This window comes from Nocardiopsis potens DSM 45234, assembly GCF_000341105.1.
GTDB lineage: Bacteria > Actinomycetota > Actinomycetes > Streptosporangiales > Streptosporangiaceae > Nocardiopsis_A > Nocardiopsis_A potens.
Genome location: NZ_ANBB01000033.1, coordinates 1 through 57,671 on the forward strand (window position 1 = coordinate 1; position 57,671 = coordinate 57,671).

The window sequence follows — 57,671 nt, forward strand, 5'->3', positions numbered from 1 at the left end:
TGGGCACCTCCTACATGACCGGCCGCCAGGTGGCCGGGGAGATCGCGGCCGCACTGCCGTGGACGCTGCTGCTGGCCGCCGTCGCCACGGTGTTCAGCCTGGTCGGGGCGGTGGCGCTGGGCCTGGTCGCGGGGACGGCCCGCAGCGCCGCGGTGCCCCGGGCGATCGGGCTGTGCGTGTTCGCCCTCGGCGGCCTGCCCGGGTTCGTCTCGGCGCTGCTGCTGCTCTTCGCCGGATCGGTCTGGCTGGGCTGGTTCCCCTCGGGCGGGCTGGGCCGCCCCGGCGTCGAACCGGACGCCGCCGCCGTCGCCTCCGCGGTGGTGCTGCCCGCCCTGGCCCTCACCCTCGGCCACCACTTCGGCGTCTACGTCCGCCTGGTGGAGACCGGGGTGCGCCGGGTCCGCTCGGCGCCGCACGTGCTCAACGCCGAGGCCCGCGGGCTGCCGCCGGGCGCGGTTCGGCTGCGCCACGTGCTCCGACCCGGCCTGGTGCCGTTCGCCGCGCGCTTCGGCGTCGGCGTCGCCCAGCTGCTGGCCGGGGCCTACGCGGTCGAGGTGGTCTTCGCCTGGCCGGGCATGGGCCGGCTCGCTTTGGACGCCGCCCGGGCCCAGGACTACCCGGTGCTGCTCGCGGTCGTCCTGGTCACCGGCGCGATCGTGGTCGCCGCCAACCTGGTCGGCGAACTGGCCACCGCCCGCCTCGACCCCCGCATCCGACTGCTCCGGGAGGTCTGAGGTGACCGGTTCGGATGCTCCCCGCGCGGCGGCCCGGGGGCGGACGCCGGGGCGATGTCCCGGAGGAGGACCGGCGGCCGAGGAGCGGGCGGACGGAGAGGAGGAGCGGTGGACCGGCAGGTGATCGGAGCCGAGGTGGCCGAGGAGGACACCGGGAGCGCGGGGGCGCCCCCGGTACCGGGGAGGCGGGCGCCGTGGACCGCGCGGCTGCTGCCGCGGGTGCCCGGCGGGCGGGCCGGGGCGGTGGCGGCGTCCGCCGTGCTCGGCGCGATGGCCCTGGCCGCGCTGCTGGCGCCGGTGCTGGCCGGGCACGACCCGGTGGCCACCGACACCGCGGCGACCTCGCTCCCGCCGGGCTCGCCGGGCCACCCGCTCGGCACCGATCGGCTGGGCCGGGACCTGCTCGCGCGGATGCTGTACGGGGCGCGCCACTCGCTGGCGGTCGGCGTTGCGGCGAGCGCGGCCACGGTGCTGCTCGGCACCGCGGTAGGGGCGCTGGCCGCGGTCGCGCCGCGGTGGCTGGACGCCGCCGTGGCGCGGACCGCCGACGCGCTGCTCGCGCTGCCGATGATCCTGGTCGCGCTGACCCTGGCGGCGGTTGCCGGGCCGTCCCCGGCGACCGTGGTCGCGGCGATCGCGGTGACCGGGTGGATGCCGGTGGCGCTGATCGCCCGCGCCGAGGTCAAGGCGCTGCGCGGCCGCCCGTTCGTCCGGGCTGCCCGCTCGCTGGGCCTGTCCCGGACCCGGATCTTCCTGCGCCACCTGGTGCCCAACGCGCTGCCGCCGATCGCCGCGGTCGCCGCGTTCGAGGTCGGCCACGCGGTGCTCACCGAGTCCACCCTGAGCTTCCTCGGAGTGGGGATTCCGCCGAACACGCCCAGTTGGGGGAACATGCTCACCGACGCGCGCGCCCTGCTGCTCACCGGACAGTGGTACACGGTGGCCCTGCCCGCCGGGGCGATCGTGCTGCTGATCATCGCGGTCAACGCCGTCGCCACCGGACTGGAGCGGCGCGGCGCCGGAGAGGGGAGGGCCTGGTGAGCGGGGCGGTGCTGGCCGTGACCGGGCTGCGGGTCCGCCTCGGCGGGCGGACCGTGATCGACGGCCTCGACCTGGTGCTGCCCGCGGGGCGGGTGACCGCGCTGGTCGGGCGGAGCGGCAGCGGCAAGAGCCTGGCCGCGCGCTCGCTGCTCGGCCTGGCGCCGCGCGGCGCGGAGCGCTCCGGTGCGGCCCTGCTGGACCTGGGCGGCGGCCGGACCGCCGACCTCCTCGCCGCACCGCCGGACCGGCTGCGCGCGCTGCGCGGCCGGGAGGTCGGCTACGTCTTCCAGGAGGCCCAGGCCAGCCTCAACCCGACGATCACCGTCGGGGCGCACCTCGCCGAGACGCTCAAGGCGCACGGGGTGCCGCGCGGGCGCCGGCGCGAGCAGGGCCTGGCCGCGCTGCGCGGCGCCGGGCTGGACGACCCGGCCGCGCTGCTCCGGGCCTACCCGTTCGAGCTCTCCGGCGGGCAGGCGCAGCGGGTCGCGCTGGCGCTGGCCCGGGCGCTGCGCCCGCGGCTGCTCATCGCGGACGAGGTGACCTCGGCGCTGGACCCGGTGACCCAGGCCGGGGTGCTGGACGTGCTGCGCGCCGACGCCGCCGCCCCGGACGGCTCTGCCCCGGACGGCTCCGGCCGGGCGCTGCTGCTGGTCACGCACGATCTGGCGGTGGCCGGCCGGTGGGCGGACCGGATCGCGGTGCTGGACGGCGGCCGGATCGCCGAGGAGGGGCCGGCCCGCGACGTGCTGGCCGCGCCGCGGCACCCGTTCACCGCCGAGCTGGTGCGCGCCGCCGCCCCGGCCGGGTCCCCGCCCGGCCCGGGGGAGCCCGCCGGGGCGCCCGGAGCGGCACGGTGAGCGCCGCGATCGGCTGCACCGGGGTGGTGCGCCGACTGGGCGGCCGCCGGCGCCGCGTCGAGGCGCTGAGCGGCGTCGACCTGGAGATCGCCGAGGGCGAGTCGGTGGCGGTGGTCGGCGAGAGCGGATCGGGGAAGTCGACGCTGGTCGGCGTGGCGGCCCTGCTGGACCGGCCGGACCGGGGCCGGGTCGCGGTGGGCGGCGTTCCGGACGCCTGGGCGCTGCCCGACCGGGAGCTGCGCCGGCTGCGGCGCCGGATCGGCTGGATCCCCCAGGACGCGCTCTCCTCCTTCGACCCGAGGTACACCGCGGGCGAGGTGGTGGCCGAGGCGCTGCCCCGGGAGGACGCCCGGGGCGGGGCCGCCGCCGGCCGGGTGGCGGAGCTGCTGCGCCGGGTCGGCCTGGACCCGGCGGCCGCCGGGAGGTGGCCGGCGACGCTCTCCGGGGGCGAGCGCCAGCGGGTGGCGGTCGCCCGGGCGCTGGCGGTCCGCCCCGAGGTGCTGATCGCCGACGAGCCCACCACCGGGCTGGACGTGCTGGCCCAGGAGCGGGTGCTGGACGTGCTGGCCGCCGAGGCGCGCGGCCGCACCCTGCTCCTGGTCACCCACGACCTGCGGGTGGCCCGCCGGATGGCGGACCGGCTGGTGGTGCTGGACCGGGGCCGGGTCGCCGCCGACGTCCCGGCGGACATCGGCCCGGACGAGGCCCGGGAGCGCTCGCCGGAGCTGGCCCGGCTGATCGGGGCGACGCCGTGAGAGCCCCGGGAACGGGAAAGGCGGGCCGCCGCGTACGGCGGCCCGCCTCGAGCGGACCGGAAGGGCCGGAACCCTCCCGGATGCTGCCTCCCCCCGGAAACCGGCACGCGCCGGGGAGGTCACTCCGAGCGCTGGCTGGGGATGCCGGACAGCAGGGCGCGGACTTCAGTCTCGCGGTAGCGGCGGTGGCCGCCCAGTGTCCGGATCGAGGTCAGCTTGCCCGCCTTGGCCCAGCGGGTCACGGTCTTGGGGTCCACGCGGAACATGGTGGCGACCTCGGCAGGGGTCAGCAGGGGCTCCGCCTCGGGCGTGCGAGTCGACATGTGTACGGCCTCTCCTCCTGGATCTGTGTGCCGATCCTGAGCCTTGATCCTGGCACTTGGCCCGGATGTCCAATATTTGCCCGTAGGCCCATATTGGCATCACCCGAGGTGATTGAACAAACACTTAACGCGACTTTGTTTGATGAGAGGTCGCAAAGCCGTGCAAGTGCTGCGTCACGCTGAGTGATTCTAGCGACACGTTTAGTGGCATGTGGCGTATTCGGTCAAAACTTCGTTCTCCGGCCCTGTTTTTCTCGATGCGGCGGACCGAAAGTGCTACGGCGCTCCGGGCGGAACCGGGGGCGGAGGATGAGCTGCGCACTCGTACGCCCTGGCGGGCGGGGTCGTCCGCGGGTGGACGGCAGGGGACCGGTGGATAGGGCAACTCCCCTCGACGACGCGGAAGCGATGGCGCCGGATCCGCAGTGCAGTACCGGGTTCCGGTTACACAGAGTGCACTCGGTGACGAGCTGAACACAGTCTATGTGGTTATCTATCGACTGGTATGCCCACTTTGGTGGATCTTGATGCGGACTGGGAAGCTCGTCCCCACTTCACCTGCATCGACGTGGGAAGAAATTTGTGGCGCTGAGTGAGAAACCTGGTACACCAGGTTGCGGTTCGGCGTGGCGCGGCCATGGCGAATCCGAAACCGGCTCATGAAATCCCAGGTGAAGTCGTGACCCTCAGTTGGCCCGCTCCAGGGCCCGCACCGACTTCCAGCGCTGCGCGGCCCGCCGGTACATGGCCACCGCCAGCTCGTCCTCGCCCCGCTCCAGCCCGGCCACCGCCGCGGAGATCTCCGCGGCCGACTCGTCCTCGCGCAGCCGCTCGTCGTCGAGCAGGTGGACCAGGCCGCCGTAGTCCAGCTCCAGCAGCGCGTCCGGGTGCGCGACGCCGGCCAGCCAGTCCTCCAGGTGCTCGGCGGCGGCCAGCAGCGGCCCGTCGCCGATGTTCTCCTGGAGTGCGGCGACCGCCCGCTCCAGCCGCTCCCGGGCCAGCGACACCTCGGTGACGTAGAGCAGCACCCGCGGCGCGGTCCGCCGGGGCGCGCCGGCCGCCCCCGCCGGGCCGGCCTCCTCCTCCCGCTCGGCCGCCGGGTCGGCGCCGCCGTCCAGCACCAGGCAGCGCTCCTCGGCGGTGAACGGCGCGAACCACGGGAGCGGTACCGTCCAGTTGCTGCCGAGGATGTGGGTGCGCAGCGGCTCGCCCCGGTCCCGCCAGCGGCGGAACGCGTCCTCGGCGGAGCGGGCCACCGCCTCGGGCAGGTAGGCCGGGCTCAGCGCGGCGGGCGTCTCGGTGCGGAACTCGCGCAGCCCCAGCCAGGAGCGGAGCCGGGTCTGCCAGGGGCAGATGTAGGTGCGCCCGCCCATCCGGCGGACGTAGGCGTCGCCGCTCTCCTCCTCCGGGACCGGCCGCGGCGGGGCCGCCACCAGCCGGCGCAGGCTCTCCCGGTGCTCCGCGGCGACCGCGCCGGCCCTGCGCGGCCGCTCCGGCGACTCGGCGTACTCCAGCCAGTACGCCCGCTCGGCACTGGGGAAGGCGGTCAAGGGCTGGTATACGCGGAGATAGGCGGTGTAGGGCAGCACGCTCGAAATCCTGGCACAGATCACCCTCCCGGGCACCCGCCGGGCCGCCGCGCCGGCGGCGCCCGGAAGCCCGCCGTGCGCGGGCGGATCGGGCCGGAGCAGGGCAGGGCGGAGCGCCGCCCCGGGCGGCCGGCCCGCCCGTTAGGCGTGGGCGGCGTAGGCAGGTCGGTTCCAAACCGGGTACGGTTGTATCCGTACGTAAGCTGGCGCCAGACGTCAGTGCGCTGACGGCCGTCAGCCCGGCATTGCGGTTTTGCTAGTGATCTGGGGTTTTCGTCAAACCCAATCGTTGAGGGGGTCGAGCCAATGGGGCGCGGCCGAGCCAAGGCCAAGCAGCAGAAGGTCGCACGGAGGCTGAAGTACAGCTCCGGGGGGACCGATCTTGACCGGCTGCGGTCAGAGCTGGGTGTCGCTGAGGACAGCGGGTCCGAACCGGACCCGTACGACGACCTGGTCGACCGCTACTCGGACCTGGCGGAGAAGTACTCCTCGCCCGACGAGCCCGCGGAGGACGAGTCCGATCGCTCGGACAGCCTCCGCTAGCAGCGTCGGAAGGAACGGCTGAAGACCCCGGTCTCCGTCGTTCTCCGCCTGAGCCGATGGCGCGGTCGGGCATAGCCGGTGCGATCCACCCAGGTGGTTCATGCCGGCCATGCCCGACCGCCGGGCAGGGGCGGGCGTCCGGGCCCCGGACACCCGCCCCTGTTCGCTGTTTCCGGACACCGTCACGGACCGTGGCCCTCAGGCGTACTCGCCGCTCAGCCGGACCCCGTCGGCGCCGGAGCGCACCGTCCCCGCGCGCCAGGCGGGAACGCCCCGCTCGGCCAGCACGGCCAGGGCGCGCTCGGCGTCCTCCTCGGCCACCAGCGCCACCATGCCCACGCCCATGTTGAACGTGGCCTCCATGTCCTCCCGGGAGACCCCGCCGCGCTCGGCGACGAACCCGAAGACCGGCTGCGGCGACCAGGTGGACCGGTCCAGCTCCGCGCCGAGCCCCTCGGGCAGCGAGCGCTCCAGGTTGGCGGCGAGCCCGCCGCCGGTGATGTGCGCGTATGCGTGCACCGGGACCCGCGCGGCCAGCTCGATGCAGTCCCGGGCGTAGACCCGGGTCGGGGTGAGCAGCACCTCGCCGAGGACCCCGCCGAGCTCCGGCACCTCCTCGGTGAGCTCCAGCCCGGTCTGGTCCACCACCCGGCGGATCAGCGAGTAGCCGTTGGAGTGCGGGCCGGAGGAGGCCATCGCGATGACCGCGTCGCCGTCGCGCACCCGGTCCGGGCCGAGGATCGCGTCCTCCTCCACCACGCCGGTGCCCGCGCCCGCCAGGTCGTACTCGTCGGGGCGCATCGCACCGGGGTGCTCGGCGGTCTCCCCGCCGATCAGCGCGCAGCCGGCCTGGGCGCAGCCCTCGGCGATGCCGCCGACGATCTCGGCGATCTTCTCCGGCACCACCGCGCCGGTGGCGATGTAGTCGGTCATGAACAGCGGCTCGGCGCCGGAGACCACCAGGTCGTCGACGACCATGCCGACCAGGTCGATGCCGATCGTGTCGTGCTTGTCCATCCGCTGGGCCAGCAGCACCTTGGTGCCGACGCCGTCGGTGGAGGTGGCCAGCACCGGCGCGGTGTACTTCGACGTGTCCAGCCGGAACAGCCCGGCGAAGCCGCTCGCGTCGGCGACGAGCTCCGGCCGGGCGGTGCGGGCCACGTGCCGCTTCATCAGGTCGACGGCGCGCTCGCCGGCCGCGATGTCGACACCGGCGGCCGCATAGGCCGAGGTGGGCTTGGCAGCCTCTGCCACGGGAAAACCTCTCACTTGCATTCGACTCGGCGCCCGGGAAGGCGGGCGCGGACGGCGGCGGCCGCCGCCGGGGCCGCGGCTAGGCCGGGGAGCCGGCCTTCGGCGCGCCGCAGGCCTTCTCCAGCAGGTACTTGCCGCGGTTGGCCTCGTCCACCTCGATCGGGTACACCCCGTTGAAGCAGGCGCGGCAGAGCCGGTCGGCGGGGACCCGGGTCGCGGCGGTGAGCTCCTCCAGCCCGATGTAGGCCAGCGAGTCGGCGCCGATCGAGGCGCGGATCTCCTCGGTGCTCAGGTTGCCCGCGATCAGCTCGGCCTTGCTGGCGAAGTCCACCCCGTAGTAGCAGGGCCACATCACCGGGGGGCTGGAGATGCGCACGTGCACCTCGGCCGCGCCGGCCTCGCGGAGCATCCGGACCAGGGCGCGCTGGGTGTTGCCGCGGACGATGGAGTCGTCCACCACCACCAGCCGCTTGCCCTCGATGACGTCGCGCAGCGGGTTGAGCTTGAGCCGGATGCCCAGCTGGCGCAGGGTCTGGCTGGGCTGGATGAAGGTCCGCCCGACGTAGGAGTTCTTCACCAGGCCCTGGGCGAACGGGATGCCGCTGCCGCGGGCGTAGCCGACCGCGGCCGGGGTGCCCGACTCGGGGACCGGGATGACCAGGTCGGCGTCGGCCGGGTGCTCGGCGGCCAGCCGGCGGCCCACCTCCACCCGGGTGGAGTTGACGTTGCGGCCCGCGATGGTGGTGTCCGGGCGGGCCAGGTAGACGTACTCGAAGAGGCAGCCCTTCGGCTCGGCCTGGGCGAACCGGAGCGAGCGCACGCCGCGCTCGTCCACGGTGATCATCTCGCCCGGCTCGATCTCGCGGACGAAGGAGGCCCCGACGATGTCCAGGGCGGCCGTCTCGCTGGCCACGGCCCAGCCGCCGCCGTCCAGCCGGCCGAGCACGAACGGGCGGATGCCCTGCGGGTCCCGGGCGGCGTAGAGGGTCTTCTCGTCCATGAAGACCAGGGAGAAGGCGCCCTGCACCTTGGGCAGCACGTCGAGTGCGGCCTCCTCGGTGGTCCGACCGGAGCTGGAGGCCAGCAGGTTGGTCAGCACCTCGGTGTCGGTGGTGGCGCCCAGCCGGTCGCCCGGCAGCATCGCCGCGAGCTCGGGGGCGTTGATCAGGTTGCCGTTGTGGCCCAGGGCCAGCCCGCCGTCGCGGGCGGTGTAGAACGTCGGCTGCGCGTTCTCCCAGACCGGCGAGCCGGTGGTGGAGTAGCGGCAGTGGCCGATCGCCAGGTGCCCCTTCAACGAGTCCAGGGTGGCCTCGTTGAAGACCTGGGAGACCAGTCCCATGTCCTTGTAGACGACGATGCGTTCGCCGTCGCTCAGCGCGATGCCGGCGGATTCCTGCCCGCGGTGCTGCAGCGCGTAGAGGCCGAAATAGGTGAGCTTGCTGACTTCTTCGCCGGGCGCCCAGACGCCGAAGACGCCGCACGCGTCCTGTGCGGGTCGTTCGAGCGGATCGATGTCCATGCTGAGCCGGCCGTCGGGATGCGACACGCCTTCAGCTTAGTGCCTGCCCGGGGCCGTCGCGTCAGGCGGGGGTCAGGCCCCGGTCCGGAGCGGCAGGTAGGGGGAGAGGTCGGCGCGCTCGCCGCTGGCCGAGACCCGGTGCGCGGCCACCGCCTCCGCCCACTCCGCGCGGCCCAGCGCGAGGCCGAGCCAGACCTCCGGGGAGGTCTCCACCACACCGGGCGGGGTGCCCCGGGTGTGCCGGGGGCCCTCGATCACCTGCACCGCGCCGAACGGCGGCACCCGCACCTCCAGGCTGTGCCCGGGGGCGCGGGCGGCCAGCTCGTCCAGGGTGCCCCGGACGGCGGCGCGCACCGCGGCGCGCTCCGGGCGCAGGCCGGCGCCGTAGGCGTCCAGCACCGCGGCGGCGCAGGCGGCGAGCACCGCGGCGGGGGTCTCGGGGCCGTCGTGGGGCGGGCGGCCCAGGGCGGCCAGCTGGGCGTCGAGCGCGGTGCGCAGCGCGGCCCGCCGGCGCTGCGCCGCGGTGGAACGGGCGGGCATGGAATCGAGCCTAGAGCGCCCCCGGGACGATCGGGCGCTGCGGGGCGGGGCGGGCGGCGCCTGGGCCGGGGGCGGGGGTGTCGGCCGGTCGTCCACAGGTCGCTTCCGCGACACTTGTCCGAAGTGTCGCCCGGGAGGACACTGGGCGCGGAGCGAACGGGTTCCGACGCGCCGGTGAACACCGGAGGGCGAGGGTGTGGAGCAGGGGTTGCCGGGCCTCGGCCGGGCGGTGTTCTACTGTGATTCATGTCCCGTTCGGGGGACTCCGTCGTGTTCTCGGAACGTTGTGCGGGGTGTGCGTGGTGAGGAGTGCAAATGCCTGGGTGGATAAGATGAGCGCGCTCCTGGGCGGCTCTCGGCGCCCCTCGACCGGACGATGAACGGGGAGTGACGCGCCTTCCTGACCGACGCGCGGGGCCGCTCGGCCGTCCCCGCGCCGCAAGTGCGACCCATTTGTCCGAATAGTGCCCGTACCATCCCTCACGGACGACTCACCGCACTTCGGGAGATAGATGTGCGCCTGCGCTTGAGACCGCGCGACGACGGCTACTACGAGATGTTCGCCGACTCGGCGAACAACCTGGTCACCGGGGCACGCCTGCTGGCCGAGCTGATCAGCGAGGACGCCGACAGGGAGGCCGTCGGTGAGCGGATGCGCGCCTGCGAGCACGCCGGCGACGAGCGCACCCATGCCATCATGCGGCGGCTCAACGGGAAGTCGGCGACGCCGTTCGACCGGGAGGACATCTACCGCCTGGCCTCGTCCCTGGACGACGTCATGGACTCGATGGACGCCGCGGTGGACCTGATCGGCCTGTACCGCCTGGAGCGGCTGCCCAAGGGCATCATCGCCCAGGTGGAGGTGCTGGAGCGGGCCGCGGAGCTGACCGCCGAGGCGATGCCCCGGCTGCGCACCATGGACGACCTGGCCCGGTACTGGATCGAGATCAACCAGCTGGAGAACCAGGCCGACCAGATCTACCGCCGGCTGCTGGCGCACCTGTTCAGCGGCGAGTACGACGCGCTGACGGTGATGAAGCTCAAGGACGTGGTGGAGGAGCTGGAGACCGCCGCCGACGCCTTCGAGCACGTCGCCAACACGGTGGAGAGCATCGTGGTGAAGAAGTCCTGACCGCTCCCGGGCGCGCGGCCGCCGCCGCGCGCCCCTGAGCGGCACCGTGCGCCCCCGGCGGGCGCGCACCCCCCCGAAAGTGCGGCGAGGGCGCCCTGGATCCGCTCCAGGGCGCCCTCGGCCGTTCCGGGCCTTCCGGCGGGTCAGCCGAACCGGCCGGTGATGTAGTTCTCGGTCTCCTGCTTCTCCGGCTTGGTGAAGATCTTGTTGGTCTCGTCCATCTCGATCAGCTTGCCCGGCTTGCCGGTGCCGGCCAGGTTGAAGAACGCCGTCTGGTCGCTCACCCGCGCGGCCTGCTGCATGTTGTGGGTGACGATGACGATCGTGTAGTTCTCCTTGAGCTTGTGGATCAGGTCCTCGATGGCCAGCGTGGAGATCGGGTCCAGCGCCGAGCAGGGCTCGTCCATCAGCAGCACGGTCGGCTCGACCGCGGTGGCGCGGGCGATGCACAGCCGCTGCTGCTGGCCGCCGGAGAGGCCGGCGCCCGGCTTGTTCAGCCGGTCCTTGACCTCTTCCCACAGGTTGGCCCCGCGCAGCGAGCGCTCCACGAGGTCGTCGGCCTGGGCCTTGCTCATCCGCTGGTTGTTCAGCTTGGCGCCGGCGATGACGTTGTCGTAGATCGACATGGTGGGGAACGGGTTGGCCTTCTGGAAGACCATGCCGATCTCCCGCCGGACCTGGACCGGGTCCACGTCGGGCCCGTAGATGTCCATGTCGTCGAGCATGACCTTGCCCTCGACCCGGGCACCGGGGGTCACCTCGTGCATCCGGTTCAGGGTGCGCAGGAAGGTCGACTTGCCGCAGCCGGAGGAGCCGATGAAGGCGGTCACCGACCGGGGCTCGATGGTCATGGAGACGTCCTCGACGGCGAGGAAGTCGCCGTAGTACACGTGCAGCCCGGAGACGTCGATTCGTTTGGCCACTGGATGTCCTCAGATGTTCCGTGAAGTTCGTGGTGGGTCGTCGGGTGCCGGTCAGCGGCCGAGCTTGGGGGCGAAGAAGCGGGAGATCAGCCGGGCGGCGAGGAAGAGCAGCATCACGATGACGATCAGCGTCAGTGCGGCGGCCCAGGCGCGCTCCATGTTGATCGCGCCGCCCATCCGCACCTGCGCGTAGATGAACACCGGGAGGCTCATCATCTGCCCGTCGAACAGGTTCCAGTTGATCGCGACCGCCGAGGACCCCGCGGTGAGGACCAGCGGCGCCGTCTCACCGATAACGCGGGCCAGGGCGAGCATGATTCCCGTGGTGAGCCCGGCGATGGCGGTGGGCAGCACCACCTTCACGATGGTCAGCCACTTGGGCACGCCCAGCGCGTAGGAGGCCTCGCGCAGCTCGTTGGGGACCAGCCGGAGCATCTCCTCGCTGGACCGGACCACGACCGGGATCATCAGCACCGACAGCGAGACCGCGCCGGCCGCGCCGTTGGTCTCGCCGGGGCCGAAGAGCATCATCCAGAGCGCGACGACGAACAGGCCGGCCACGATGGAGGGGATGCCGGTCATCACGTCGACGAAGAAGGTGATCGCCTTGGCCAGCCGGCCCTTGCCGTACTCGACCAGGTAGATCGCGGTGAACAGGCCGATCGGGATGGAGATGACCGCGGCCATCAGGGTGATCGCCACGGTGCCGACGATGGCGTGGTAGACGCCGCCGGCGTCCATGCTCGGCGTCACGCCGTTCATGGAGACGGTGAGGAAGTAGCCGTCCAGCCGCTCCAGACCGTTGACCAGCACCGTGGACAGCAGCGACACCAGCGGCAGCATGGCCAGCGCGAAGCAGATGTAGACCACGCCGGTGACCATGCGGTCCTTGGCCTTGCGGCCGTTCTCCACCGCGGTCGAGAGGGCGCCGATGGCGACCAGGTAGAGCACCGCGGCCAGCACCGCGGTCCCGGGCCAGCTGAACGCGCCCAGGGCGGCGAGCACGCCGGCCGAGACCAGGGCGGCGGCGACCAGCACGGCCGGCGGGGCGAACCGCGGCAGCGAACCGCTGAGCAGCCGGGGCTGGCGCTGCGCCGGACCGTCGCCGGAGGCGCCGGTGGACGGGGTTCGGGTCGTGGTGGTCATTTAGGAGAACTCCTTGCGCCGCGCGACGACGAACCGCGCACCCATGTTGACGACCAAGGTGATGGCGAAGAGGACCAGCCCGGCCGCGATCAGAGCGGACACGCCGTAGCCGGTCGCCTCGGGGTACTGCAGCGCGATGTGCGCCGCGATGGTCTGGTTCCCGCTCTGCAGCAGGAAGGGGGAGATGACCAGAGAGGGGGAGAGGATCATCGCGACCGCCATGGTCTCGCCGAGGGCCCGGCCCAGGCCCAGCATGGCGCCGCCGATGACGCCGGGGCGGCCGAACGGCAGCACCGCCATCCGGATCATCTCCCAGCGGGTGGAGCCCAGCGCCAGCGCGGCCTCCCGGTGGCCCTGCGGCACCTGCCGGAACACGTCCCGGGACATCGCCGTGATGATCGGCAGGATCATCACCGCCAGCACGATGCCCGCGCTGAGCATGGTGCGGCCGGTGGTGGAGATCGGGCCGGCGAACAGCGGGATCCAGCCCAGGTAGCGCTCCAGCAGCACGTAGAAGTCCTGCAGCTGGAAGACGAGGTACCCGATGCCCCACAGGCCGTAGACCACGCTGGGGATCGCCGCCAGCAGGTCCACGATGTAGCCGAGCACCGCGGCCAGGCGGCGCGGGGCGTAGTAGACGATGAACAGCGCGATGCCGATGGCGACCGGGGTGGCGATCAGCAGCGCGATCGCCGCGGCCAGCACGGTGCCGAAGGCCAGCGCCGCGACGCCGAACGCGGGGTTCTCCCGGGTGTTGGCGTCCCACTCCTCGGTGGTGAGGAAGTTCGCCGTGTTCGCGGAGAGGGAGTCGAAGGACTGGATCAGGAGGAAGGCCGCGACCCCGGCGAGGATCAGGAGGATCAGCACCCCCGATCCGCGTGCCGTGTTCGCGAAGACGACGTCGCCGATACGGCGCTTCCCCTGGGTTATCGGGGTCGCCGTAGACGAGTCCGTGGTGCTCATGTGAGACTCCGGTCGAAATGGGTCAAGATTCGCCCCCGGGCGAACATGGGTTGTCCTCGGGACATGCCATGACAGGGCCGTTTACATTCTGAGGTCTCCGGACGAGAGCTTCGGCCATGCCGCTCCGAGTCCGCCGGAAACGCCGCCGGGGCGGGGGCCGCACCGGTCGGTGCGGCCCCCGCCCGGAGACGGGGCCGAGGCCGGGTGATCAGGCACCCGCCACGGTGATCTTGTCGATGGTGGCCTGCAGGGCCTCCCGGGTGTCGGCGCTCAGCGGGGCGGAGCCGGCCTCGTCGGCGGCGGCCTTCTGGCCCTCCTCGCTGATCACGTAGGAGAGGAAGCTCTTGGCGAGGTCGGCGTCGGCCTGCTCCTCGTACTCCATGCACGCCACCTCGTAGCTGACCAGCACGATCGGGTAGGCGTCGGCCTGGTCGGTGGTGTAGTCGAGCTCGATCGCGTGGTCGTTCTCGGTGTTGGACTCCCGGGCCGGGGAGGCGTCCACGATGGCGGCGGCGGCCTCGGGGCTGTAGGCGACGAAGTCGTCCCCGACGCCGACCGCGGCGGTGCCCAGCTCGCCGACGTGCGAGGCGTCCACGTAGCCGATGGTGCCCTGGCCGCCCTCGATGGCGGAGACCACGCCGGAGGAGCCCTGCGCGGCCTCGACCGGCTCGATCGGCCAGTCGCCGCTGACCTCGTGCGGCCAGGCGTCGCCCGCGGCCTCGGAGAGGTAGGCGACGAAGTTCTCGGTGGTGCCCGACTCGTCGGAGCGGTTCACCGGGACGATGTCGGTGGAGGGGAGGTCGACGTCGGGGTTGGCCTCCTTGATCGCCTCGTCGTCCCAGGAGGTGATCTCCTGGTTGAAGATGTCGGCGATGACCTCGGGGGTGAGGTTGAGGGAGTCGACGCCCTCCAGGTTGAAGGCGACCGCGATGGGGGAGATGTAGCCGGGGAGGTTGACCACCTCGGAGCCGCAGCGCTCGGTGGCCTGCTCGGTCTCCTCCTCGTCCAGCGCGGCGTCGGAGCCGGCGAAGGCGACCGAGCCGTCGATGAACTGGGAGCGCCCCGCCCCGGAGCCGACCGCGTCGTACTCGACGGTGGTGTCGGAGCAGGCGCCCTGGTACCCGGCGATCCAGGTGGCCATGGCGTTCTCCTGGGAGCTGGCCCCGGCTCCGGAGAGCGTCCCGCCGCCCTCGACGCAGTCCGCGTTCGCGGCGGCGCCGCCGGTCGCTTCAGGGTCGACCGCCGCGTCGCTGCCGCACGCGGAGAGGGCGACGGCCCCGGCGAGCGCCACCCCGGCGTAACCGGCGAACCGGCCGTACTTGAAGAGCTTCACAGCCCCGGTGTCCTCTCTCTGGACGTCCGAACGTGTCGTCGTGCGACGAGGAGCGGGGGGAGATTGCCCGTCCATGCGGACCTTTGTCCGGATTGTTCCGCCAACCTCCGTTGACCTCGTCGAATGCGACGTTAGGGAGACGAGGTGACCAGCTGTCCCAGGCCGGGTGAACGGGGGGTGAACGGGGAGCCGAGATTGCCGGAAGGCAAGAGGGAGAACATGTGGACGTGAGGTTAACCACGGCGCGCCGCGCCCGCCAAGGCGCCACGCCCACGGTATCGCCCCTGATCAGGGCGGATGTACGGGGGCGGCGGAGGTGCCGGGAGCCGTCCCCCGCCGGGCCGCCCCGGAGGCCGGTTCCGGCGGATTCGGCTCGCGACCGGCGGTGATTCCGGAAACGCGCTGCGAAAACAGAAGGGTCGCTTCCCCTCTTCCAGTCGGACCGGAACCACCGCGACGGGCCGCCGGCGGGCGGGCCCGCCCCGCGCCCGCCCGCCGGAGCCCGCCGTCAGGCGGTCGGGGCGTACATCACGTCGGCGTCCCAGACCTCGAAGCCGAGGGACTCGTACAGCCGGACCGCGGCGCGGTTCTCCTCGTCCACGTAGAGCAGCACCCAGGGCAGGCCCCGGTCGCGCAGGTGCCGGATCCCGGCCAGGGTGAGCAGCCGGCCCAGGCCGGTGCCCTGCCAGGACGGGTGCACGCCCACCACGTAGACCTCGCCCACCGGCTCCCCGTCGGTCAGGCCGGCGCCGTCGGCGTGCACCTTGGTCCAGTGGAACCCGGCCAGTGCGCCGCCGCGCTCCTCGGCGACGAAGAAGCCCTCCGGGTCGAACCACGGCTCGGCCTCGCGCTGCCGCAGGTCGGAGAGGGTCACCCCGCCCTGCTCGGGGTGGTCGGCGAAGGCCGCGGCGTTGGTCCGCAGCCAGGCCTCCTCGTCCGCGCCGACCCGGAAGGCGCGCACCGAGAGCGCCTCGGCGACCTTCGCCGACGGGGCCGCCTCGGGCAGCTCCACCGGGGCGCCGTCCGCGCCGCGCAGCGCCATCCGCATCTTCAGCAGGCCGCGCACCTGCCGCCAGCCCAGCGCCTCGGCCATGCCCGCGGCGGCCGGCAGCCGCCCGTGCGCCCACACCCGCAGCCCGGGCCCTCCCCCGGGGACGCCCTCCCCGGGCGCCGGCATGCTCGCGTCGCGGAGCAGCGACCGGACCAGCGCGGTGCCGTGCCCGCGCCGGCGCCGGCCCGGCGCCACCACCAGCTCCGCGGAGTCCGGCTCGCCGCCGGACCGCTCGGCCAGGGCGAACCCGGCCAGCACCCCCTCCTCGTAGCGCAGGTGGAACCGGGCCGTGCCGCCCTCGGAGCCGTGCCGGACCCGCAGCAGGCTCTGCTCGGAGAGCGCCTCGGCGCCGTCCAGCGTGCGGGCCTCCTCGGCGAGCGCGAGCACCCGCTCCGCCTCCCCGGTCTCCAGCTCCGTCCTGACCAGCACGTCGTCCATGCCCACTCCTCGTCGTCGCTGCGGCCGCTCACGGATGCGGCAGCACCTGCTCCAGCTCCGGGAACGCCTTGAGATATTCCGCCAGCAGGACGCGCGCGGTCGACACCGAGTCGACCAGCGGGTGGGTGGCCAGCGCGCGCAGCGCCGGGGTCCGCGAACCGGTGCGCACCGCCTCGATCACGTCGCGCTCCACCGACTTGACCGCCAGCACCAGGGCGATCTGGTGAGGGGCGAGCGGCGCGGCCGGCTCCGGGCGGGCGCCGGAGGCGTCCACCGTGCAGGGCAGCTCGACCACCGCGCCGGGGTCGACGCCGGGCAGCGCCCCGCGCCCGGCGGTGTTCACGATGAGCCGGGCCGGCTCGTCCCGGGCGATGGCGCGCATCACCGCCAGGGCGACCTCCTCGTAGCCGCCCCCGGCCAGGTCGGCGGCGTCGCGCCGGAACCCGCCCGCGGCGCGCCGGTTGTCCGCCATGTAGCTCTCCTCGCGGGCCAGCCGGGCCCGCTCCCACATCTCCCCGGCGGCCGCGGGGTCGGCGGCGGCCTCGGCGTAGAACCCGGCCTGCTGCCCGATGATCTGCTCGCCGCGGGTCCGCTCCGCCCGCGCGGCGGCGGCCAGCGCCTCCCGGGACATGTAGTAGTAGTGCAGGTACTCGTTGGGCAGCGCGCCGATCGCGCGCAGCCACTCGGTGCCGAACAGCCGCCCCTCCTCGAACGAGGCCAGCGCCCCGTCGTCGGCGAGCAGGTCGGCCAGCCGGTCCCGGCCGCCGGCGTGCAGCCCGCGCACCCAGCCCAGGTGGTTCAGGCCCGCGTAGTCCACCCGCACCCGCGCCGGGTCCAGGCCGAGGGCGCGCGCGGCGCGCCGGCCCAGCCCCACCGGGGAGTCGCAGATGCCGAGCACCCGCTCGCCCAGCACGCCGGCCATCGCCTCGGTGACCAGCCCGGCGGGGTTGGTGAAGTTCACCGTCCAGGCCTCCGGCGCGACCTCGGCGATGTCCAGGGCGGCGGCCAGCGCCACCGGCAGGGTGCGCAGCCCGTAGGAGATCCCGCCGGCGCCGACCGTCTCCTGGCCGATGACGCCGGCCTCCAGCGCCACCCGCTCGTCGAGCGCCCGGCCGGGCAGGCCGCCGACCCGCATCGCGGAGAAGACCATCCCGGCCCCGCGCAGAGCGGTGCGCCGGTCCGGCTCGGCGCGGACCGGAAGCACCGCCGGGGACCGCTCCGCCTGCGCGGCCAGCACCGCCTCGATCGCGCGCACCCGGGACGGGTCGGTGTCGTGCAGCACCAGCTCGTCGATGACCGCGTCGCCCCGGGCCGCGTCGTCCAGCAGCGCCCGGTGCACCAGCGGCACCCGGAACCCGCCCCCGCCGAGGATCGTCAGCCGCATCATGCCCGCCCTTTCCGGCCGCCTTCCGCTCCGCCGGCTCCCACGCTACTCGCGGACCCGCCGAGCGGGTCGGTGCTCGGGAGAGACGGTGATCTGAAGGGCTTCGGTTGGGGGTGGGGGTGGGCGACGGGCGAGAAGGAGGGCCCGGAGGGCTTCGGTTGAGGGTGGGGGTGGGCGACGGGCGGGAAGGAGGGCCCGGAGGGCTTCGGTTGAGGGTGGGGGTGGGCGACGGGCGGGATCAGAGGTGGTTGCGTAGCCTTCAAGAACGCACCCTGAGACGGGAGCGCGGCGGACGGCCGCAGGTCGGCCAGGGGGAGGAGGACGCTGATGGAGGACCGGATGCGCGCACTGGAGTCCGCGCCACTGGTCGGGGAGCCCGCGGACGTACTCGCAGAGGAGCGCGCCGGGGAGGGGTGCTGCGGTCCTGCGGTCGACCTCGCCCTCAGCGGCACGGTCTTCTTCGACATCGTGCTCACCGGGCTGGCCGCGCCGCCGGCGCCCGGCACCGAGGTCGGCGCGGACGGGATGGGGTCCTGCCCGGGCGGGGTGGCCAACATGGCGGTGGCCGCCTCCCGGCTGGGGCTGCGCACCGCGGTCGCCGCGGCGTTCGGCGAGGACGTCTACGGCGACTTCTCCTGGGAGACGCTGGAGCGCCAGGAGATGGTGGACCTGTCGGCGTCCCGGCGCTTCCCGGACTGGCACTCGCCGTTCACCGTCTCGCTCGCCTGGAAGGGCGACCGCGGGATGGTCACCCACGAGCACCCGCCGCCCGAGCCGCTGGACGGCATGGCGGCGAAGCTGCCGCAGGCCCGCGCGGCCTTCGTCGGCCTGCACCCGGACCAGCCGATGCCGGACTGGGCGGTGCGCCAGGCCGAGGGCGGTGCGAAGCTCTTCGCCGACGTCGGCTGGGACGACAGCGAGACCTGGTCCGGGGCGGTGCTGGAGCAGCTCGGCCACTGCCACGCCTTCATGCCCAACGCCATCGAGGCGATGTCCTACACCCGCACCGGCAGCCCCGCGTCGGCGCTGTCCGCGCTGGCCGAGCGGGTGCCGATCGCGGTGGTCACCGACGGGCCGCGCGGCGCCATCGCGGTGGACCAGCTCACCGGGGAGAGCGCCGAGGCGGAGGGCGTGGTGCTGGAGGCGGTGGACACCACCGGCGCCGGCGACGTGTTCGGCGCGGCGTTCATCGTGGGCACGCTGGCCGGCTGGCCGCTGCGCCGCCGGCTGCGCTTCGCCAACCTGTGCGCGGCGCTGTCGGTGCAGCACACCGGCGGGTCGCTGGCCGCACCGGGCTGGGCCGACATCGCCTCGTGGTGGGTGCGGACCAGGGCCGAGGCGGGCCGGGCCGGCCTGGGCGCCGACTACGAGTTCCTCGACGGCCTGGTGCCGATGCCGTGGCGGCCGACCGACCGCCGCCGGGCCAGCGCCACCATCGGCCTGCGCACCTGACCCCGCGGGGCCCGGGAGCGGGCGGAGCGGGGCCGCGGTGCACCGGGGAAACATGGGGCCCGGTGCGGCGGGTAGGGAGCAGGGGAGCGCGGGGCGCGCCCCGCGACGGCCTGTCGTCTCTGGGAAGGGGAGTGCCGAATGAGCCTGGAGGAAGCGCAGCGCCAGCTTGAAGCGGCGATCCATGATGCGCGGGTGTCGTTCGACTGCATCGCGCTGGAGGACCTGGAGCGGTCGCACACCAACGCCATCACCGCGCGGGCCGCCGTGGACGCGGCGGAGCACGCGATCAGGGTCGCACTGGAGGAGCGCCGGAAGGCGGAGGAGGCCGAGGAGGCCAAGGGCGCCGGCGGCTGACCGCCGGGGTCGGTCGAACACGTGTTCTAGTCGGTCGGGTATGCTTCGGGGCATGCCCGACCAGCATGTGCCCGCGGAATGGCCGGCGGGCGTCCACCCGCCGGGAGCGGAGTCCTTCGAGGAGACCGCCGTGACGTGGCTGTTCGACCACGTCCCCGCCGACTACCGGCTGCACGGCGTGCTCCGCCGCCATCCGGTGGCGCTCTCCCGGCTCGCCGTGCGGCACGTCGCCGCCTGCCTGGAGGCCGCCCGCGAGGGCTACCGCACCGCCCGGGTCGATCTGCGCGACCACCTCGCCCCGCACGCGCTGGACCAGGTCATGCAGGCCTACATGGAGGAGGGGCGGCGGCTGTCCGCCCTGCTCCGCGAGGTCGAGGCGGTGGACGAGGCGCTCCGCTCCCAGTCCCGCGGCGGCCGCGCCGCAGCGGCCGATTTCTGAATCCCGCCGGGAATCTGCGTCCGCGGTGCCGCCGCCGAGCGGGACCGCCCGGTCGGCCTGGGCATCGGGGCCGGGCCGCTCGGGCACGTCCCGGAGGCGGTCGACCACTTCGCCTTCCTCGACCCCGGCGGCGACGGGCCCGGCTGCTGCTCCGAGGTGCGGCCGCGTGCCCCGTCCGGTGCGGGCGCGGTCCGGAGAGCGCGGACCGGCCGCCCCGGGAGGCGTTCCCGCCGCGGCGGGGCGTCCTCGGCCCTTGGTGCGGCTACGCCGTGGCGCGGACCGCCACCGCCGCCTCGGCACCGGTGTTGACCAGCCAGTTCCCGGTGCCCGCGGCGAGCAGCAGGGTCCGCCCGGGGAGCAGTTCGCGGACCGAGCGGAGCTCGCCGCCGGGGCCGGCGGAGAGCACGTGGGCCCGGCCGGAGACCAGGCGGAGCGCGGTCGCCGAGCCGGAGGGGGCCGGCGGGAGCGCGGTGGAGCCGTCGGGCGCGAGGGTCGCGCTGCTGATCCGCATCCGGCCGGAGGCGCCGCGCCGGACCGGGCGCGGCGCGGGGCGCCAGTGCCCGGAGCGGTCCGCGGGCGCGGGGGTCCGGCGGAGCGCGTCGGCCGCGGAGTCCGCGGCCGCGGCCAGCCGGCCCGCGGTGGGCGCGGTGCGCGGCGCGGCGGCCAGGTGGGCGTAGCCGGAAGGGCGGCCGGCATCGACGATGTCGCCGATCCCGTCCAGGCCGGAAGGGGCGGGGCCGTGCTGCGGGGTGCGCTCGGAGTGCGACGGAGCGTGGCGGGCGGTCGGGGTGCGGAGTGCGGAGGCGGTGGTTCGGTTCGACACCGGTGCGAGTCCTCGGATCCAACGTGTGCGGGCTGCGGGGCGGAGGCGGCACTGCCGCGGGCGCGGAAACGGGCCGGGAACGGCCTCGGCGGCCTCCGAAGGGTGCGCGGGGACCGGGCGCCGGCGTCGGCCGGCGGACACGGCGGTCAGCGCGGGAGAAGAGCGGAATGCTCAGGCGTCACTGCGGAAGGGAACGCGCGCTCAGCAACACGAAGGGCGCGTACACGGCAGCGGACACGACACGGCGGCCGTACGGCGAAGGGCCGCGGAGGCGCGGCCGGCCATGACCGGTCGAATCGGCTGCGTACGCGGGTGCATGGGGTCAAGGACACCAACGCCGGGGCGCCCTGTCAAGGAGTTCGGCGGAACCGGGGAGTCGCCTCCGTCACGTCGCCCGCCGCATCCCCGGGCCTTCCGGGCATTCCGCCCGCGCCGAGCGGCGCCGCCGGTCAGCGGGCCACCGCCGCCGCCGGCCGCGGCCGCCCTGCTCGGATCCGGCCGCGCCGGCGGGCGCGCGGGCGCCGATACGGGCCGAAGCGCCCGCCGGGCGAAGCGGCCGGGGCCTCGGGCCGCCGGACCTCTGCGCGGTCCGCCCGGTGCGCTGCTCATGGGCCGTGCGGCGGGTGCGCGGACGGGAGAAGGCGCCGCCCGTGGCCGTCCGGCGTGTCGGGAGAGGGCGGAAGACCAGGGGCACGGAATCGGGAGGTGACCGTCGGTGCGGGTTATCGGTCCAGGTCGGGATGGAAATGGGCGGGATGGCCGTCGGGGGGATCGGTCGTGCCCCCATGGGAGAACCACCGGTTTTCCGGTGAAGCCGTTGCGGGGCGCCGCGTTTCGGTGATGCCATGAAGGAGATCGCGGGTGGGTTGGCGTGACCGAAACAAGCGAAAGTGCGGTGCGCGTTGGCGGACGGAGGGCCGATCCGTCCCGGTGATGCCGCCGGGAGGGGGACCGGTGCGCTCGGGGAGGGGCGCGCCGGAGCCGTGGTGCGGTTCGCGGTCCGGGCCGCGATCGCCGCAGCGGCCGGGGTGATGGCCGCCGGCTTCCTCGGCTGGCGGGCCGGGCTGCTGGTGGCCGGTCTGGTGGTGGTCAGCTACCTGCTCCTCGGCGGTTCCGCCGCGCACATCCCGGCCCCCTGGGGGCGGGGCCGGCTGCTGCGCACGCTCCAGCGGCACGGCTACCGGCTGGCCGCCGATCCGGCCGGCCGGCACGTGCTGATCGGCCCGGGCGGGGTGTTCCTGCTGGAGAGCCGGGCCGCCCGGAACGCGGTGTCGCGCGCGGAGGGCGGGTGGCGGATCGGCGACCGCCCGGCCGAGCGGGTGGTGGACCGGCTCGCGGCGGCGGCCGCCCGGGTGGAGCGGCTGCTGGCCGGGACCGCGCGCGCCCGCGGACTTCCGGAGCCCGCGGTCGTCCCGGTGATCGCGGTCTCCGGCCGCCTGCCCGAGCCGGTGATGCGCGCCGACCGGGCGGTGATCGCCCGCCCCCGCGCGGTGCTCCGGTTCATCCTGGACCGCCCGGAGTCACTGGAGCCCGCCGAGGTGGACGCGCTGACCGCGGCCGCCCGCCGGGCCCTCGCCCGGCGCTGACCGGCGCCCCGGCCCCGCTCGGCGGGAGGCCGGCCCGGGCGGACGGCCGGTGGCCGGAGGCGCGGCCGGGAAGCGCGCCCGCTCTCCCGGTCGGCGCGCCCCTGCCGCGGCAGGCGGCGCGGACGCGCGGCGCGGCGGGCCGGTCGGTGTCCCGGCCCTGCGGGCGCCCTCTGCGGGAAGGGCGCCGCGGGGGCGGGTGCGGATTCCGCGGTGCGCTCCGGGCCGGGAGCCGGGTGCTCCGATCGGGGGCGGGGCCGCGGTGTGCGTCTCCGGGATGGGAACGGCAGGTCGAAAGGGTGTTACCGAAAGTAATAGGGGGCATCGTCCCGGATGCCGGGCGGGCGTCGGGGAGGGGCCGTCGATCCGGAATCGCGCCACGCCCGAAGCGTGTGAAGTGAGTGCAAGACGGGCGTTCGCGGTGTATTTCGGGGAAAGACTCCCGTTCCTCACCCGATGACCGTAGATTCTTGTCACATGATGGACCGGGACCTTGCCCTCGCCCTGCGATCCAGCCGCCCGTGCCCGACCCTGGCCTACGAACGCCTCTACGACGCCTACGGGGACGAGCTCTACCGCCTCTGCCTGCGCCGGCTCGACGACCCCGACAAGGCCCAGGCGGTCCTGCGCGACACCTTCATCGTCGCCGGCGCGCACATCCACCGCCTGGCCGATTCCGGCCGCCTGCGGGAATGGCTCGCGGCCATCGCCCGGGCCGAGTGCGAGCACCACCTGCCGCCGAACGGCGCCGACCGGGGCGCGGAATCCGCGGCGGCCGTCCCGCAGCCCTGCGCATCCGAGATGCGGGCCCCGGAGAAGTGCCCGGTCGGGGTCAGGCTCCGGGTGCTCAGCGGGCTGGTCGGCCCCGACCTGGAGGGGCACCGGGAGCACGTCGCGGTCCGGGCCGCCGGGTTCGACCGGGACGGCTTCCCGCTGCCCGCGCCGGAGCGCGGCCGGCCCGGCCTGCTGCGCACGCTGCTGCCCGCGGCGGCCGTCGCGGCCTGCGCGCTGCTCCTGGTGATGCTGGCGGTCTACGTCTTCACCCGCACCGGCCCGGAGGAGCCGCCGTCCTGGAGCGGCCTGCCCTCGGTCTCGCTGCAGCGCTGACCCCGGCCGCGGCGGGGCGGAACGCGGCGGGGCCCGGTGCGCGCTCGGCGCACCGGGCCCCGCCGGAATCCGGGGTCGGCCTACTCCTCGCCGCCCAGGGAGATGTGCGAGCGGTCGCCGTGCACGCCCGCCTCCTCGGCGCGCTTCACCGAGGCGATGACCTCCTGCTCGGCGTCGTGCCGGCCGCCCCAGGTGGCGCCCTCGACCGACTTGCCGGGCTCAAGGTCCTTGTAGACGGTGAAGAAGTGCTCGATCTCCAGCCGCTCGAACTCGTTCACGTGGTGAATGTCACGGAGGTGCTCCATCCGCGGGTCCGTGGCGGGCACGCAGAGCAGCTTGTCGTCGCCGCCGGCCTCGTCGCGCATCCGGAACATGCCGATGGCGCGGCAGCGGATCAGGCACCCCGGGAAGGTCGGCTGCTTGAGCAGGACCAGGGCGTCCAGCGGGTCGCCGTCGTCACCGAGGGTGCCCTCGATGAAGCCGTAGTCTGCGGGGTAACTGGTCGAGGTGAACAGCATGCGGTCGAGACGGATCCGGCCCGTCTCGTGATCCATCTCATACTTGTTGCGCTCGCCCTTGGGGATCTCGATGGTGACGTCGAATTCCATGCTGTTCTCGGCTTCCCTTACGACGACTAGTGTCGCTTCATCTGCAAAAGTCTCGCTGTGGCAGAGCCAGGAGGAAGGCGGGTGGCGGGGTGCGGACGAAACGGGTCCGGATGCTCCTGGCCTTGGCCATGCTCAACATATTCGTGCTGGCGGCGGGCTTCACCTCGCTGGACGTGATCGAGTCCCGCCCCGGGGAGCCCCTGCCTTATCCTGTCGCGCTCGCGGAGGAGAAGGCGGAGGCGGAGCTTCCGGACGCGAAGCCGATCGACCCCGACCGCCTGGCGGATCAGCTCGATGATCGCATGTCGGACACCGGTCTGGGTGACGGGCTCTCCGGGTATGTGGCGGACGGCACGACGGGCGAGCCGCTCTACGAGCGCGACGCGGACAAGGCGTTCACCCCCGCCTCGACCACCAAGATCGCCACCGCGCTGGCCGTTCTGGAGTCCACCGGCCCGGAGAAGCGGCTGCACACCGACGCCGTGCTGGACGGCGACGGCCGGCTGATCCTGGTCGGCGGCGGCGACCCGACGCTGACCGCCGAGGCCGGCCCGGACGACTACCCGGTGCCCGCGACGCTGACCCTGCTCGCCGAGCGGACCGCCGCCGCCCTGGAGGAGGCCGGCGTGGACTCGGTCGAGCTGGGCTACGACGACTCGCTCTACCCCGGCCCGGACACCGGCCCCGGGTGGAAGGAGAACTACGTCTACGAGGGCAGCGTCGCCCCGGTGCACGCCCTCATGCTCGACGGCGGCCGGGTGAACAAGGACGAAAACTACAGCGAGCGGGTGGGCGACCCGCCGCGCACCGCCGCGGAGGCCTTCGCCGACCTGCTCCGCGAGGAGGGCGTGCAGGTCGAGGGCGACCCGGAGCCGAAGCAGGCCCCGGACGGGGCGGAGAAGGCCGCCACGGTCGCCTCCTCCCCGATGTCCGCGCTGGTCGAGCGGATGATGCTGGCCAGCGACAACAACATCGCCGAGGCGCTGGCCCGCCAGGTCGCCCTGGCCGAGGGCGAGGAGCCGTCCTTCGAGGGCGGCGCCGCGGCCATGCAGGCGGTGCTCGGCCGGCTCGGCGTCGAGGACGTGCACGTGGAGGACGGCAGCGGGCTGTCGGTGAACAACCGCATCTCGCCGCGGGCCCTGGGCACGATGCTGCGGCTGGCGGGCGACCCGGAGCACCCGGACCGGAGCTTCACCATCAGCGGCCTGCCCACCGCCCACTTCACCGGCACCCTCGCCTACCGGTACGGCCCGGACGGGGAGTCCGGGGAGGGCGCCGGGGTGGTCCGCGCCAAGACCGGCACGCTGAACGGCGTGAGCACCCTCGCCGGCACCATCCGCGACACCGACGGGCGGCTGCTGGACTTCGTCTTCATGGCCAACGACGAGGAGGCCACCGGGGAGCTGCTGGACACCCTGGCCGCCGAGGTGGCCGGCTGCGGCTGCGCCTGACCCGGCCGCCCGGTCCCGTCCGGCCCTGGTCGGAGCGGCGGTTCCGGCGGCGCCGCCGCGCCCGGGCCGGCCCCCGGACCCTGACGAACCCTGAGGAAACCCGGAAAATCGGCGCGGTCCCGCCTCCGCCGGGGTACGCGTGGGTACGGTGAGGGCGTGACTGTGATCGACTGGGACGTAGCCGTCAACACCGGGATCCGCCTCGCGCGCCCCGGCCCCCAAGTGGACCTGGCCGATGCCCGGCAGGCCGTCGCCCAGCTGCGAGAGCTGTCGGTGGCCGCTCAGGGGCACGTGCAGGACTTCACCGGAATGACCCTCCTCGAACCGGCCGGGCCGGCGGTCATCGTCGACCGCCCCGGCTGGATCAGGGCCAACGTGGACGGGTTCCGCGTGGTCCTGGAGCCCATCCTGGACCGGCTCGGGGCGCAGCGGATCGCCGCGGGCGCCGGCGCCGCCGGGTCCATCACCACCGCGGTCGGCTCGCGCATCACCGGTGCGCAGCTGGGCGCGGTCCTCTCCTACCTGGCGGGGCGGGTGCTCGGCCAGTACGAGCTCTTCCTGCCGCCGGACCCGGACGGCAACGCGCCGACCGGCCGGCTCACCCTGGTGGCGCCCAACATCGTGCAGGCCGAGCGCGAGCTCGACGTGGACCCGCGGGACTTCCGGCTCTGGGTCTGCCTGCACGAGGAGACGCACCGGATGCAGTTCAGCTCCAGCACCTGGCTCCGCGGCCACGTGCAGGGGCTGATGCAGGAGATGCTGCTCTCCTCCGACATGGACGCGGCCGCGTTCCTGGACCGGCTGCGCGCCGCCGGGGAGGCCGTCGCCGAGGTGGTCCGGGGCGGCGAGGGCAGCCTGCTGCAGGCGTTCCAGAGCGAGCAGCAGAGCGAGATCATGGACCGCATCACCGCGGTCATGTCGCTCGCCGAGGGGCACGGCGACTACGTGATGGACGCGGTCGGCCCCGGGGTGGTGCCCTCGGTCGCGGAGATCCGCCGCCGGTTCCAGCGCCGCCGCGAGGGTGCCAACCGGATCGACCGGATCATCCGGCAGCTGCTCGGCCTCGACCTCAAGATGAAGCAGTACGAGGAGGGCGCGGCGTTCGTCCGCAAGGTCGTCGCGCAGGTCGGCATGGCCGACTTCAACCGGGTCTGGGAGTCCCCGGAGACCCTGCCCACCCTCGCCGAGATCCGCGACCCCGACGCCTGGATCGCCCGGGTGGTCCGCCCGGCCGCCCTCGCCCCGGGCGCGGAGGCCGCCGCGGTGAAGGGGGGCGGCACCGCTCCGGCCTCGGACGACACCGCTCCGGCATCGGACGACGCGGTTCCGGCGAAGGACGGCGACGCCCCGGCGGCGGAAGAGGCCGCCCCGGCGGCGGACGCCGGCGACGCGGCTCCGCCGAAGGGCGCCGCGGACACTGCGGACACCGCGGACACCGGGGACGGCACGGACGACGCCCCGCCGCGGGGCACCGCAGAGGGCGCGTGACCGGTCCACCGCCGCCGGTCGCCGACGTCCGGCGGGCGGTGCGCCGGGCGCTGTCCGGACTGCCCGCCGGCTCCCTGGTCCTGGTCGCCTGCAGCGGCGGCGCCGACTCGCTGGCACTGGCCGGCGCGGCCGCGTTCGCCGCGCCCCGGATGGGGCTGCGGGTCGGCGGGGTCACCGTCGACCACGGGCTGCAGCCGGGGTCCGCGGAGCGCGCCGAGCGGACCGCCGCCGCGATGCGCGGCCTCGGCCTGGACCCGGCGGTCTCGGTCGCCGTCGAGGTGGGCCGCTCCGGCGGACCGGAGGCGGCCGCCCGGACCGCCCGCTACGCCGCGCTGGACGACCGGGCCGACCGGCTGGGCGCCGCCGCGGTGCTGCTCGGGCACACCAGGGACGACCAGGCGGAGACGGTCCTGCTCGGGCTGGCCCGCGGCTCCGGGGCCCGCTCGCTGTCCGGGATGGCCCCGTGCTCCGGCCGCTACCTGCGCCCCCTCCTCGGCCTGGGGCGGGAGCGGGTCCGCGCGGCGTGCGCGGCGATGGGGCTGGAGCACTGGGAGGACCCGCACAACGCCGACCCGGCCTACGCCCGGTCCCGGGTCCGGCACGAGGCGCTGCCCGCCCTGGAGCGGGTGCTCGGCCCCGGCGTCGCCGAGGCGCTGGCCCGCACCGCCGGGCTGCTCCGGGACGACGCCGACGCGCTGGACGAGTGGGCCGGGCGGGCCGCCGCCGAGGCCGCGCCGGGGCCGGGCCTGCTGGACGCCGGGGCGCTGGCCGGGCTGCCGCGCGCGGTGCGCACCCGGGTGCTGCGCCGCGCCGCGCTGGACGCGGGGGCGCCGGCGGGCGCGCTGAACGCGGGGCACGTCGCCGAGCTGGAGCGGCTGGTCACCGAGTGGCGTGGGCAGGCCCACGTCGACCTGCCCGGCGGCCTGCGCGGCCGGCGCGAGGGCGGCGCGGTGCGGATCGGCCGCTGACGCCTCCACGCGCCTCCGCGCCCCGCCCCTGCCCCGATGGTCTCAACGCTGCGGCCCCATCGGAGCGCTCTGCCGCCCCCGCAGCGCCGAGACCAGCGCGGGGCGGGCGGTCACCGAGCGCGACCGGGCGCATCCGCCGTGGTCACCGCCGGGTTCCGCGTATGTCGGGGGCGTCGCGGGGGGTTCCGGCGCCTTTATCCTGGTTGGGTTCCGATGGATCGCGAGCCGAGCAGCGAGGGCCGAGAAGCGTGGACGCCAAGGACATGGGTGACGACCTGGAGAAGGTCCTGGTCACCGAGGAGCAGATCAAAGCCCGCCTGCGGGAGCTGGCGGCGGAGATCGACGCCGACTACGCCGGGAAGGACCTGCTGCTCGTCGGGGTTCTGAAGGGGGCGGTCATGGTCATGGCCGACCTCGCCCGGGAGCTGCACCACCCGGCGGAGATGGACTGGATGGCGGTGTCGTCCTACGGCGCGGGCACCACGTCCTCGGGGGTCGTGCGGATCCTCAAGGACCTGGACGCCGACCTCAAGGACCGGCACGTGCTCATCGTGGAGGACGTGATCGACTCCGGGCTGACCCTCTCCTGGCTGGTGGGCAACCTGCGGTCGCGCGGCCCGGCGTCGGTGGAGGTGTGCACCATGGTGCGCAAGCCGCTGGCCTTCGACGTCGACCTGGACGTCAAGTACATCGGGTTCGACCTGCCCAACGAGTTCATCGTCGGGTACGGCCTGGACTACGCGGAGAAGTACCGGAACCTGCCGTTCATCGGCACGCTCGCGCCGCACGTCCACGCCTGACGGGGGATCGGGGCACCGGGAACAATCGGGGGCGGCGGAGGCGTTGCCCTCTTGACGGTCGAGTGCCGAACACCGCGTCCGGACTCGCCAGTGCGGTCGGCGAGAAGCGGGGTGTACCGTCGATTATCCCGGCATCAACATGGGGAATTACGTGTCCGATAGGTCCCGTTTCCGGCCCGGTGCCCGCAATGCCGTGTCGGGGCAGAGGCCGCCTGGTCAGGAGGGACGGACCCAGCGGGGTTCCGTATAGATGAATCTCAAGCGCTTGTACCGCGGGCCGTGGCTGTGGATTCTGGCCATCGGTCTCATACTCTTCGCCGTTTTCCAGTTCACCGGCCTCGGCGGCGGTTCCGGTCCGGAAAAGGTCGACACCTCGAAGGCCCTTGAGGTCATCGAGAAGGACCAGGTCGAGAACGCCAAGCTGGTCGACAAGGAACAGCGGATCGAGCTGAGCACGACCGACGGCAAGGTCTACGAGGCCTACTGGGTCGACGGCCAGGGCGACCAGATCGCCGCTCAGCTCGCCGAGCTGGAGCAGGACGGCAACCTCAAGTCCTACGACGTCGAGGTGCCGCAGGAGAGCATCTTCGCCTCGCTCCTGTTCAGCTTCCTCCCGCTGATCATCATCATCGCCATCTTCCTGTTCATCATGAACCAGATGCAGGGCGGCGGCTCCCGGGTGATGAACTTCGGCAAGTCCAAGGCGAAGCTGATCAGCAAGGACACGCCCAAGGCCACCTTCGCCGACGTCGCCGGGGCCGACGAGGCCATCGAGGAGCTGCAGGAGATCAAGGACTTCCTGCAGACCCCGTCGAAGTTCCAGGCGATGGGCGCCAAGATCCCCAAGGGCGTGCTGCTGTTCGGCCCGCCCGGAACCGGTAAGACGCTGCTCGCCCGGGCCGTCGCCGGCGAGGCCGGGGTGCCGTTCTACTCCATCTCCGGCTCCGACTTCGTGGAGATGTTCGTCGGCGTCGGCGCCTCCCGGGTGCGCGACCTGTTCGAGCAGGCCAAGGCGAACGCCCCGGCGATCATCTTCATCGACGAGATCGACGCCGTGGGCCGGCACCGCGGCGCCGGCATGGGCGGCGGCCACGACGAGCGCGAGCAGACGCTCAACCAGATGCTGGTCGAGATGGACGGCTTCGACGTCAAGACCGGGGTCATCCTGATCGCCGCCACCAACCGCCCGGATATCCTCGACCCGGCGCTGCTCCGCCCGGGCCGGTTCGACCGCCAGATCGTGGTGGACCGCCCCGACCTGGAGGGCCGCAAGGGCATCCTCAAGGTGCACGCCAAGGGCAAGCCGATGGCCGACGACGTCGACCTGGACGTGGTCGCCCGGCGCACCCCCGGCATGACCGGCGCCGACCTGCAGAACGTGGTCAACGAGGGCGCGCTGCTCTCCGCCCGCGCGGGCCGGAACCAGATCGACATGGCCACCCTGGAGGAGGCCATCGACCGCGTCATGGCCGGCCCGGAGCGCAAGACCCGGGTGATGAGCGACGCGGAGAAGAAGGTCATCGCCTACCACGAGGGCGGGCACGCCCTGGTCGGGCACGCGCTGCCCAACGCCGACCCGGTGCACAAGATCACCATCCTGCCGCGCGGCCGCGCGCTGGGCTACACCATGTCGCTGCCGACCGAGGACAAGTTCCTCACCTCGCGCTCGGAGATGATGGACCAGCTCGCCATGATGCTCGGCGGCCGCGCCGCCGAGGAGCTGGTCTTCCACGAGCCCACCACCGGGGCCAGCAACGACATCGACAAGGCCACCTCGCTGGCCCGCAACATGGTCACCGAGTACGGGATGAGCGAGCGGCTGGGCGCCCGCAAGTTCGGCTCCGGCAACACCGAGCCGTTCCTGGGCCGCGAGATGTCGCACGCCCGCGAGTACTCCGAGGAGATCGCCTCGCTCATCGACGAGGAGGTCCGCCGCCTCATCGAGTCCGCGCACGACGAGGCCTACGAGGTCCTGGTCGAGTACCGGGAGGTCCTCGACGACCTGGTGCTGCACCTGCTGGACAAGGAGACCCTCTCCAAGGAGCAGGTGCTGGAGATCTTCGCGCCGGTGCGCAAGCGGCCCTCCCGCGGCTCGTTCACCGGCTACGGCAAGCGCCAGCCGTCCACCCAGCCGCCGGTCAAGACGCCCAAGGAGCTGGCGCTGATCGGCCCGCAGGACGTGGAGGGCCTGGCCTCCGCCAACGGCCGCAGCGGCTACACCGGCGAGCACGCCGGGCAGGCGCCGGACGCGGAGCGGGAGGCCGGGGAGCAGAGCGCGGACGGCGAGCGCGGAGAGGAGTCCCGTTGATCCCTGAGGAGGCGCCGGAGGCCGGCGTCGACCAGGCGCGGATCGAGAAGGCGGTCCGGGAGATCCTCCTGGCCGTCGGGGAGGACCCCGACCGGGACGGGCTGCAGGACACCCCGGCCCGGGTGGCCCGCGCCTACGCCGAGCAGTTCAGCGGCCTGCAGCAGACGCCGGAGGACGTGCTCACCACGGTGTTCGAGGCCCAGCACGAGGAGATGGTGCTGGTCAAGGACATCGAGCTGTACTCCACCTGCGAGCACCACCTGGTGCCGTTCTACGGCAGCGCGCACGTCGGCTACATCCCCAACGCCAAGGGGCAGATCACCGGGCTGTCCAAGCTGGCCCGGCTGGTCGACGTGTTCGCCCGCCGCCCGCAGGTCCAGGAGCGGCTCACCTCCCAGGTGGCCGACGCGGTCATGACCCACCTGGAGCCGCGCGGCGTCATCGTGGTGATCGAGGCCGAGCACCTCTGCATGACCATGCGCGGGGTGCGCAAGCCCGGCGCGAAGACCGTCACCTCCGCGGTGCGCGGCGACTTCCGCAACCGGGACCGGACCCGGGCCGAGGCGATGAGCCTCATCCTCGGCCGGGGCTGACACCGCAGGCACCGAGCGCCCGCGCCGTCCCCGACGGCGCGGGCGCTCGCGCGTCGAGACGACATCCAGCGCCGATGCGACGGCGAGGGGGTCTCTCTCATAGGGTTGACGGCATGGTGTCACCGCATTGCGATCTGCCGGGCCTCCCCGCCAAGGGGCGCTGCCTGGTCATGGGGGTGGTCAACGTCACCCCGGACTCCTTCTCCGACGGAGGGGAGTGGTTCGACCGCGGCCGCGCGGTCGAGCACGGGCTGCGCCTCGCCGCGGACGGCGCCGACCTGGTCGACGTCGGCGGGGAGTCCACCCGCCCCGGCGCGCAGCGGGTCCCCGAGGAGGAGGAGCTGCGCCGCACCGTCCCGGTGGTGCGGGAACTCGCCCGGCAGGGCGTCGCGGTCAGTATCGACACCATGCGCTCCCGCGTCGCCGACCAGGCCGTCCAGGCGGGCGCGGTGCTCGTCAACGACGTCAGCGGCGGACTGGCCGACCCGGCCATGGCCCGGATGGTGGCCGAAACCGGGGTCGCCTACGTACTCATGCACTGGCGCGGGCACAGTAACGACATGGAGAAGCGCGCGGTCTACGCCGACGTCGCCGGAGAGGTCCACGACGAACTGCGCATGCGCATGGAGTCCGTGGTCGGCGAGGGCGTGGACCCCGGCCAGATCGTGCTCGACCCCGGGCTCGGGTTCGCCAAGCGGCCCGAGCACGCGCACAACTGGCGGCTCCTCGCGCACCTCGACCGCTTCGACGATCTGGGACGCCCATTGCTGATCGCCGGCTCACGCAAGCGCTTCCTCGGACGGCTCCTCGCCGACGAGCACGGCACCGACCGCCCGTTCACCGAATCCGACGACGCGACCCTGGCCCTGACCACCCTGTCCGCAGCCGCCGGCGCATGGGCGGTCCGCGTGCACGACGTGCGCCCCAACGCCGACGCCGTCCGAGTGGCCGCCGCCTGGCAGGACGGCGGGGCCTCGCTGAAGGCCGGCCGCGGCGAGCCGGTCGGCTCCCTGGTGCACGGCGCCGCCCCCACCGGACCCCGGAGCGGCCTGTGAGGTCCCGCCAGGAGGTCATGGAGCGCGTGGCGGAGGCCAACGCGCAGTTCTACGGGGCCATCGAGAACGGCGACATCGACGCGATGCACCGGGTGTGGGCCGAGGAGGACGACGCCCCGGACCTGGTCTGCGTCAACCCCGGCTGGCCGCTGCTGCGCGGCCGCGCGGAGATCCTCCGAGCCTGGGCGCTGATCATGGCGAACGTGCCCTACATCCAGTACGTCCTCACCGACACCCACATCGGGGTCAGCGGCGACGTGGCGATGGTGACCTGCGAGGAGAACGTCCTCACCGCGGAGGACGACAGCCCCGGCTTCATCGCGGGCGGCCAGGTCGTCACCACCAACATGTTCGTGCACACCGCCGCGGGGTGGAGGATGTGGTCGCACCACGCCTCCCCGGTGATGCCCGACGAGGACGAGGAAGACGAGCAGGGGAGCGCGGCGGAGGCATGACCACCGACATCGGGATGGACCTGCGGGGCGACCGGATCGCCCTGCGCGGCCTGCGGGCCTACGGCTACCACGGGGTCTTCGCCGAGGAGCGCCGCGACGGGCAGTACTTCACCGTGGACGCCGTCCTCGACGTGGACACCGCGCCCGCCGCCGCCAGCGACGACGTCGCCGACACGGTGCACTACGGCGAGCTCGCCTCCCGCCTGGTGGAGGTGGTCACCGGGGAGCCGGTGAACCTGCTGGAGCGGCTCGCCGAGCGGCTGGCCCGGGTCTGCCTGGCCGAGCGCGGGGTCCGCCGCGCCCAGGTGACCGTGCACAAGCCCGGGGCGCCGATCCCGCACGAGTTCGACGACGTCTCCGTGACGATCGTGCGGTCCCGCTGATGGGCCCCGCGGGCACCCGCCGCGCCGTGCTGGCGCTGGGCGGCAACATCGGGGACCGGATGGCCGTGCTGCAGGGCGCGGTGGACGCGCTGTTCGGCGCCGGCACCGGGCTGCGGCCGGTCGCGATCTCCCCGGTCTACGAAACGGAGCCGGTCGGCGGCCCGGAGCAGGGCCGCTACCTCAACGCGGTGGCGGTGGCCGACTGCTCCCTGGAGCCGAAGGAGCTGCTCGCCCTCACCCAGCGCACCGAGCAGGACTTCCACCGGGTGCGCGAGGTCCGCTGGGGGCCGCGCACGCTGGACGTCGACGTGATCGCGCTCGGCGGGGAGATCAGCGGCGACCCGGAGCTCACCCTGCCGCACCCCCGCGCCCACCAGCGCGAGTTCGTGCTGCGCCCGTGGTCCGAGGCCGACCCGGAGGCGGTCCTGCCGGGCCGGGGGCCCGTGGCCGACCTGCTCCGCGCCCTCGGCGACCAGGGTGTGCGGCGCCGTGACGACCTGGAGCTGCACGCGCCGGGCAGCGCCGGCTGAGAGGAGCGCGGCGATGGCGAACGAGGAGACCGAGGGCCGGATGCGGCCGAGCGGCTGGCGGGTGCCGCTGGCCGTCGCGGCCGCCGCCGCGGTCCTCTGCTACCTGCTGGTGGGGCAGGTCTACGGCGGGATCCCGCCGCTGCCCTGGACGGCGATCCCGACCCTGCTGCTGCTCGCCGCGGGCGAGGCGATCGCGGCCTTCCACACCCGCCGCCGGATCCGCAGGGCCCCCGGCACCGAGCCGATCGAACCGCTCAGCGCCGCCCGCCTGGTCGCGCTGGCCAAGGCGAGCGTCCTGGTCGCGGCCTTCACCGGCGGCGCCTTCGCCGGCGCCGCCCTGTTCCTGGCCGGCAGGCTGACCGCCCCGCTGCCCCGGCAGGACTTCGCCGTCGCGACCGGCAGCCTGGTCGCGGCGGCGGTCCTGCTGATCGCCGCCTACCTCCTGGAGTGGTCCTGCCGCGTCCCCGACGACGAGGACGGCGAGAACGGCCCCGGCCCGGCCTGACCCCGGGCGTTGATCTCGGCGCCGCTGCCGCCTCAAAGCCGGTCGAGACGGCGACGGCGCCGAGACCAACGGAAAGGGCGGGCTTCGGGCGGGCCCCGGGACGCGGCGCGCGGGCGCGTTCCGACACGGGGCGCCCAGGGATGATTGACTGGAATCGTGGAATACGCCGCGTCTGACGCAGAGCACCGCGCCGCGGAGCCCGGGGCCGACGGGGGAGCGCCCCCGGAGGGCCGCGCGGACACCGATGGGGCCGCCGCTCCGGAGCAGCAGAGCGAGGAGACCGGGCGGAGCGGAGAGGGGCCGTCCGGTCCGGAGCCGTTCGCGCAGGCCGGGCCGGAGCCCGGCACGGTGGAGGCGGCCTTCGCGCCGCCCGACGGAGGGTCGTGGGTCCGGGTCTCCCCGGCGCTCGACCGGTACCTGCGGCTCACCGGCATCGCCGCGGCCGTCGTGGTGGGGGCGCCGCTGAGCGCCCTGTGCTGGCTCTGGCTGGGGCCGGTGTGGGCGCTGGCCGCGGCCGTGCTCGCACTCGCCTCGGTGCCGGCCGCCTGGTTCACCGCGGGCCGGGTCCGCCGCTCCTGGGGCTACGCGGAGGGGCGCACCGACCTCTGCCTCACCTACGGCCTGGCCGTCCGCCAGCTGGTCGTCGTCCCCTACGGGCGGATGCAGGTGGTGGACGTGACGGCGAACCTGCTGGAGCAGGCGCTGGGCATCGCCACGGTCCGGGTGCGCACCGCGGCCACCACCGCCGACACCCGCATCCCCGGCCTCGACCTGGACACCGCGGTCGGCCTCCGCGACCGCCTCGCCGCCCGCAGCGAGACCTTCTCCACAGGACTGTGAGCGTGACCGAACCCGACGACACCCGGAACCGCCCCGCGGCCCACCCGCCCGCGCGGTCCGGCGCCTCCGCGGAAGAACCACGCCCGACCGCCCCGCCCACCGAGGCGGAGCACTCCCCGGAACCCGCCCCGCCCGCCGGAGGACGGGACCAGGAGGTCCCGGGGGATTCCGGAGCCGGGGAGGGCGCCGCCGATGCCGCTGCGCGGACCGGTGCCGGGCCGGGGGCGCCCGGTTCCGCGGGGGCTCCGCAGGGGGCGGCCGGTGCGGACGGGCTGCCCGGGATGCGGGAGGTGACCGGGCCGACGCAGGGGCATGCGGCCCGGGACGTCGCCCCTCCGCCGGTCGACCCGGAGCGGTTGCGCAGCGGAGGCAGGGCCCCGGGCCCCGGGCCGTCCGGCGCGGCGCCGCAGGGCCCCGCCGGCGCACCCGGGCCCGCACCGCGGACCGGCGCGGCGTCCGAGCGCCCGGCGGGGCCCGGCCCCGGCCTGCCCGCTTCGCAGTCCGGGGCCCCCGGTCCGGCGTCCGGCCTGTACGGTCCGCCGTCCGGCATGCCGGGGCGGACGGCCGCGCCGGGCGGACCGGTGCCGGAAGGGAGCGCCGCGCACCCCGGAGGGTCGGCCGAGAGGCCGGGGCCGGGAGCACCGCCCGCAGGTCCGCCGCCGGGGTTCCCGCAGGGCGCCGGGTCGGGGGCACCGGCCGCAGGTCCGCCGTCGGGGTCCTCGCCGGGGCCGGGAGTGTCGGCCGCAGGTCCGCCGCCGGGAGTTCCACAAGGACCTGGGCCGGGAGGGCCGCCCGCCGGGCCGCCGTCGGGGCCCGGGACGTATGGCGGGGGCGTGCGGTTCCTGCCGCCGAACGGGGCGGCCGCGCCGCCGCCCGCTCCGCCCGCGCCGCCGCCCGCCGGGCCGCCGCCGGACGACGTCACCCGCGGCCTGCACCGCCCGCACGGGGCGACGGCGGCGTTCCAGGCCGCCCTCGCCACCCTGCTCTTCGTCGCGCTGCCCGGACCGATGCTGACCTCCCTCGGCCTGGCCTGGGTGCTGCTGCTGACCCTGGCCGTGGCCTCCGGGGCCACCGCCTACGCCCTGGTGGCCTGGTGGAACTCCGGCTACGAGCTCAGCGGGGACCACCTGGTGGTCTACGGCGGCCTGCTGCGCCGCACCACCCGGGAGATCCCGCTCAGCCGGCTCCAGGCGGTCGACGTGGTGCGCCCGGTTCCGGCGCAGGCGGTCGGCCTGGCCGAGCTCCGGATCGAGCTGGCCGGCGGGGACGCCGGCGAGATCCGGCTCCGCTACCTGTCCCGCGGGCAGGCGGAGCGGCTGCGCGCCGCGCTGCTGGCGCACGCCGCCGGGCTCGCCGGGAACACGCCGGAGGCGCCGGAGTGGCCGCTGTACCGGCTGCCGTTCGGCCTGCTGCTCGGCGCGCTCGCCTTCCGGCTGCCGGTCATGGGGGCGTTCCTGCTCTTCATGGCGCTGATGGCGGCCGGGTTCGCGTTCGCCGAGCCGGGCGTGCTGGGCGGCGCGGTCCCGGTGCTGCTCGGCCTGATCCGCGGCTTCATCGGCCCGCTGGTCCGCTACACCGACTTCTACGCCTCGCTCTCCCCGGACGGCCTGCGGCTGCGCTACGGCGCCTTCCAGGCCCGGATGCAGACGGTGCCGCCGGGGCGGGTGCAGGCGGTCCGGATCGTCGAGCCGCTGCTCTGGCGGTCGCTGGGCGTGGTGCGGGTGGAGGCCAACGTCGCCGGCTACGTGGGGGAGCGCCAGATGGACTCCTCCACGCTGCTCCCGGTGGCGCCCCGGCGGCTCGCCTTCGCGCTGATCGACGAGCTGTTCCCGGAGAGCGGCGCGGCGCAGGTGCCGCTGTACGCGCCGCGGCGCGGCGGCTCGGAGGCGATGGGCATCGGCGACCGGCTCTTCGTCACCCGCCGGGGCCGGGTCTGCCACGTGACGGAGTTCGTGCCGCACGCCCGGGTGCAGAGCCTGCGGATGGCGATGGGCCCGCTGGACCGGCTCCGCGGGACCGCGGTCATCGGGGTGGACACCCCGCCCGGCCCGATCCGGGCGCGCGCCGTCGGCCACGGCGCCGCCGAGGCCCGGGCCGCGGTCGACCGCCTCGCGGTCCTGGGGCAGGAGGCCAGGATGGCCGGCGGCGGCCCGGAGCGCTGGGCCACCCGCGGCGACGCACCGGACCGGGCGGCGCCCCCGCAGGCCTGAGCCCGCACCCACCTTGCCGAGCCCAGGGCCGCCGCTCTCCCCAGGGCTCCGGCCCCGCGCCCACCTCGTCGCGGTCCGCGACGAGGTGGGCGCGTCCGGCCTGGGAGGTTTGGGGGTGGGGCCTCGGCTCAGGGATGGCCGGCCAGGGCGGGGCCGGGCGCGCCCCCGGGGGCGGGGGCGGGGTCACCCGCAGTAAGCTGTGCCGACAGCGTCCGGTACCCGGCCAGGGACCGGAACCACGGCGTGCACCGTCCCCCGCGGCTCGGCGGCCGACCGCCCCCTGCGGCGGGGCGGCGGGGATCGACCGTGCCCGCGGGCACGGGGAGAAGGACCGTTCATGGGCGTAGCGGACGACGACACGCGGAACAGGCCGGCGCGGCTCGCCATCGGCGTGATCGGGCCGGGCCGGGTCGGTTCGGCGGTGGGGGCGGCGCTGGAGCGCGCCGGGCACCGGGTGGTCGCGGCGACCGCGGTCTCGGAGGAGTCCAAGTGGCGGGTGGCCGAGCGGCTGCCCGACGCCCGGATCATGGAGCCCGCCGCCCTGGTGGACGCCTCCGACCTGGTGCTGCTCACCGTCCCCGACGACGCGCTGGCCCCGCTGGCGCGCGGCCTGGTCGAGACCGGCGCCCCGGTGGAGGGCAAGCTCCTGGTGCACACCAGCGGCAGCCACGGCCACGGCGTGCTGTGCAGCGCAACCGCGGCCGGGGCGCTCCCGCTCGCCCTGCACCCGGTGATGACCTTCACCGGCCGCGACGAGGACCTGGACCGCCTGGCCAGCTGCACCTTCGGCGTCACCGCCCCCGAGCCGCTGCGGCCCATCGCCGAGGCGCTGGTGGTGGAGATGGGCGCCGAGCCGGTGTGGATCGCCGAGGAGTACCGCACCCTCTACCACGCGGCCCTGGCCGCCGGCGCGAACCACCTGGTCACCCTGGTCGCGCAGAGCGCCGAGCAGCTGCGCACCGCCGGGGTCGCCGACCCCGGGCGGATGCTCGGCCCGCTGCTCGGCGCGGCCCTGGACAACGCGCTGCGGCTGGGCATCGACGGACTCAGCGGCCCGGTGCTGCGCGGCGACGCCGAGACCGTCGCCGGGCACCTGTCCGAGCTGCGCGCGCACTCCCCGGAGAGCGTCGACGCCTACATCGCGCTGGCCCGGCTCACCGCCGGCCGGGCGCTCGACGCGGGCCTGCTCAAACCGCACGACGCCGAGCGCCTGCTGGACGTCCTCCAGGCGTGAGCACGCACCCCGAACCGACGAAGAGGACATCCCCGATGAGCGAACCCGCCCCGCGCACCGAGCCGGTGGTCGTCCGCACCCCCGCCGAACTGGACCGGATCCGCCCCGGACTGGGCCGGATCGCCCTCGTCCCGACGATGGGCGCGCTGCACGCCGGGCACCGCGGACTGATCGCCGCCGCCCGCGGACGGGCCGACTCGGTGGTGGTGAGCATCTTCGTCAACCCGCTCCAGTTCGGGCCGGGGGAGGACCTGGACCGCTACCCGCGCACCTTCGAGGCCGACCTGCGGGCCTGCGCCGAGGAGGGCGTCGCCGCGGTCTACGCCCCCGAGGCGGAGACCATGTACCCGGGCGAGCAGCTGGCCACCGTCGACCCCGGGCCGATGGGGGGCGTGCTGGAGGGCGCCAGCCGCCCCGGCCACTTCCGCGGCGTGCTCACCGTGGTCGCCAAGCTCTTCCACATGGTCCGCCCGGACGTCGCCGTGTTCGGGCAGAAGGACGCCCAGCAGCTCGCGGTGATCCGCCGGATGGTCCGCGACCTCGCCTTCCCGGTCGCGGTGGAGGCGGTGCCCACCATGCGCGACCCGGACGGGCTGGCGATCTCCAGCCGCAACGTCTACCTCTCCGACGAGGAGCGGGCCAGCGCCCGGGCGCTCTCCCGGGCGCTGCTGGCCGGCGCGGACGCCGCCGTCTCCGGCCCGGCCGGCATCATCGGCGCCGCCCGCGAGGTGCTGGACCGGGCGGCCGCCGCCGATCCGCCGGTGGAACTGGACTACCTCGCCCTGATCGACGCGCACACCTTCGCCGAGGTGCCGCCCGGCCACCGCGGCGAAGCGGTGCTCGCGGTGGCCGCGAAGGTCGGCTCGACCAGGCTCATTGATAACGTGCCGCTCACACTCTGACGCGACCGAGGAGCAGTGGTGGACACCTCCGCTACCCCCGTACCGCCGGGGCGGCTGACCGCCCCGGAACCGGGATGGACCATCGAAGCCGAAGCGGTGATCGTCGGGTCCGGCGTCGCCGGGCTCAGCACCGCGCTGTCCTACGTCCGGCACGCCCCCGATGCCCGGGTGGTCGTGGTCACCAAGGACGTCCTGGACACCGGGTCGACCCGGTGGGCCCAGGGCGGCGTCGCCGCGGCGATCGCCCCCGGCGACGAGCCGGTCGCGCACATGGCGGACACCCTGGAGGCCGGCGCGGGCATGTGCGACCCGCTGGCGGTGCACGTGCTGGCCGCCGAGGGGCCGGAGGCGCTGCGCCGGCTCATCGCGCTGGGCGCCGAGTTCGACCGCACCCCCGACGGGGAGCTGGCGCTGACCCGCGAGGGCGGCCACCGGGCGGACCGGATCACGCACGCCGGCGGCGACGCCACCGGGGCCGAGATCGAGCGCGCGCTGATCGCCGCGGTCCGGGCCGAGCCGCGGATCGAGCTGATCGAGCACGCCCTGGCGCTGGACGCGATCCTCGGCGTCACCGAGGACGGCGGGCACGACGCGGTCATCGGCATCACCCTGCACGTGATGGGCGAGGGCGAGCGGGACGGCGTGGGCGCCGTGCACGCCCCGGCGGTGGTGCTGGCCACCGGCGGCGTGGGCCAGGTCTACGCCACCACCACCAACCCGGCGGTCTCCACCGGCGACGGCACCGCGCTGGCCGCGCGGGCCGGCGCGGTCCTGGCCGACATGGAGTTCGTCCAGTTCCACCCGACCGTGCTGTGGCTGGGCCCGGAGAGCCTCGGCCAGCAGCCGCTGGTCTCCGAGGCGGTCCGCGGCGAGGGCGCGTTCCTGCTGGACACGGCGGGCCGGCGGATCATGGAGGGCGTGCACGAGCTGGGCGACCTGGCCCCGCGCGACGTGGTCGCCTCCGCCATCGCCGCGGCCATGGCCGAGACCGGCACCGACCACGTGCTGCTGGACGCCCGGCACTTCGGTGCGGAGAAGTGGCGGCGGCGCTTCCCGACCATTCTGGCGTCCTGCCGGGCGCACGGCATCGACCCGGTCACCGAGCCGATCCCGGTCTCCCCGGCGGCGCACTACTCCTCCGGCGGCGTCCAGGTGGACCTGTCCGGCCGCACCGCGGTGCCCGGCCTGTACGCGGTCGGCGAAGTGGCCCGGACCGGCGTGCACGGCGCCAACCGGCTGGCCTCCAACTCGCTGCTGGAGGCGCTGGTCTTCGCCGAGCGGATCGCGGCCTCCATCGCCGCCGACCCGCCCGCGCCGGCCGCGGCCGCCGGCCCGGGGGACGGGCACGACGACCGGGTCCCGGGCCTGGTCGACCCGGCGGTCGTGCCCGAGCTGCGCGCGCTGATGTCCCGGTACGCCGGGGTGGTGCGGGACCGGGTCGGGCTGGACGAGGCGCGCCGCGGGCTGGCCCGGCTGGCCGAGGCCGGATCCGCCGAACCCGGCACCGAGGCGTGGGAGGCCGCCAACCTGCTCACCGTCGCCGCGCTGATCACCGCGGCGGCGCGGCGCCGCTCGGAGAGCCGCGGCTCGCACCGCCGCTCCGACCTGCCCCGGTCCCGCGCGGTCAGCCGGCGCCGGCCGGTCCTGCTGGAGCTGGACGAGGAGGGCGTGCACGCCTCCGTCGCCGACTGGGACCCGGCGGTGCCGGAGCGCCTCGCCGCCGAGCTGGAGGCGGTCGGCGGGCAGCGGCTCACCGGGTTCCGCCGCGACTCCCGCCCGGAACTGCTCAGACGGCTCTTCCGCCCGGTCGACGAGCACGTCGAGACGGTCGTCGCGGCGCTCTCCGAGGACCTGGCCGCCGACGCCCAGGTGGACGTCACCACGGTGGCCACCGTGCCCGCCGCCCAGCTGAGCACCGCCGACGTGGTGGCCCGCGCGGACGGCACGGCCGCCGGCCTGGCCCTGGCCGAGCTGGTGTTCTGGATCGTCGCCGAGGGCGCGGTGCAGGTGCGCCGGGAGGCCGCCGACGGCGACCGGGTGTCCCGCGGCGACGTGCTGATGACCGTCACCGGCCGCACCCGGGACCTGCTCACCGCCGAGCGCACCGCGCTCAACCTGCTCACCCACCTGTCCGGGATCGCCACCGCCACCCGCGCCTGGGTGGACGCGGTCGCCGGGACCGGTGCGCGGATCCGGGACAGCCGCAAGACCCACGCCGGGCTGCGCGCCCTGGAGAAGTACGCGGTGCGCTGCGGCGGCGGCGAGAACCACCGGTTCGGCCTCTCCGACGCCGCGCTGATCAAGGACAACCACGTGGTCGCGGCCGGCGGCGTGGAGGAGGCGGTGCGCGCCGTCCGGGCGGCCTTCCCGGACACGCCGCTGGAGGTCGAGGTCGACCGGATCGACCAGATCGAGCCCGCGCTCAAGGCCGGCGCGGAGGAGATCCTGCTGGACAACTTCACCCCGGAGCGGCTCCGCGAGGCGGTCGCCCTGGTCGCCGGGCGGGCCCGGCTGGAGTCCAGTGGCGGCCTCACCCTGGACACCGCCGCGGAGGTCGCCGGCACCGGCGTCGACTTCCTCGCGGTGGGCGCGCTCACCCACTCCAGCCCGGCCCTGGACATCGCGCTCGACCTGCGCCCGGTCGCGCCCGCGGCGCACTGAGGCCCGGCCCGTGCGGGCGCCGGCTCCGGCGGCCGCACGGGCCCGCCACCCGACCCCCCCCTCCAGCAGAGACGAACGAGGAATCCGATGCTGCTCGCCATCGATGTCGGCAACTCCCACACGGTCCTGGGGCTGTTCGACGGTGAGGACCTCGCCGAGCACTGGCGGGTCGCCACCGACTCCCGGCGCACCGCCGACGAGTGGGCGGTGATGCTCAACGGCCTGATCGGCGGCTCGGTGGGCGGCGCCGACGTGAGCGGGATCGCGATGTGCTGCTCGGTGCCGAGCGTCCAGCACGAGATGCGGGAGATGTTCCGGCGCGGCTACGGGGACGTGCCCGCGGTGATCGTGGAGCCGGGGGTGCGCACCGGCATCCCGGTGCGGATGGACAACCCCAAGGAGGTCGGCAGCGACCGGATCATCAACGCGCTGGCCGCGGTGGGGCTGTACGGCGGCCCGGCGGTGGTGGTCGACTTCGGCACCGCCACCACCTTCGACGCGGTGAGCGCCAAGGGCGAGTACGTCGGCGGCGCGATCGCGCCGGGCATCGACATCTCGGTGGAGGCGCTGTCCCGGCGCGGCGCGCAGCTGCACATGGTGGAGATCACCCGGCCCCGGTCGGTGATCGCGAAGAACACCGCGGAGGCGCTGCGCTCCGGCATCATCTACGGCTTCGCCGGCCAGGTCGACGGGCTGGTCGACCGGATGGCCGCCGAGCTGGCCGGGGAGGGCGCGGACGCGGACGACGTGAAGGTGGTCGCCACCGGCGGCCTGGCCCCACTGGTGGTCGAGGAGTGCGAGACGGTCGACGTGCACGAGCCGTGGCTCACCCTGATCGGGCTGCGGATGGTCTTCGAGCGGAACACCGGCTGACCCGTGCAGTGACGAGGCGTGTGCGCACAGCGCACGCACCCGGTGGTGAATCCCCAGGCCGGACGGGACTTCGCGCTGCCTCGCAGCGGTTAGGATCGACGCTGTGAGTGACGCGCTGGACGATTCCTACGACGACCTGCCCGAGCAGATGCGGGTCCGGCGAGAGAAGCTGGACCGCATGCGCGAGGAGGGCATCGACCCCTTCCCGGTCGGCTTCCCCCGCACCACCGGTATCGGCGCCGTCCGCGAGAAACACGGGGACCTGGAGCCGGACACCGCGACCGGGGAGCGCGTCGGGATCACCGGCCGGGTCATGCTGTACCGCACCGGCGGCAAGCTCTGCTTCGCCACGCTCCGCGACGACAGCGGGTCGGTGCAGGTCATGATGTCGCTGGACCGGCTGGGCGCCGACGAGCTGGCCCGCTGGAAGAGCGACGTCGACCTGGGCGACCACGTCGGCGTCGAGGGCGAGGTGATCACCTCCCGCCGCGGCGAGCTGTCCATCATGGCCGACTCCTGGACGCTGACCGCCAAGTGCCTGCGGCCGCTGCCGGACAAGCACAAGGGCCTGACCGACCCGGAGGCCCGGGTCCGCCAGCGCTACGTCGACCTCATCGTCAACCCGGAGTCCCGGGAGATGGTGCGGCGCCGCTCGGCCGCGATCAAGTCGGTCCGCGACACCCTGGACCGGCGCGGCTACATCGAGGTGGAGACCCCGATGCTGCAGCGGGTGCACGGCGGTGCCACGGCGCGGCCGTTCACCACCCACATCAACGCCTACGACCTCGACCTCTACCTGCGCATCGCACCGGAGCTCTACCTGAAGCGGCTGGTCGTGGGCGGGATCGAGAAGGTCTTCGAGATCAACCGGAACTTCCGGAACGAGGGCGCGGACTCCACGCACAACCCCGAGTTCACGATGCTGGAGTTCTACCAGGCCTACGCCGACTACAACGACATGGCCGAGCTCACCAGGGAGCTCATCCAGGACGCCGCGCGGGCGGCGTTCGGCTCCACGGTGGTGCCGCGCGGCGGCGAGGACGAGGAGTTCGACCTCGGCGGCGAGTGGCCGCACGTGACGCTGTACGGCACGGTCTCCGAGGCGCTGGGCGAGGAGGTCACCCCGCGCACCCCGATCGACCACGTGCGCAAGCTGGCCGACGGCCGCGGCGTCGAGTGGAGCCCCGACTGGGGCCAGGGCAAGCTGGTCGAGCACCTCTTCGAGGAGCTGGTGGAGCACACCATCGTGCAGCCCACCTTCGTCCGGGACTTCCCGGTGGAGACCAGCCCGCTCACCCGGCAGCACCGCGAGGACCCGCTGCTCACCGAGAAGTGGGACCTGATCGGCTTCGGCATGGAGATGGGCACCGGCTACTCCGAGCTGGTGGACCCGGTCGAGGAGCGGCGCCGGCTCACCGAGCAGTCGCTGCTGGCCGCCGGGGGCGACCCGGAGGCGATGCAGCTGGACGAGGACTTCCTCCGCTCGCTGGAGTACGGCATGCCGCCGACCGGCGGGGTGGGGGTCGGCATCGACCGGCTGCTGATGGCCTTCACCGGCAAGGGGATCCGGGACACCATCCTGTTCCCCCTGGTCAAGCCGGAGTGAACGGACGGGCCGCCGGGGCGCGGAGAGCGCCCCGGCGGCCCGCTTCATCCGGCGGCCCGCAGGCCCCGGCGGGCCGAGTGTTGCCGGATCGTGATGTAACGAGTCGACTGTGCCCGCTTGACCTGCGGTTTCGCCATCGATGCCGGTCGGAGCAGGGGTTCTGCGGCGCCGCCGTGCCCGGTGGCCGCCGTGAAGGTTCTTTGCGCAGGTCAGTCGAGATCTCGAAAATATGTGCAGCCGGGCGTTATGACGCTATAAATTCACAGTGTCACCTAGTGTGACGCCTTCGACCTTGACGCCCTCACCCACTCCGCTTAGCGTTTTCCAGGCGAGCGGAGTTATCCGCGCGCCCCGAGCAGCAGAATCAACCGATGGCGAGTCGGGGTGGTCGGGTCAGGCCCTTCTCGGCCGGCCCCCATCCCGCGGCGTGCGCGCCCGCGCGGTCTGTCCGTCCCAGACCGCCGAACACGGGCCGGTGCGCCGGACATGCGCTCCGAGTGCCAGGAGAGCGCGTGCACCGGTTCCCGGACCCCCGACACGGGGACCCGTCGCGCCCGCCGGGAGGTCTCACCGCCTCCGCCCGCCCCGGGCTCCGCTGCGCAGGGTCGATGTTCCGCACTCATTACGGATGAGGGAGGACGGAGTGGAACAGGCCACACTGATTCGACGTGCCGTGAAGGACCCCGCGGCCCACCCGCTGCGCGACGGCGGCATGGTGCCGCCGCCGGCGATGCCGCGCGAACCGGCCCCGACCGTTTCCCCCAACGGCGGTCTGACCGAGGACGAGATCCAGCTGCTCGCCGAGATCGCCACCGGTGTCACCACCGATGTCGCGGCCCGGCGGCTGGAGCTCAGCGCCCGCACCCTGCGCCGGCGGCTGCGCTCCATCTGCGACCAGCTGGGCGTGAACACCCCGATCGAGGCGGTCGTCTGGGCCGCTCGCAAGCAGCTCATCTGAGCACTGCGCGAGGACCTCGCGCGTGCGCCCCGCCCGGGGAAGCCAGGCCCCGGGGCGGGGCGCCGCGCGTTCGGCCCCCGTGCGGGCGCTAGCCTTTCGCACCATGGGCCACCAGGAGATCCGACCGGAGATCGCCGTGCGCCGCGCCCGCACCCGCGACGTCGCCTCGATCCGCCGCCTCGTCGACGCCTACAGCGGCGAGCGACGCGTGCTCTCCAAGAGCACCGTCACCCTCTACGAGGACATCCAGGAGTTCTGCGTCGCCGAGCGGCTCGGCGCGGAGCGCCGGGTGGTCGGCTGCGGCGCGCTGCACGTGCTCTGGGAGGACCTGGCCGAGGTGCGCACCGTCGCCGTCGACCCGGCCGCCCAGGGGCGCGGGGTGGGCCACAGGATCGTCTCCGAACTCCTCGCCCGCGCCCGCGAACTGGGCGTCCGCCGGGTCTTCTGCCTCACCTTCGAGACCGACTTCTTCGGTCGGCACGGCTTCCAGCCCATCCAGGGCACCCCGGTCTCGCCCAAGGTCTACGAGGAGCTGCTCCGCTCCTACGACGAGGGCGTCGCCGAATTCCTCGACCTGGAGCGGGTCAAGCCGAACACCCTCGGCAATACCCGGATGCTGGTCCACCTCAACGAACCGGGCACCCCGCGCGCGGTCTGAGGCCGCCGGCCGGGCCGGCGCCCCCGTGGCCCCGGCGGAGGCGGGCCGCACGGTGCGGCTAGGGTGGCGAAATGCTGCGAATCGGGCTTATCGGCGGTATGAGCTGGGAGAGCTCCGCCCTCTACTACGAGCTGATCAACGAGGCGGTCAAGGAGCGCCTGGGCGGGCTGCACTCGGCCCGCGCCGTGCTGGCCTCGGTGGACTTCGCCGAGATCGAGCGGATGCAGAGCGCCGGGGCCTGGGACGAGGCGGGGGAGGCGCTCGCCGACGAGGCGCGGAGGCTGGAGGCGGCCGGCGCCGACCTGATCGTGCTGTGCACCAACACCATGCACAAGGTGGCCGGTGCGATCGAGGCGGCCGTCGGGATCCCGCTGCTGCACCTCGGCGACGTCACCGCGGAGGCGGTCCGCGCGGCCGGCCTGGGCACCGTGGGGCTGCTCGGCACCCGGTTCACCATGGAGCAGGACTTCTACCGGGACCGGATGGCCGGGCACGGCCTCACCGTGCTCGTCCCCGAGGAGGAGGACCGCGCCGACGTGCACCGGATCATCTACGAGGAGCTGGTCCTCGGTGAGGTCCGGGAGGAGTCGCGGGCCCGCTACGCCGAGGTGATCGCCGGCCTAGCCGCGCGCGGCGCCGAGGGGGTCGTGCTCGGCTGTACCGAGATCGAGCTCCTGGTCCGCCCGGAGGACTCACCGGTCCCGGTCTTCCCCACCACCCGGCTGCACGCCACGGCCGCGGTCACCCGGGCCCTCGCCGACTGAGACCCGCCCGCCCCCTCCCCCGGCTCGGTCGGGCACGGCGCCTCGCGGAGCGAGGGTTCAAGCGGGCGGCGAGGGCGCAGGCAGGGGCGGGGCGGAGGCGGTCGCCCGGGCGCGGCGTCTCGTGGAGCGAAGGCTCAAGCGGGCAGCGAGGGCGGGAGGGGGACCGGCCGGTCGGTCAGGTGCGGCGCCCCGCGGAGCGAAGGTTCAAGCGGGCGGCGACGGCAGCGGGGTGCAGGTGGTCACCCGGGTGCGGCGTCTCGCGGAGCGAGGGTTCAGACCGGCGGCGACGGCGGGGAGGGGACCGGCCGGTCGGTTCGGCGCGGCGCCCCACGGAGCGAAGGTCAAGACGGGCGGCGATGGCGAGGGTAGGGCCGGGGTGGGCGCCTCACCCGGGTGCGGCGTCTCGCGGGGCTGGGGTTCAGGCGGGCGGCGACGGCGAGGGTAGGGGCGGGGTGCAGGCCTCACCCGGGCGCGGCGCCCAGGCAAAGGGAGCTGGCCCGCTTGCCCCGGCCCGCTAGGGGCCCTTATTCCTATATGCCGGGTTCGTGGCGGGGGTCGGGCGAGGGTGGAGGCGCCCTGCGCACCTCCGCAGCACCCCGATTACATCTACCAGCGAGTAGCAAGCCCCCGAAGCCCCCGTTGCCCCCTCCTCGGTTACCCAGAGTGGCCAAGGCAGGCCCTCCCGGCAGGGCAAAAGCGACATCCCGCCCCCACTCCTGCTCTTCCCGGGTTCCGGCCCCCTGCATCCCGGCCTTACGGGCGGCTCGAACCCCCGAACAGCGGCCCGACCGGCCCCAATTGGGCCTGCCGGGGCCGATCCGGCCCGAGATGCGCGCTCAGAAATCACCGGGGTGCTCTCGCGGTGCGCAGGGCGCCCCACCAAACCATCACCCTGAGTATTCGCCCAGGTCAGGGAGGTGCGGCAGTTTCAAGGGCGGCCGGCCCCGACGCCCGGGCAACGCGGGCATGGCGGCCCCACCCCGTGGAGCCCGCGCCCGGGCGACGCCTGCCCCCGCCCCTGCCGCTGCCGTCGCTGCCCGTCTTGGCCTTCGCTCCGTGGGGCGCCGCGCCGGACCGACCGGCCGGTGCCCACTGCTGCCCTCGCTGCCCGCTTGAACCTTCGCTCTGCGGGGTGCCGTGCTCAGATCAGGCGGAGCTGGCGGTCCCTGGGGCGGCGGCGGGCTGCGGATTCCTCGTCCACCGGCATGGTCAGGGACGGGGCGATCGCGGACAGGAACGGGGACGGGGCGCTCTCCGCCGTCGTGCCGCGCCGGCTGCGGCGCCGGGCCCGGGAGAGGTAGAGCCGGTCCCGGGCCCGGGTCATCCCGACGAAGAAGAGCCTGCGCTCCTCGGGCTCCCGCTCCGCCGCCTCCGCCGCCTCGCCGGCGCCGTCCTGCCCGCCGTTCTGCCCGCCGTCCTGCCCGCCGGGCAGCCGGAACGGGAGCAGCCCGTCCTCGCAGCCGACCAGGAACACCACGGGGAACTCCAGCCCCTTGGCGGCGTGCAGGGTGAGCAGCGAGACCCGGTCCGCGCGCGGGTCCAGCGCGTCCACCTCGGCGCCCAGCGCCAGCTCGGCGAGGAGCGCCTCCAGGTCGGTGCCGCACCGCGCGGCGAGCGGGCCGAGCAGCTCCCCTGCGGTGCGCAGCGCGACCGCCTGCTCCGAGCCCTCCGGGTGCCGGCCGGCCAGCGCGGCGGCGGCCGCCCGGACCCGGTCGGGCAGCTCCGCCTCGGAGCGGAGCGGCAGCTCCGCCGCGAGCTCGCGCACCCCGGGCCGGGAGGCCAGCGGGTCGTGCGTGCGCCGCTGGAACGGCACCCCGGCCGCGTCGAAGGCGGCCATCACCGCCTCCGCCTGCGCGGCGGTCCGGTAGAGCACGCAGAAGTCGGAGAAGGAGAAGGAGTCCTCCCCGGTGAGGCCGGGCTCGGCGCCGGTGGCCCGGCCGCTGTCGATCGAGTGCAGCGACGTGCCGCCGAGCAGCCGGTCCACCGCGCGGGCCACGAACGAGGCCTCGGCCTGCTCGTCGGCGGCGGTGTGCAGGCCGATCCGGGGCGGGTCGCGGAAGTCGCCCACCGCCCGCAGCTCCCGGCCGGGGACCAGCGTCCCCGGCGCGATCGCCTGCACCGCCGCGTCGACGATGGTGGCGTTGGACCGGTAGTTGCGGGTCAGCCGCACCTCGGCGGCGCCCGGGAAGTCCTCGGCGAAGCGCAGGAAGTACCGCACGTCGGCGCCGCGGAACCGGTAGATCGCCTGGTCCGGGTCGCCGATCGCGGTCAGCCCGGAGCCGTCCCCGCCGAGCAGCCGGAGCAGCTCGTACTGGAGGCCGTCGACGTCCTGGTACTCGTCCACGCTGATCCACGGCCACCGCTCCCGGTAGGACGCGGCCAGCCCGGCGTCCTCGGACAGCAGCCGCACCGGCAGCTCCACCAGGTCGCCGAAGTCCACCAGGTCCAGCTCGCGGAGGCGGGCCCGGTAAGCGTCCAGCGCGGCCGGAGCGTCCGCCGGGTCCGCGCCGCGCTCCCGGTCGCGCTCGGCCAGCAGCTTGCGGCCGTCCGCCTCGGAGCCGCTCACCTCGGCGGCGACCTCCAGCGCCCGGGCCGCGTCGGCGACGCCGAACCGGGCGCTCAGCCCGGCCCGCCCGTGCTGCTCGCGGAGGAGGGCCAGGCCCAGGCCGTGGAAGGTGGTCACGGTCAGGCCGCGCGCGCCGCCGCCGAGCAGCTCCTCCAGCCGCTCGCGGAGCTCGGCCGCGGCGCGCCGGGTGAAGGTGATGGCCAGGCAGCGCTCGGCGGGCACGCCGCGCTCGGCGACCAGGTGCGCGATCCGGCGGGTCAGGGTCCGGGTCTTGCCGGTCCCGGGGCCGGCGACGACCAGCAGCGGCCCGGCGGGCGGCTCCGCGGCGGAGCGCTGCTCCGGGTCGAGGCCGTCGAGCAGGCCCTGCGGGCGGGCCGGGCCGGCCGGGGCGTCCGGGAAGAGCACGGGGTCGGGCCGCCCGGCGGGCTCCGCGGCCGGCTCGGCCGCACCGGTGGCGGAGAAGAGCGCGTCCATCGCGGGCGGCGGGGTGCCGCGCCGGCCGCCCTTGCCCGGCCGGGGCGCCTTGCCGGACTCCTCCGGACCCGCCTCCGCCGGGCCGGCGGAGCCGCCCGCCGGGCCCGGGGCGCCGCCGGGGCGCGCGGGGGCGGGCCCCTCCCCGGTGCGCGGCGCCGGGCCGGCCTTGCCGCCGGGCTCCGCCGGCTCCGGGGCGTCCGGGAGGTCGAAGAGGGCGGCCTCCTGGGCGGGCGCGGCCAGCTCCTCGGGGCGGAACATCCGGATGGTGCCGTACTCGCCGTCGAAGCCGGGCTCCCGGATCACCTCGCCGCGGCGCAGCCGGGCCACCGCCTCGCCGAGCAGCTCGCCGCCGTGCCGCCGCACGTCGTCCAGCGGCGCGTCGAGCAGGATGTCCAGCTCGGGGCCGAGCTCGGCGGCGAGCCGGTCGCACTCGCGCTGCACCCGCTTGCTCTTCGGGCCGACCCCGGTGATCTCGCTGACGATCTCCGGCAGCGGCACCAGGCTGGTGAAGGAGGCCTCGCCGTCCGGCCGGTGCCCCGGTTCGCGGTCGGCGAGCACCGAGACCCGGTTGGCGGTGCCCACGGTGAGCGGGCCGCCGCAGACCGGGCAGCGGCCGCCGTGCGCGCGGGTGCCCTCCGGGTCGGTCCGGACACCGCATTTCCGGTGCCCGTCGGAGTGGTATTTCCCGTGCTCGGGGAAGAATTCCAGGGTTCCGCGGAATCCCGGGCCGCCCTCCAGTGCGCGGCGGAGCGCGAAGTAGTCCATCGCGGTGTCGAAACGGGTCGCCTCCCGGGCGAGCATCGGCGGCGAGTGCGCGTCGGAGTTGCTCACCTTGGTGTAGCGGTCCAGTGAGGAGACGGTCCAATTCATCGCCGGGTCGGTGGAGAGCCCGGTCTCGATGGCGAAGACGTGGTCGGCCAGGTCGGCATAGCAGTCCTCGATCCGGTCGAAACCCGATTTCGAGCCGAGCACCGCGAACCACGGCGTCCACACGTGCGCCGGGACGAGATAGGAGCCCGGGTCGCTCTCCAGGGTGATCTCCAGCAGGTCCCGGGAGTCCAGGCCGAGGATGGGCCGCCCGTCGGAGGCGAGGTTGCCGATCCGCCCCAGGGAGGCGGTGATGGCGTCGGCCGCCTCCAGCGAGGGCGCGTACAGCAGGTGGTGCACCTTCCGGGTGCGGTCGCCGCGCTTGTAGATGGTGGAGATCTCCACGGAGAGCATGAAGCGCGGCGCCCGGCGGCAGGACGGAGGCAGCGAGCGCAGCACCCGCGCCTCGATCTCCGGGGCCAGCCGGAACAGCCCCGGTTCGGCCGGGACCAGGCGGGAGCCGATCTCTTCGCGCCAGGCCGGGTGAGTGAAATCACCGGTGCCGACCAGCCCGATGCCCTTGCGCGCCGCCCACCAGGCGAGGTGCTCCAGGTCGCAATCCCTGCTGCAAGCCCGCGAGTACTTGGAGTGAATATGCAGATCCGCGCGGAACTCCACGTCTGAGTCCTTCCAAAGCCCGCGGAGAAGGGAAGCGGGCGACTCGTGGGGCGCTCGTGCCGCCGGCGCGGGGGTGCGTTCCGGCGCACCGGTCTGGAGAAGACACGATCCCACAACTCTCAGGCCGGGTCGAAGCATATGCGAACCCGCGCGTGCTCTGCTTAAAGGGAGGGGTAATCTGGCGGTGCCATGGAGAACTCCCCGATCGGTCCCGGCCCGTCCGGGAGGGGAGGGTCAGGGCGCCGATAAGTCGTCGGCCCGGGGCGACCGGGGCCGGCTCCCGCGGCTCTTTATCGGCGCCGAATCGGCCGGGAAGCCCGTAGCTAAGGGAGATCGGGAACTCCCCGGAGGCTCCCGGACGCTTAACGGAACGCAGTCATAGCGGATCCATAGCGGTGGCCGTAATGCGGACACAGGGCCTGCGGGGGACGGGACGGGTTGCGAAGGTGTCTATGATGTCGGGGTCCCCACCCTCAATCGCGGGTTTCGCAGGGCCGATCGCCGCTGCCGCGCCGGTGGCCGCCGAGGCGGCCGACCAACCCTCTCCGTGGGGTAATTGCTGCATAAAGTAACAACAAGGAAGGGTGTGCGCCTGATGGGTGATGTTTTGTCGGCGCTGATCCCCCCCGCTGTTGTCGCGGCGGTCTTCTGCACCTTCGTCATCAAGCTGCTCCGCAAGGAGATGGCCCCGAGGACGTCGGACGGGCGGCTGGTCAGCGAGGTGCGCGCGGAAGCGGCCGGGAATGGCGGGGGCTCCGCCGGTTCCCCGGCCGGGGGTTCTGCCGCGAGCGCGGGGGACGGGGCGAAGTCGTCTTCGGGTACTTCTGCGGAAGCCTCCGGCGATCGGCGGGCGGAGGAGGCCTGAAAGCGCGGCGCCTGCGGTAACGGCGAGCCGTCCGAGCGGCCGCTCCGTATCCGCGCGCGGCGGTCTTTTGCGGCCCGACGCCGACTCGCGGCGATTTCCGACGCGCGGAGAATTGTCTTCCGCCCGGTATCCGGCTAGCTTTATATTCAGGTGCCGAACGCACCGACTGCTGAAAGGTTCGCATCCATGGCACAAAAGGTTCAGGTGCTTCTCGTCGACGATCTCGACGGCGGCGAGGCCGACGAGACCGTTTCGTTCGGCGTAGACGGCACCACTTATGAAATCGACCTCAGCGCGGGCAACGCCTCCCAGCTGCGCGACGCCCTGGCCCCGTTCGTCCAGGCCGCGCGGAAGGCTCCGGGGAAGGCCGCCCGCGGGCGCCGCCAGCCGCGCAGCGCCCCCAGCCGCGAGCGCAGCGCGGAGATCCGCGCCTGGGCCAAGGCCCAGGGCAAGCAGGTGAACGAGCGCGGCCGCATTCCGGCCGCCATCGTGGCCGAGTACGAGGCCGCCCAGCGTTAGCGGCGCACTCCTCGCAACCGCCCGGCGCGGGCCGTCAAGGCCCGCGCCGGCCGTGTTCGCTCAGAGTGAATTCCACATGAATGCACTGCACGGTCCGCGTGCCCCGGCAAAGACGGGGCGCGCGGACCGTTCGCTTGCGGCGTACTTGGAACACTGAAGGCCCGATTGGTAGTTGGATGAGGGTGAACGCCCTATCGTCGGGGAAAGTCTCTGGCAACGAAGGTCGGAGGCAACCGGATGAAGCGGGATGTGGCCATCGGTCCGCCGGGGCGCCGGCGGAGCGGTGACCGGGTGCGGCAGCGCCCTCCGAGGGCTTTCACCCCCCGAAGGGCCGAAAAGCGGAAAAGCGTGAGGGCCGGAACTCCCGTCCCTGCCTGACCGCTCTGTGAGGAGCGACGACATGTTCGAGAGGTTCACCGACCGCGCACGGCGCGTGGTGGTCCTGGCCCAGGAAGAGGCCAGGATGCTCAACCACAACTACATCGGTACGGAGCACATCCTGCTCGGTCTCATCCATGAGGGTGAGGGCGTCGCCGCGAAGGCTCTGGAGAGTCTGGGGATCAGCCTCGAAGCGGTTCGGCAGCAAGTGGAGGAGATCATCGGCCAGGGCCAGCAGGCCCCGTCCGGGCACATCCCCTTCACCCCGCGGGCCAAGAAGGTCCTGGAGCTCTCGCTGCGCGAGGCGCTCCAGCTCGGGCACAACTACATCGGCACCGAGCACATCCTGCTCGGCCTCATCCGCGAGGGCGAGGGCGTCGCCGCCCAGGTGCTGGTGAAGCTCGGTGCCGACCTGAACCGGGTCCGCCAGCAGGTGATCCAGCTGCTCCACGGCTACCAGGGCAAGGAGCCCCAGGCCACCGGTGCTTCCTCGGAGTCGGCCCCCTCCACCTCCCTGGTGCTCGACCAGTTCGGCCGCAACCTCACGCAGGCCGCGCGGGAGAGCAAGCTCGACCCGGTGATCGGCCGGGACAAGGAGATCGAGCGGGTCATGCAGGTCCTGTCCCGCAGGACCAAGAACAACCCGGTGCTCATCGGCGAGCCGGGCGTCGGCAAGACCGCCGTCGTCGAGGGCCTGGCGCAGAAGATCGTCAAGGGGGAGATCCCCGAGACGCTCAAGGACAAGCAGCTCTACACGCTCGACCTGGGCGCGCTGGTCGCGGGCAGCCGCTACCGGGGCGACTTCGAAGAGCGCCTGAAGAAGGTGCTCAAGGAGATCCGCACCCGCGGCGACATCATCCTGTTCATCGACGAGCTGCACACCCTGGTCGGAGCGGGCGCGGCGGAAGGTGCCATAGACGCCGCCTCCATCCTCAAGCCGATGCTGGCCCGCGGCGAGCTGCAGACCATCGGCGCCACCACGCTGGACGAGTACCGCAAGCACCTGGAGAAGGACGCCGCGCTGGAGCGCCGCTTCCAGCCGATCCAGGTCGACGAGCCGACCATCGCGCACACCATCGAGATCCTCAAGGGGCTGCGCGACCGGTACGAGGCGCACCACCGGGTCTCCATCACCGACTCGGCGCTGGTCGCCTCCGCCCAGCTGGCCGACCGCTACATCAGCGACCGCTTCCTCCCGGACAAGGCCATCGACCTGATCGACGAGGCCGGCTCCCGGATGCGGATCCGCCGCATGACCGCCCCGCCGGACCTGCGCGACTTCGACGAGAAGATCGCCGGGGTGCGCCGGGACAAGGAGTCCGCGATCGACGCGCAGGACTTCGAGAAGGCGGCCTCGCTGCGGGACGACGAGAAGCAGCTGCTGAACAAGAAGGCGCAGCGGGAGAAGGAGTGGAAGGCCGGCGACATGGACGTCGTCGCCGAGGTCAACGAGGAGCTCATCGCCGAGGTCCTGGCCGCCTCCACCGGCATCCCCGTGGTCAAGCTGACCGAGGAGGAGTCCTCCCGGCTGCTGCGCATGGAGGACGAGCTGCACAAGCGGGTCATCGGCCAGGAGGACGCGATCAAGGCGCTCTCCCAGGCGATCCGGCGCACCCGCGCGGGCCTGAAGGACCCCAAGCGCCCCGGCGGCTCGTTCATCTTCGCCGGCCCGTCCGGTGTCGGTAAGACCGAGCTCTCCAAGACGCTGGCGGAGTTCCTGTTCGGCGACGAGGACGCGCTGATCCAGCTCGACATGAGCGAGTTCATGGAGAAGCACACGGTCTCCCGCCTGTTCGGCTCGCCTCCCGGCTACGTCGGCTACGAGGAGGGCGGCCAGCTCACCGAGAAGGTCCGCCGCAAGCCGTTCTCCGTGGTCCTGTTCGACGAGATCGAGAAGGCCCACACCGACATCTTCAACTCGCTGCTCCAGGTCCTGGAGGAGGGGCGCCTCACCGACGCCCAGGGTCGCAACGTCGACTTCAAGAACACGGTCATCATCATGACCACCAACCTGGGCACCCGGGACATCTCCAAGGGCGCGGCCATGGGCTTCGCCAAGGAGGACAACGCCCAGACCAACTACGAGCGGATGAAGTCCAAGGTCCAGGAGGAGCTGAAGAGCAACTTCCGGCCCGAGTTCCTCAACCGCGTCGATGACGTGATCGTCTTCCACCAGCTGACGGAGAAGGAGATCATCGACATCGTCGACCTGATGATCAACAGCGTCGACAACCGGCTCAAGGACCGCGACATGGGTCTGGAGCTGCGGCCGAACGCCAAGAAGGTGCTCGCCGCCCGCGGCTACGACCCGGTGCTGGGCGCCCGGCCGCTGCGCCGGACCATCCAGCGCGAGATCGAGGACACCCTGTCGGAGAAGATCCTCTACCAGGAGCTCCGCCCGGGCCAGATCGTCGTGATCGACGTCGAGGGCGAGGGCGCCGACGCGAAGTTCACCTTCACCGGCATCCCCAAGCCCGACGCCGTCCCCGAGGCCCCGCAGGTCGAGGAGTCGGCGGCGGCCAAGGGCGAGTAGCCCTCAGGCCCGCACCGCACCACCCGCGCACGGCGGCCCCGCACCACACCGGTGCGGGGCCGCCGTCGTTCCCGGCCGTTTGCGGGATGGGGAGCCTCAACCGATGAGGCCCAGGGCATAGGCGAGCAGCATCATGCCGAGGAGCGTGCATTCGAGGCGGGTGCTCTCGATGCCGGAGCGGAAGGACGCCTCTCCGCGCCTGCCGCGGACGCGGGATTCCGGGAGGGGAACAGGGCCGTGCCTCCTGGGCCTCCTCGGCCTCCTCGTTCGACCGGGGGCGTCCGAGGGGAGAGGAGAGCCCTTTTTCCGGATGGGGCTCGGTCCGCAGGCGGGCGGTGCGAGTTCGTCCTGGAACCGGGTGAGCCAGGCGGGCAGGGCTCCTCGCTCGCCCGGAGGGGGAGCGGGTGCCCGCATGCCCGCCGGGCGGTCGGGGGGAGTGGGCGGGCGCAGCTCGGTGTAGCGCCGTGCGCGGCTGAAGCGCTGCCCTCGCGGCGCGGCCAGGACGGCGCGTACATGAGTGCCTGCCGCCGGGGAGATGTGCGAGCGGGTCATGGGCGGTACCTCTTTCTGATCCTCGCTCCGCCGTTCAGGCGACGGTGCAGGAGACGGTCCAGGCGGCCACCACGGAGGCGCCTTCGGGCAGGGGAGGGACGGAGTCGGGGTCGCAGGTGCGCACCCACAGGTCGGTGTCGGAGGCGTAGGGGCGGTAGCGCTCCAGCGCCTCCCAGAGCGAGGAGAGCAGGGGGACGCAGCCGCAGGCGCACCGCCGGGTGTCCATGACCGGGCGGTACGGGGAGCAGAGGCCGGCCAGGGACGACCCGTCCTCGTCCGGCTCGCCGCCCTTGATGAGCTGGACGATCGTGGTCGTGGCCTCACCGGCCTTGAGAAGGGAGGAGGACATGGAGGTGGCTCCTTGTCGTGAGGGAGGCACCACGGAGGGTGCTCGACCACCTTCAGTATGATTGAGTCTGAACTCAATCACAATACGTTCCTGTGTTTGGACAAAAAATTCAGATCTCGCATGGGTGGCTACGATCGGGACAGGCGTCTACCGGAGATAGGGGATCCGTGACTCAGAGCCACTCGCCCGGCGTGCGGCGCCGCCGCCTGTCCGCCGCGCTCAAGAGGCTGCGCGCCGAGAGCGGCATGTCCGCCGCCGACGTGGCCAAGCGGCTGAAGTGGTCGTCGGCCACCAAGGTGACGAGGGCGGAGCGGAACGAGTGGAGGTATCCCAAGCCTGGGGATGTGGAAGCGCTGCTCGACCTCTACGGAGTGGAGGGAGAAGACCGTGCGCACCTTCTCAGCTTGACGGAAGAAGCGCGTGGGCGCAGCGATTGGCACCAGTACGCCGATCTCTACACCGGCCCCCTGCCGGAACTCGAAGCCGAAGCAGTCCGAATCCGGACGTACGAATCGGTGTTGATCCCCGGCCTGCTCCAGACACCGGACTACGCGGCGGCGATCTTTGAGGCGGGGCAGGTCGTCCCGGCCGATCAGGTCGCTCGAAAGATCGAGTCGCGGATGTTCAGGAGGCGGGTGCTCGATGCCCCTAACGGGCCGCACCTGACCGCGGTCATTGATGAGCCCGCGCTCCGCAAGGCGGTCGGGACGCACGCAATCATGGCCGAGCAGCTGCGATTTCTCTCCGGAATGGCCGCACATTACAAGGTGACCGTGCTGGTACTCCCCGACGAGGCCGGCGCGCATCCCGCCGTCGA

General features: G+C 74.1%; 50 protein-coding genes and 1 pseudogene (1 of these 51 running past the window's edge). 36 read left to right on the top strand and 15 right to left on the bottom strand.

Going from position 1 to position 57,671, the window contains the following annotated elements:
- The 4 genes from D459_RS0111755 to D459_RS0111770 all read left to right on the top strand — a co-directional run.
- Positions 1-734 (top strand): ABC transporter permease (locus D459_RS0111755; RefSeq protein ID WP_017593207.1); only part of this gene is annotated, 734 nt, incomplete at its 5' end.
- A gap of 108 nt (positions 735-842) precedes the next feature.
- Positions 843-1,775: an ABC transporter permease gene (locus D459_RS0111760; protein WP_017593208.1), complete on the top strand. Its 933-nt coding sequence runs from the start codon at positions 843-845 to the stop codon at positions 1,773-1,775.
- Positions 1,772-2,632 carry an ATP-binding cassette domain-containing protein gene (locus D459_RS0111765; RefSeq protein WP_017593209.1) on the top strand — a complete coding sequence of 287 codons (861 nt, stop codon included), beginning with the start codon at positions 1,772-1,774 and terminating at the stop codon, positions 2,630-2,632. Before D459_RS0111760 ends, D459_RS0111765 begins: the two co-directional genes overlap by 4 nt.
- On the top strand, positions 2,629-3,387 hold the full coding sequence (locus D459_RS0111770; RefSeq protein WP_017593210.1) for an ABC transporter ATP-binding protein: 759 nt from the start codon (positions 2,629-2,631) through the stop codon (positions 3,385-3,387). The genes D459_RS0111765 and D459_RS0111770 overlap by 4 nt, the downstream gene beginning before the upstream one ends.
- 119 nt (positions 3,388-3,506) lie before the next feature.
- Here D459_RS0111770 and bldC read toward each other — a convergent pair whose 3' ends face one another.
- Both bldC and D459_RS0111780 read right to left on the bottom strand, forming a co-directional pair.
- Positions 3,507-3,710: a developmental transcriptional regulator BldC gene (bldC, locus tag D459_RS0111775; RefSeq protein WP_017593211.1), complete on the bottom strand. Its 204-nt coding sequence runs from the start codon at positions 3,708-3,710 to the stop codon at positions 3,507-3,509.
- Between the two features lie 686 nt (positions 3,711-4,396).
- Complete coding sequence (locus tag D459_RS0111780) at positions 4,397-5,299, bottom strand: hypothetical protein (RefSeq protein WP_017593212.1); 903 nt, start codon at positions 5,297-5,299, stop codon at positions 4,397-4,399.
- A 306-nt stretch (positions 5,300-5,605) separates the two neighbouring features.
- On the opposite strand from D459_RS0111780, the gene D459_RS0111785 reads away from it, so the two are divergent.
- Positions 5,606-5,842, top strand: coding sequence for a DUF3073 domain-containing protein (locus D459_RS0111785; RefSeq protein ID WP_017593213.1), 237 nt, complete (start codon positions 5,606-5,608; stop codon positions 5,840-5,842).
- A gap of 198 nt (positions 5,843-6,040) precedes the next feature.
- On the opposite strand, the gene purM is transcribed toward D459_RS0111785, so the two are convergent.
- The 3 genes from purM to D459_RS0111800 all read right to left on the bottom strand — a co-directional run bounded on the left by purM (position 6,041) and on the right by D459_RS0111800 (position 9,155).
- Positions 6,041-7,096, bottom strand: coding sequence for a phosphoribosylformylglycinamidine cyclo-ligase (gene purM, locus D459_RS0111790; RefSeq protein ID WP_017593214.1), 1,056 nt, complete (start codon positions 7,094-7,096; stop codon positions 6,041-6,043).
- A 79-nt stretch (positions 7,097-7,175) separates the two neighbouring features.
- Entirely contained in the window at positions 7,176-8,642 is a 1,467-nt protein-coding gene (gene purF / locus D459_RS0111795) for an amidophosphoribosyltransferase (RefSeq protein ID WP_020380138.1), read from the bottom strand.
- A 45-nt stretch (positions 8,643-8,687) separates the two neighbouring features.
- On the bottom strand, positions 8,688-9,155 hold the full coding sequence (locus D459_RS0111800; protein ID WP_017593216.1) for a sterol carrier family protein: 468 nt from the start codon (positions 9,153-9,155) through the stop codon (positions 8,688-8,690).
- A 514-nt stretch (positions 9,156-9,669) separates the two neighbouring features.
- On the opposite strand from D459_RS0111800, the gene D459_RS0111805 reads away from it, so the two are divergent.
- Positions 9,670-10,287, top strand: a complete 618-nt coding sequence (locus D459_RS0111805; RefSeq protein WP_017593217.1) for a DUF47 domain-containing protein — start codon at positions 9,670-9,672, stop codon at positions 10,285-10,287.
- A 143-nt stretch (positions 10,288-10,430) separates the two neighbouring features.
- Here D459_RS0111805 and pstB read toward each other — a convergent pair whose 3' ends face one another.
- From pstB to D459_RS0111835, 6 genes are all read right to left on the bottom strand, one after another.
- The gene (gene pstB / locus D459_RS0111810; protein WP_017593218.1) at positions 10,431-11,210 is read right to left on the bottom strand and encodes a phosphate ABC transporter ATP-binding protein PstB; all 780 of its coding nucleotides are present in this window, start codon (positions 11,208-11,210) and stop codon (positions 10,431-10,433) included.
- 51 nt (positions 11,211-11,261) lie between these two features.
- A complete protein-coding gene (gene pstA, locus D459_RS0111815; RefSeq protein ID WP_017593219.1) occupies positions 11,262-12,356 on the bottom strand; it encodes a phosphate ABC transporter permease PstA in 1,095 nt (364 codons plus the stop codon).
- Complete coding sequence (gene pstC / locus D459_RS0111820; RefSeq protein WP_026120302.1) at positions 12,357-13,319, bottom strand: phosphate ABC transporter permease subunit PstC; 963 nt, start codon at positions 13,317-13,319, stop codon at positions 12,357-12,359.
- 208 nt (positions 13,320-13,527) lie between these two features.
- Positions 13,528-14,652 (bottom strand): phosphate ABC transporter substrate-binding protein PstS, encoded by a 1,125-nt coding sequence (pstS, locus tag D459_RS0111825; RefSeq protein WP_017593221.1) that lies wholly within the window; start codon positions 14,650-14,652, stop codon positions 13,528-13,530.
- Positions 14,653-15,160: 508 nt separating this feature from the next.
- Complete coding sequence (mshD, locus tag D459_RS0111830; protein WP_017593222.1) at positions 15,161-16,141, bottom strand: mycothiol synthase; 981 nt, start codon at positions 16,139-16,141, stop codon at positions 15,161-15,163.
- A gap of 28 nt (positions 16,142-16,169) precedes the next feature.
- Complete coding sequence (locus D459_RS0111835; RefSeq protein ID WP_017593223.1) at positions 16,170-17,528, bottom strand: family 4 glycosyl hydrolase; 1,359 nt, start codon at positions 17,526-17,528, stop codon at positions 16,170-16,172.
- A gap of 324 nt (positions 17,529-17,852) precedes the next feature.
- On the opposite strand from D459_RS0111835, the gene D459_RS0111840 reads away from it, so the two are divergent.
- The 3 genes from D459_RS0111840 to D459_RS0111850 all read left to right on the top strand — a co-directional run bounded on the left by D459_RS0111840 (position 17,853) and on the right by D459_RS0111850 (position 19,770).
- Positions 17,853-18,977 (top strand): carbohydrate kinase family protein, encoded by a 1,125-nt coding sequence (locus D459_RS0111840; protein ID WP_017593224.1) that lies wholly within the window; start codon positions 17,853-17,855, stop codon positions 18,975-18,977.
- Between the two features lie 138 nt (positions 18,978-19,115).
- A complete protein-coding gene (locus tag D459_RS0111845; protein WP_017593225.1) occupies positions 19,116-19,331 on the top strand; it encodes a hypothetical protein in 216 nt (71 codons plus the stop codon).
- A 52-nt stretch (positions 19,332-19,383) separates the two neighbouring features.
- Complete coding sequence (locus D459_RS0111850; protein WP_017593226.1) at positions 19,384-19,770, top strand: hypothetical protein; 387 nt, start codon at positions 19,384-19,386, stop codon at positions 19,768-19,770.
- Positions 19,771-20,032: 262 nt separating this feature from the next.
- Here the strand turns inward: D459_RS0111850 and D459_RS0111855 are convergent, their stop codons facing one another.
- Entirely contained in the window at positions 20,033-20,593 is a 561-nt protein-coding gene (locus D459_RS0111855; RefSeq protein ID WP_017593227.1) for a hypothetical protein, read from the bottom strand.
- 983 nt (positions 20,594-21,576) lie between these two features.
- Between D459_RS0111855 and D459_RS0111860 the strand changes: the two genes are divergently transcribed.
- Together D459_RS0111860 and D459_RS0111865 are read left to right on the top strand one after the other, a co-directional pair.
- Complete coding sequence (locus D459_RS0111860) at positions 21,577-22,179, top strand: hypothetical protein (RefSeq protein WP_017593228.1); 603 nt, start codon at positions 21,577-21,579, stop codon at positions 22,177-22,179.
- Positions 22,180-22,653: 474 nt separating this feature from the next.
- Positions 22,654-23,283 carry an RNA polymerase sigma factor gene (locus tag D459_RS0111865; RefSeq protein ID WP_017593229.1) on the top strand — a complete coding sequence of 210 codons (630 nt, stop codon included), beginning with the start codon at positions 22,654-22,656 and terminating at the stop codon, positions 23,281-23,283.
- Positions 23,284-23,363: 80 nt separating this feature from the next.
- On the opposite strand, the gene D459_RS0111870 is transcribed toward D459_RS0111865, so the two are convergent.
- A complete protein-coding gene (locus D459_RS0111870) occupies positions 23,364-23,891 on the bottom strand; it encodes an inorganic diphosphatase (RefSeq protein ID WP_017593230.1) in 528 nt (175 codons plus the stop codon).
- Positions 23,892-24,001: 110 nt separating this feature from the next.
- Here D459_RS0111870 and dacB point away from each other — a divergent pair, with 110 nt between their 5' ends.
- The 21 genes and pseudogenes from dacB to D459_RS0111975 all read left to right on the top strand — a co-directional run bounded on the left by dacB (position 24,002) and on the right by D459_RS0111975 (position 47,133).
- The gene (gene dacB, locus D459_RS0111875; RefSeq protein WP_017593231.1) at positions 24,002-25,342 is read left to right on the top strand and encodes a D-alanyl-D-alanine carboxypeptidase/D-alanyl-D-alanine endopeptidase; all 1,341 of its coding nucleotides are present in this window, start codon (positions 24,002-24,004) and stop codon (positions 25,340-25,342) included.
- A 162-nt stretch (positions 25,343-25,504) separates the two neighbouring features.
- Positions 25,505-26,581: pseudogene (locus D459_RS31470) on the top strand (zinc-dependent metalloprotease); the annotation flags it as partial.
- 245 nt (positions 26,582-26,826) lie between these two features.
- Positions 26,827-27,798 carry a tRNA lysidine(34) synthetase TilS gene (gene tilS, locus D459_RS0111885; protein ID WP_017593233.1) on the top strand — a complete coding sequence of 324 codons (972 nt, stop codon included), beginning with the start codon at positions 26,827-26,829 and terminating at the stop codon, positions 27,796-27,798.
- Positions 27,799-28,046: 248 nt separating this feature from the next.
- Positions 28,047-28,598 carry a hypoxanthine phosphoribosyltransferase gene (gene hpt / locus D459_RS0111890; protein WP_017593234.1) on the top strand — a complete coding sequence of 184 codons (552 nt, stop codon included), beginning with the start codon at positions 28,047-28,049 and terminating at the stop codon, positions 28,596-28,598.
- A gap of 250 nt (positions 28,599-28,848) precedes the next feature.
- The gene (ftsH, locus tag D459_RS0111895; RefSeq protein ID WP_026120306.1) at positions 28,849-30,906 is read left to right on the top strand and encodes an ATP-dependent zinc metalloprotease FtsH; all 2,058 of its coding nucleotides are present in this window, start codon (positions 28,849-28,851) and stop codon (positions 30,904-30,906) included.
- The gene (folE, locus tag D459_RS0111900) at positions 30,903-31,499 is read left to right on the top strand and encodes a GTP cyclohydrolase I FolE (protein ID WP_017593236.1); all 597 of its coding nucleotides are present in this window, start codon (positions 30,903-30,905) and stop codon (positions 31,497-31,499) included. Before ftsH ends, folE begins: the two co-directional genes overlap by 4 nt.
- A gap of 113 nt (positions 31,500-31,612) precedes the next feature.
- Positions 31,613-32,554 (top strand): dihydropteroate synthase, encoded by a 942-nt coding sequence (gene folP, locus D459_RS31475; protein WP_081620544.1) that lies wholly within the window; start codon positions 31,613-31,615, stop codon positions 32,552-32,554.
- A complete protein-coding gene (locus D459_RS0111910; protein ID WP_026120307.1) occupies positions 32,551-33,009 on the top strand; it encodes a nuclear transport factor 2 family protein in 459 nt (152 codons plus the stop codon). Before folP ends, D459_RS0111910 begins: the two co-directional genes overlap by 4 nt.
- Positions 33,006-33,392, top strand: coding sequence for a dihydroneopterin aldolase (gene folB, locus D459_RS0111915; protein WP_017593239.1), 387 nt, complete (start codon positions 33,006-33,008; stop codon positions 33,390-33,392). The genes D459_RS0111910 and folB overlap by 4 nt, the downstream gene beginning before the upstream one ends.
- Positions 33,392-33,922: a 2-amino-4-hydroxy-6-hydroxymethyldihydropteridine diphosphokinase gene (gene folK / locus D459_RS0111920; RefSeq protein ID WP_017593240.1), complete on the top strand. Its 531-nt coding sequence runs from the start codon at positions 33,392-33,394 to the stop codon at positions 33,920-33,922. The genes folB and folK overlap by 1 nt, the downstream gene beginning before the upstream one ends.
- Before the next feature lie 13 nt (positions 33,923-33,935).
- On the top strand, positions 33,936-34,427 hold the full coding sequence (locus tag D459_RS0111925) for a DUF3180 domain-containing protein (RefSeq protein ID WP_017593241.1): 492 nt from the start codon (positions 33,936-33,938) through the stop codon (positions 34,425-34,427).
- Positions 34,428-34,583: 156 nt separating this feature from the next.
- Positions 34,584-35,267 carry a PH domain-containing protein gene (locus D459_RS0111930; protein ID WP_017593242.1) on the top strand — a complete coding sequence of 228 codons (684 nt, stop codon included), beginning with the start codon at positions 34,584-34,586 and terminating at the stop codon, positions 35,265-35,267.
- Positions 35,268-36,100: 833 nt separating this feature from the next.
- Complete coding sequence (locus tag D459_RS31480; RefSeq protein ID WP_017593243.1) at positions 36,101-37,477, top strand: PH domain-containing protein; 1,377 nt, start codon at positions 36,101-36,103, stop codon at positions 37,475-37,477.
- Positions 37,478-37,814: 337 nt separating this feature from the next.
- Positions 37,815-38,711 (top strand): Rossmann-like and DUF2520 domain-containing protein, encoded by an 897-nt coding sequence (locus D459_RS0111940; protein WP_017593244.1) that lies wholly within the window; start codon positions 37,815-37,817, stop codon positions 38,709-38,711.
- A 35-nt stretch (positions 38,712-38,746) separates the two neighbouring features.
- The gene (gene panC / locus D459_RS0111945) at positions 38,747-39,613 is read left to right on the top strand and encodes a pantoate--beta-alanine ligase (protein ID WP_017593245.1); all 867 of its coding nucleotides are present in this window, start codon (positions 38,747-38,749) and stop codon (positions 39,611-39,613) included.
- An 18-nt stretch (positions 39,614-39,631) separates the two neighbouring features.
- Positions 39,632-42,274: an L-aspartate oxidase gene (locus tag D459_RS0111950; protein WP_020380141.1), complete on the top strand. Its 2,643-nt coding sequence runs from the start codon at positions 39,632-39,634 to the stop codon at positions 42,272-42,274.
- A gap of 87 nt (positions 42,275-42,361) precedes the next feature.
- Entirely contained in the window at positions 42,362-43,147 is a 786-nt protein-coding gene (locus D459_RS0111955; RefSeq protein WP_017593247.1) for a type III pantothenate kinase, read from the top strand.
- Positions 43,148-43,250: 103 nt separating this feature from the next.
- On the top strand, positions 43,251-44,753 hold the full coding sequence (lysX, locus tag D459_RS0111960) for a bifunctional lysylphosphatidylglycerol synthetase/lysine--tRNA ligase LysX (protein WP_017593248.1): 1,503 nt from the start codon (positions 43,251-43,253) through the stop codon (positions 44,751-44,753).
- A 673-nt stretch (positions 44,754-45,426) separates the two neighbouring features.
- Positions 45,427-45,711, top strand: a complete 285-nt coding sequence (locus D459_RS0111965) for a LuxR C-terminal-related transcriptional regulator (protein WP_017593249.1) — start codon at positions 45,427-45,429, stop codon at positions 45,709-45,711.
- Positions 45,712-45,814: 103 nt separating this feature from the next.
- Positions 45,815-46,369 carry an amino-acid N-acetyltransferase gene (locus D459_RS0111970; RefSeq protein WP_017593250.1) on the top strand — a complete coding sequence of 185 codons (555 nt, stop codon included), beginning with the start codon at positions 45,815-45,817 and terminating at the stop codon, positions 46,367-46,369.
- A gap of 71 nt (positions 46,370-46,440) precedes the next feature.
- Positions 46,441-47,133 carry an aspartate/glutamate racemase family protein gene (locus D459_RS0111975; RefSeq protein ID WP_026120308.1) on the top strand — a complete coding sequence of 231 codons (693 nt, stop codon included), beginning with the start codon at positions 46,441-46,443 and terminating at the stop codon, positions 47,131-47,133.
- 1,141 nt (positions 47,134-48,274) lie between these two features.
- Here the strand turns inward: D459_RS0111975 and D459_RS0111980 are convergent.
- Positions 48,275-51,658, bottom strand: a complete 3,384-nt coding sequence (locus D459_RS0111980; protein WP_017593252.1) for a UvrD-helicase domain-containing protein — start codon at positions 51,656-51,658, stop codon at positions 48,275-48,277.
- A gap of 595 nt (positions 51,659-52,253) precedes the next feature.
- Here D459_RS0111980 and D459_RS36895 point away from each other — a divergent pair.
- The 3 genes from D459_RS36895 (at position 52,254) to D459_RS0111995 (ending at position 55,953) form a co-directional block, all read left to right on the top strand.
- Positions 52,254-52,523: a hypothetical protein gene (locus D459_RS36895; RefSeq protein WP_040709913.1), complete on the top strand. Its 270-nt coding sequence runs from the start codon at positions 52,254-52,256 to the stop codon at positions 52,521-52,523.
- 186 nt (positions 52,524-52,709) lie between these two features.
- A complete protein-coding gene (locus D459_RS0111990; RefSeq protein ID WP_017593254.1) occupies positions 52,710-53,042 on the top strand; it encodes a histone-like nucleoid-structuring protein Lsr2 in 333 nt (110 codons plus the stop codon).
- 400 nt (positions 53,043-53,442) lie between these two features.
- Positions 53,443-55,953, top strand: a complete 2,511-nt coding sequence (locus D459_RS0111995; protein WP_017593255.1) for an ATP-dependent Clp protease ATP-binding subunit — start codon at positions 53,443-53,445, stop codon at positions 55,951-55,953.
- Positions 55,954-56,539: 586 nt separating this feature from the next.
- Here the strand turns inward: D459_RS0111995 and D459_RS0112000 are convergent.
- On the bottom strand, positions 56,540-56,854 hold the full coding sequence (locus D459_RS0112000; RefSeq protein ID WP_017593256.1) for a hypothetical protein: 315 nt from the start codon (positions 56,852-56,854) through the stop codon (positions 56,540-56,542).
- A 167-nt stretch (positions 56,855-57,021) separates the two neighbouring features.
- Here D459_RS0112000 and D459_RS0112005 point away from each other — a divergent pair, with 167 nt between their 5' ends.
- Positions 57,022-57,671: the 5' portion of a helix-turn-helix domain-containing protein gene (locus D459_RS0112005; protein WP_017593257.1), read on the top strand. Its footprint extends 208 nt past the window's final position; the window shows 650 of its 858 coding nt (coding positions 1-650); it begins with the start codon at positions 57,022-57,024; its stop codon lies beyond the right edge, outside the window.

Coding starts and splice junctions, on each gene's coding strand:
- D459_RS0111835 (WP_017593223.1), bottom strand. CDS start 17,528: ATGATGCGGCTGACGATCCTCGGCGGGGGCGGGTTCCGGGTGCCGCTG.
- D459_RS0111955 (WP_017593247.1), top strand. CDS start 42,362: ATGCTGCTCGCCATCGATGTCGGCAACTCCCACACGGTCCTGGGGCTG.
- dacB (WP_017593231.1), top strand. CDS start 24,002: ATGCTCCTGGCCTTGGCCATGCTCAACATATTCGTGCTGGCGGCGGGC.
- folK (WP_017593240.1), top strand. CDS start 33,392: ATGGGCCCCGCGGGCACCCGCCGCGCCGTGCTGGCGCTGGGCGGCAAC.
- ftsH (WP_026120306.1), top strand. CDS start 28,849: ATGAATCTCAAGCGCTTGTACCGCGGGCCGTGGCTGTGGATTCTGGCC.
- D459_RS0111785 (WP_017593213.1), top strand. CDS start 5,606: ATGGGGCGCGGCCGAGCCAAGGCCAAGCAGCAGAAGGTCGCACGGAGG.
- D459_RS0111940 (WP_017593244.1), top strand. CDS start 37,815: ATGGGCGTAGCGGACGACGACACGCGGAACAGGCCGGCGCGGCTCGCC.
- D459_RS0111800 (WP_017593216.1), bottom strand. CDS start 9,155: ATGCCCGCCCGTTCCACCGCGGCGCAGCGCCGGCGGGCCGCGCTGCGC.
- D459_RS0111990 (WP_017593254.1), top strand. CDS start 52,710: ATGGCACAAAAGGTTCAGGTGCTTCTCGTCGACGATCTCGACGGCGGC.
- D459_RS0111845 (WP_017593225.1), top strand. CDS start 19,116: ATGAGCCTGGAGGAAGCGCAGCGCCAGCTTGAAGCGGCGATCCATGAT.
- pstA (WP_017593219.1), bottom strand. CDS start 12,356: ATGACCACCACGACCCGAACCCCGTCCACCGGCGCCTCCGGCGACGGT.
- D459_RS0112000 (WP_017593256.1), bottom strand. CDS start 56,854: ATGTCCTCCTCCCTTCTCAAGGCCGGTGAGGCCACGACCACGATCGTC.
- D459_RS0111925 (WP_017593241.1), top strand. CDS start 33,936: ATGGCGAACGAGGAGACCGAGGGCCGGATGCGGCCGAGCGGCTGGCGG.
- D459_RS0111975 (WP_026120308.1), top strand. CDS start 46,441: ATGCTGCGAATCGGGCTTATCGGCGGTATGAGCTGGGAGAGCTCCGCC.
- D459_RS0111995 (WP_017593255.1), top strand. CDS start 53,443: ATGTTCGAGAGGTTCACCGACCGCGCACGGCGCGTGGTGGTCCTGGCC.
- D459_RS0111850 (WP_017593226.1), top strand. CDS start 19,384: ATGCCCGACCAGCATGTGCCCGCGGAATGGCCGGCGGGCGTCCACCCG.
- D459_RS0111870 (WP_017593230.1), bottom strand. CDS start 23,891: ATGGAATTCGACGTCACCATCGAGATCCCCAAGGGCGAGCGCAACAAG.
- D459_RS0111840 (WP_017593224.1), top strand. CDS start 17,853: ATGGAGGACCGGATGCGCGCACTGGAGTCCGCGCCACTGGTCGGGGAG.
- pstC (WP_026120302.1), bottom strand. CDS start 13,319: ATGAGCACCACGGACTCGTCTACGGCGACCCCGATAACCCAGGGGAAG.
- D459_RS0111970 (WP_017593250.1), top strand. CDS start 45,815: ATGGGCCACCAGGAGATCCGACCGGAGATCGCCGTGCGCCGCGCCCGC.
- D459_RS36895 (WP_040709913.1), top strand. CDS start 52,254: ATGGGTGATGTTTTGTCGGCGCTGATCCCCCCCGCTGTTGTCGCGGCG.
- folB (WP_017593239.1), top strand. CDS start 33,006: ATGACCACCGACATCGGGATGGACCTGCGGGGCGACCGGATCGCCCTG.
- mshD (WP_017593222.1), bottom strand. CDS start 16,141: ATGGACGACGTGCTGGTCAGGACGGAGCTGGAGACCGGGGAGGCGGAG.
- bldC (WP_017593211.1), bottom strand. CDS start 3,710: ATGTCGACTCGCACGCCCGAGGCGGAGCCCCTGCTGACCCCTGCCGAG.
- folP (WP_081620544.1), top strand. CDS start 31,613: ATGGTGTCACCGCATTGCGATCTGCCGGGCCTCCCCGCCAAGGGGCGC.
- panC (WP_017593245.1), top strand. CDS start 38,747: ATGAGCGAACCCGCCCCGCGCACCGAGCCGGTGGTCGTCCGCACCCCC.
- D459_RS0111865 (WP_017593229.1), top strand. CDS start 22,654: ATGATGGACCGGGACCTTGCCCTCGCCCTGCGATCCAGCCGCCCGTGC.